Consider the following 57,671-nt stretch of genomic DNA (forward strand, 5'->3'; position numbering starts at 1 on the left):
TGCAATTATTTTACCTGCAGGTTTATTAATTGCTTTTGTCATGCTTTTGGGTTTAAAAGAAACACGTTGCGAACAGATTGAGGACTAAGATGACAGGGAGAGTTTGTATATTACTTATGGATTCATTTGGTATAGGCGCGAGCTTAGATGCATCTCGTTATGGAGATGCCGGCGCTAATACTTTTGTTCATATCCATCAAGCATGTGAGCGCAGTGAATGTGATAGAGAAGGGGTGCGTCAAGGCCCATTACTTTTACCAAATCTGGCCAAATTAGGGCTTTATCATGCTGCCTTGGCCAGTAGCGGGTTGCGTTTTGTTGAATTGTCCTCTTTTCCTGAACCTATCGGGCATTATGGATATGCTGTAGAGCAGAGCTTAGGTAAAGATACGCCAAGTGGACATTGGGAGTTAGCAGGAGTTCCAGTTGTATTTGAATGGGGTTATTTCCCCGAACAACCATTTTGTTTTCCAAAAAAATTAATTGATGCATTCATTCAACGTGCTGGTTTACCAGGTGTACTTGGTGAGAAGCATGCATCAGGCACTACCATTCTTGAAGAGTTAGGTAAAGAACATATGCGAAGTGGTAAACCAATTGTCTATACTTCTGCAGACAGTGTATTTCAAGTTGCTGCTCATGAAGAACTTTTTGGTTTGCAGCGTTTGTATGATATCTGTGAAATCGCTCGTACTTTAGTAGATGAATATCAAATCGGCCGCGTGATTGCTCGACCATTTACTGGTCAACCAGGGACATTCAAGCGAACAGCGAATCGTAAGGATTATGCAACACTACCTCCTGCAAAAACCTTACTCGATTACTTGAAAGAAGCTGGTCGTGAAGTCATTGCCCTAGGGAAAATTGCCGATATTTATGCGCATCAGGGTATCACTCAAGTCATTAAGGCTGACGGTAATATGGCCTTGTTTGACGCTACTTTAACCGCAATGAAGACTGCACCTGATGGAAGTTTGGTTTTTACTAATTTTGTCGATTTTGATTCCTCATACGGTCATAGGCGTGATGTAATTGGTTATGCTCATGCGCTTGAGGAGTTTGATGCGCGTCTTCCAGAGTTGCATGCGTTATTAAAACCGGATGATCTGGTTATTATTGCAGCTGATCATGGTTGCGATCCTACTTTTCCTGGTTCAGATCATACAAGGGAACATATTCCAGTATTGGTGTATGGTCCAAGTCTTAAAAGCCGCTTTATCGGACGCCGTGATACCTTTGCTGATGTTGGACAAAGCATTGCACAACATCTCGGATTAGAAAATTTATCTCATGGGGTATCCTTTTTTCCTCGATAGTGTATGGAGCATTTGGAAATGCTCCATGAGTAATTATTCATTTTGAGCCCCCTTGTTTTTTTGTTTATCATCCCCATGTACGAAGTTCTGGTTTGATTTGAGGATTTAATTTTGGAACAATTTCGTGGGACAACCATACTTTCAGTAAGACGCGGAAATCAAGTAGTTATCGGTGGTGATGGCCAGGTAACTTTAGGTAATACCGTGATGAAGGGTAATGCACGTAAGGTGCGACGCCTCTACAAAGATCAGGTGATTGCTGGCTTTGCTGGCGGTACCGCGGATGCGTTTACTCTTTTTGAACGTTTTGAGAGCAAGTTGGAAATGCATCAAGGCCATTTGGTTCGTGCCGCAGTTGAGCTTGCTAAAGATTGGCGAACAGACAGAATGTTACGCCGGCTTGAAGCAGTGCTTGCTGTAGCAGACGTCAAATCATCCCTAATTATTACAGGTAATGGTGATGTAATCGAGCCTGAGCATAGCTTAATTGCTATTGGTTCAGGTGGTCCTTTTGCACAGGCTGCCGCGCGAGCATTGATGGAAAATACAAAATTATCTGCTGTGGAAATAGTGCGTAAGGCATTAACTATTGCTGGAGATATCTGTATTTATACCAATAACAATTTAACTATAGAAGAATTAAATCATGGCAACAAATAAAAACAAGGCAATGACTCCTCGTGAGGGTATCCGAGAGGTGATGACTCCTCGTGAAATTGTCCAGGAATTGGATAAATATATTATTGGCCAGGATGATGCGAAAAGAGCAGTGGCAATTGCATTACGTAATCGTTGGCGGCGTATGAATATTAAAGATCCCGCTTTACGCAATGAAATTATGCCCAAAAATATTCTCATGATTGGGCCAACTGGAGTTGGTAAAACAGAAATTGCTCGACGTTTGGCTAAATTGGCTCGTGCTCCATTTATCAAAGTAGAAGCAACAAAATTTACCGAAGTAGGATATGTCGGACGGGATGTGGACTCTATTCTTCGTGATTTAGCGGATATTGCAGTAAAACAAGAACGTGAATTTGCTATGAAGAAGGTGGAGCATTTAGCTGAAGATGCAGCTGAAGAACGTATTCTTGATGTATTGCTTCCTCCAGCACGGGGCAGCCTAACACCAAGTGAAAAAGACAGTACAGCCAGACAAGTCTTTCGGAAGCAATTGCGTGAGGGCATTCTCAATGAGAACGAAATTGAAATAGAAATTTCAGCAACGCCAATAGGCATCGAAATTATGGCTCCTCCAGGCATGGAGGAAATGACAAACCAATTGCAGTCTATGTTTCAGCAAGTGGGAAGCCATAGAACAAAAACCCGTAAAATGCCTATTGGCAAGGCCATGCAAATTCTACGTGAAGAGGAAGCTGCTAAACTGATTAACGAAGATGATATTAAGGTTCATGCCATAGAGAATGTGGAACAAAATGGCATTGTCTTTATTGATGAGTTGGATAAAGTAGCTCGACGTACCGAAAACGCGGGTGGTGGGGATGTTTCTCGTGAAGGCGTACAAAGAGATCTGTTGCCTTTAGTGGAAGGAACAACGGTTACTACCAAATACGGTATGATTCGTTCAGATCATATTTTATTTATTGCTTCTGGTGCGTTCCATGTAGCTAAACCCTCTGATCTGATTGCAGAATTGCAGGGTAGATTGCCGATACGTGTTGAGTTATCCGCTCTTTCTGTTGATGATTTTGTACGTATTCTTACTGAGCCTACTGCATCATTGACACTGCAGTATAGTGCTTTAATGGCTACCGAAGGTCTAACGTTAACTTTTGATGAGACAGGAATTAGACGTATTGCCGAAGTAGCATGGCAAGTGAACGAGCGTACTGAAAATATTGGTGCACGTAGGCTTTATACAGTTATGGAGCGATTATTGGAAGTTGTTTCATTTGAAGCAACTGACAAATCAGGCGAGTCCGTCCATGTTGATAAAGCATATGTTGAGAAAAATCTTGGACAACTTGTAGCGGATGAAGACTTAGCTCGTTATATTCTTTAAACTAAAGTAGCCTGGGTGCAGTGCCGCGGTACCGAGGCTATTCCACTTCTATTCAATCAAAATGAACTAATTCAATGAGATATACCTTTATTTCTAAAAATTAAGGTCGCTTGGTATAATAAGCAGCTTGTTCCAATTTTCGTGTTCCGATGCTCGCATACTCCGCGCATGCTGCGCTTCGGTATTCGAGAATCAGACCAATTTGACTCAAGCTAGTGCAATGTAATCAGACCCTATGACAACTTGCACTCTCGATGAATTTTTAATAGGGCTTGATTCAACTGGAGTTTTGGTATGTGATTAACTGTAGATCATAAGAACAGATGCTCTCATGGAGGAGAATAAAATGTCACATAATTCGAGTTCTATTGTTACAATGATAAGTGAGGATCTTGAGCTTATAAATGAAGAGGCAAATGATTCAGTAAGTTATGATTCTCATTCTTGTTTTCCAAGTGTTGATGTAAAATTATATTCCTTTTTTAATCGTTCAAAATCTATTTTAAATTTCCCAGATGCGTATGCAAACATTTGGAATAAAACCAGAGGAGGCTCCAATCACAGAAGGATCGAAGCATTGCTAATAGATTATACCAAAGAAAATTGTTTATTCGGTTCGTTTATCGGGCGGATGATTTCAGGTCATTGGAATAGACATCACGTCAGTGCAGTAAGTAAAATTATCGCGAATATATCAGTTAAGAATTATTATGATTGTGCTGATGATATTCTTTCTGATTTGAAAACACTAAAACCTGGAAAAGGAGGATCTTTGTATCAACGAATTAAATTTATTGAAAAAAAATTGGAAGACCAATTAAAGTATAATTTTAAATTTTAATCTAAAAGAAGCAGTTGAGTTCGTAGCGGCTACCTTAGCTTGCCTGATAGAATTCAATACTTTTTCTAGGTTGAAGATAATGGAGCTGTTTGATGTCTAATCCTTATATTTTGGTTTTATATTACTCGCGAACCGGTTCTGTAGCACAATTAGCACAATATATTGCACGTGGTGTAGAAGGTGTTGAGGGTATTGAAGCACGCTTAAGAACAGTTCCCCCTGTTTCAACTACGTGTGAAGCGGTTGATAAGGCAATCCCGGATAATGGTGCACCTTATGTAACCTTGGATGATTTACAACATTGCCATGGCCTGGCTTTAGGGAGCCCTACTCGTTTTGGAAATATGGCTGCTCCTTTGAAATATTTTTTGGATAGCACTTCATCTTTGTGGTTGGCAGGTGATTTAATAGATAAACCTGCATGTGTTTTTTCTTCTTCTGCGAGTATGCATGGTGGCCAGGAAACCACTTTGTTAAGTATGATGTTGCCTCTGTTGCATCAGGGGATGATTTTATTGGGGGTACCTTATTCTGAACCGTCTTTAAATGACACGGTCAGCGGTGGGACACCCTATGGCGTAACGCATGTTTCCGGGGTGGCAAATGATCGACCTCTCAGTCAGGATGAAATTAATTTAGCCAAGCATTTAGGTGAGCGTCTGGCACGAACTGCTCTGAAGCTGAATAGAAAGAAGTGAGTGATTTATTGAGCTTGGTCGCAGCGAAACTCCAAGAATATTTGCCGTGATTTCCAAAGTACACATTCATCCGGACTATAATAAAATTGAGTGAAAAAAATGAAAGTAATTAGTTTTAATGCCAATGGCATACGTTCAGCAGCACGTAATGGATTTTATGAATGGCTTGCTATGCAAGATGCTGATTTTGTTTGTATTCAGGAAACGAAGGCTCAACCTGAACAGTTAATTCCTGAAGAGCTGTATTATCCTCGTGATTATTTTTGTGATTATTATTCAGCTCAGAAGAAAGGATACAGTGGGGTGGCAATTTATGCCCGCCACAAACCAAACCGAATCGTGAAAGGTATGGGCTTTGATTATTGTGATAATGAAGGACGCTATATTCAATTTGATTATCCTAAATTCAGTATTATCTCCCTTTATTTACCTTCAGGTACTAGTGGAGATGAGAGGCAGACGGTGAAATATAGTTTTCTCGAACAGTTTGCCGAACATTTAATGCGATTAAAAAACGAGGGACGAGAGTTAATTTTGTGTGGGGATTATAATATTGCCCATAAAAAAATCGATTTGAAAAATTGGCGTAGTAATCAGAAGAACTCAGGATTTTTACCTGAAGAGCGAGCCTGGATGGATGAGTTATTTGGGGTTATGGGGTTTGTTGACGCGTTTCGTGTGCATAATCAAGAAGAAGATCAATATACTTGGTGGTCTTTTCGAGGGCGCGCATGGGAAAAAAATGTAGGATGGAGAATTGATTATCAGGTTGTAACTCCTGGCTTTACTGGTGATGTAGTCGGTAGTCGGATTTTTCGAGAGGCTCGCTTGTCTGATCATGCTCCTTTATTAATTGAATATAAAGGAGATTGGTGTGCTTAAGTTAGCAAGCTGGAATGTGAATTCATTGAAGATAAGACTGGAACAAGTATTAGAATGGTTTGATTCCACTCATATGGATATTCTTGCCCTGCAGGAAACGAAGCTGCTTGATGAAAATTTTCCTGTGACTGTGTTTGCTGAGAAAGGCTACCACGTGGCGTTTTCAGGACAGAAGACCTATAACGGTGTTGCGGTAATAAGTCGATATCCTTTCTCTGATGTACTAACTGATATTCCTGATCTCGATGATCCTCAACGGCGCATTTTGGCTGTGACAGTTGCGGGTATGCGTCTGATCAATTTATATGTTCCCAACGGTTCGGAGCTCACTTCTGACAAATATCAATACAAGCTGAATTGGCTGCAAAAGGTTACCGCATTTATTCAACAGCAAATGAGTGTTTTTACTCATGTAGCTGTAGTTGGTGATTTTAACATTGCCCCTGAAGATCGCGACGTTCACGATCCTGCTGAATGGATAGATTCTGTATTGGTAAGTCCAGCTGAACGAGAAGCTTTTACCCAATTATTAAAACTTGGATTGCATGACAGTTTTAGGAATTTTATTCAGGATGAGCAGGTATTCAGTTGGTGGGATTATCGTGCTGCTGCTTTCAGGCGTAATCGAGGCTTGCGTATTGATCATATTTTATTAAGTAAATCACTTAATGGATTATGCAGGCAATCTGTTATTGATAAAGAACCACGCAAGGTGGAGAGACCTTCTGATCATGCTCCGGTTTGGGTAGAACTGGATTTTAATGTCAGCTCATAGTCGAAGAGAAGCGAACAGAATTTCGGTTTTAGTTTTTTCGTTTCGCTTCTCTATATTCTCATTTGATCGTTCATTTTTATTTATTTTGTAACGTTTCAAATAAAAACCAAATTCGCCGTTCTGTTTCATCAATATAAACTTCTAAGATGCTGGTTGTGGCAAAATCATCTCTCTTGCTGCACACCTCATGAACTTTTCTCATATTTTTTAAAAAACTCTTATTATCTTCCAGAAGATTGTGCAGCATGTCATCTGCTGATAAGGTTTCGTTAACGTCATGTAGGGTCTGCAATTCTTTGATCTGCCCAATAGAATGGATTGTTTTTTCTCCAAGTTTGCGTACACGCTCTGCTAAAACATCTATCATAGCAAAAATTTGGTCGCTTTGTTCATCTAATAGAAGATGATAATCACGATAATGGGGTCCTGTCATATGCCAATGGAAATTCTTGGTTTTAACGAATAAGGCAAATGTATCGGCCAAGAGGGGGTTAACAGCCTCGGAAATTTTCCGACGATCTTTGACATCAAGGTCATTAGGTGTTTCGAGCCTATAAAGTGCCAGTTTTTTCATTTTAACTCCTGTTAAATTAAATCGTTTTTATAAGCGTAGACCAATCATTATTAATTTGTTGCAAATTAATTAAAATATAGTCATTTTTATATATAAAATTGAGTTAAATAATTATTCTTCATCCCATATGGCTTGGTGAATGTATTTTCGTGTCAGATTTCTGGGGTTAAGTTGGGTTTCGTTTTAGAACTCCAATATTTTCCGGTGAGTATTGTTCGTTTTTTAGATCGGAATGATTCATTAGGTAGGTTTGCCCTGCTTTGACTTTAGTAGGAAAGTTTAATACACCTCATCAAGATTACCAAGATCGTTACAGATTTTAACAAACCCTATCCATTTACTCTCAGCAAAGTCTTTAGCATATTCAGATAAAAAACCATCCATTCCTTTATCTATCCATGCTTTAGTTATACTTCGTAGTCCAACTCATCATATGGATTGCATTTTATAGGTGCATTTATAATTCAACATGGGTTTTATGTGTTCAATTATGGTCTATATTATTATCAGCAGGTCATTAGAATAACAAGATTAGTCCGCATTTTTGTCGCTTCACATAAGCGAACAACGTTATTATGGAACGATAGAGTGAGTTTAATGTATCTTGTAAAATTACTGTAGTACTATTTTAATAAAAATTGCTTTACAGGAATTTTTCTGCTATTGTTTTGCGTCATTTGTATCGAGTATGGTGCTTGACGTTGAGTTCAGGTGGCGATACTCATTTAAAACTAAGAGAGTAGTATTATGAAGGCATCAATTCATCCAGATTATAAAGTAGTTAAAGTAACATGCAGCTGTGGCGAGGAATTCGAAACCCGTTCAACATTATGTAAAGATTTGAACATTGAAGTATGCTCACAATGTCATCCTTTTTATACTGGTAAGCAAAAATTGGTGGATACTGGGGGGCGTGTTCAGAAGTTCCGCGATCGTTATAGCCAGCGTTCTACTCAAGCTGCTAAAGAAGAAAAGAAATAAGGGCGCGTTATCTTTGCGCCTTTTTATTATACTTCACTCGAAGTATAACTTATTGACAGAATGTTCCTACAATGCTAATTTGCGTTGCTTATAGGTTCTTCACGTTCAATTCTTGTCCCAATCCCATCATTTCATGGCTTTTTCTCTTAATTACTGTTAAGAGTATATAGCCAAAAGTTTGTGTGCCTATGGCACTTTGGATAAAATGAATTGGCAAATGGATAGTAGGATTTTAAACCTTACTTAAGTTTTGTTTTCACTTGAAAGAGAGTAAGTACTTTGGATAATGAAGTTTTAAAGCAATGTGCATTAGATTATCACGAGTTTCCAACTCCTGGAAAACTCGGTGTCCATGTTACCAAATCAACTGACTCTCAGAGTGATTTGTCGCTGGCTTATACACCTGGTGTTGCTGCACCTGTAATTGCAATAGCAGAGAACCCTGAAGACGCCTATCGGTACACGAATAAAGGAAATTTAGTTGCTGTTATGACTAATGGCACTGCAGTATTGGGTTTGGGAGATCTTGGACCTCTTGCCAGTAAGCCAGTAATGGAAGGTAAGGCAGTTTTATTTAAGCGTTTTGCTGGCATTGATGTATTTGATATAGAAATTGATGCTCATGATTCGCAAGCTTTTATTTCTACAGCAAAACGTATTGCACCCACTTTTGGGGGGATTAATCTGGAGGACCTTAAGGCTCCAGAGTGTTTTGAAATTGAGCAGGCTTTAATTGAGCAATTGAATATTCCAGTATTCCATGATGATCAGCATGGTACCGCAATAGTTGTTGCAGCAGCTTTGCTTAATGCTCTTGAATTGCAGCAAAAGAAATTATCTGAAGCAAAAATTGTGTGTATTGGAGCAGGAGCAGCAGGAATTGCTTCCATGCGATTGCTTGTAGCTTTAGGTGCCAATAAAGAAAATATGCTGCTTTTGGATACCAAAGGGGTTATCCATTCTGGACGAGCTGATTTAAATGCGTATAAATTTGCTTTTGCACGTACTACTGAATGTCGCACTTTAGCAGATGCACTTGTTGATGCTGATGTTTTTATTGGGGTTGCCAAGCCGAATTTATTAGATGCCGATTTATTACGATTGATGGCACCTAAACCTGTTATTTTTGCTTTGTCGAATCCAGATCCTGAAATTAGACCTGAATTAGCTTTTCAAGTACGTGATGATTTGGTCATTGCCACTGGGCGTAGCGACTATCCTAATCAAGTTAATAATGTGTTATGTTTTCCTTATATTTTTCGTGGTGCGCTGGATGTACGCGCCAAGTGTATTAATCAATCAATGCAAATTGCTGCAGTTGAAGCAATTCGTCAACTGGTGCATGAGCCCGTCCCCCAGGTAGTGAAGGATAATTACCCAGGTGTTACGTATTGGGATTTTGGCCCTAACTACATTATACCTAAGCCTATAGATCCTCGTTTAAGAGAACGAGTTCCTGCTGCTGTAGCTCAGGCTGCAATAGCGAGCGGCGCAAATCAAGTAAGTAGTAATTTAGAATAGTAGTAGCATCCTGAATGCAGGCCTCAAGGTGTAGCAGTATGCCGTATGAGATGTATCGGGTTGCGCTCAGGATAATAAGTGAATTATACAGCTAAGGGCTTTTAACTGTTGCATTGACAGTGCTTGCCTTTGCTTAACCAAATAGTTAAGGAGATTACTTTGCTTTCTGAAAACCGGAGAAATTACGCATTAATTGGATGGCTTATTTGTGGTCTTGGGGCTTTGTTTTACAGTTATGAATATTTGCTTCGAATAGCGCCTAGTGCAATGGAAACCGCTTTGCGTGAGCATTTTAATTTATCAGCCACAGGTTTTGGGCATATTTCATCGGTATATTATTATGCATATGTCCCCATGCAATTGCCTGTAGGGATTATGATGGATCGCTACGGTCCTCGAAGATTATTAACTTTTGCCTGTTTGATTTGCGTGATTGGAACATTTTTATTCACCAGTACAACCTCTTTTTGGATTGCAGCTTCAGGACGATTTTTAGTTGGATTAGGTTCGGCATTTGCCTTTGTGGGGGTATTAAAACTTGCTACAATCTGGTTGCCTGAGAATAAGCTCGCTATGGTTTCTGGCATCACTTCCGCTTTAGGGACAGTAGGAGCTATGCTAGGTGATAATCTTTTAGAGATCTTTGTTACCCAGATAGGGTGGATTAAAACTTTAAATATGACTGCCTTTTTTGGAATTGCATTAACCTTTGTATTATGGTTAGGAATTCATGATAAAAAAGGGCGATACAGGCAAAGCGGTACGGTTTCTAGTTTTAGAACAGGTCTAATTGATTTAAATATAATAATCAGTAATAGACAAATATGGATTAATGGATTGTACGGCTGTATGGTTTATCTACCTACAACTGTTTTTGCTGAATTATGGGGGATTCCCTATTTAAGAAATGCTCATGGTCTATCAGCACATGGTGCAGGCTTGGCGAACTCATTACTTTTCTTAGGTTTTACTGTAGGTGCTCCGCTGATGGGATATTTTTCTGACAGAATAGCGCGCAGAAAGCTTCCTATGTTCGTAGGTGCTAGTGTTGCCACCGTACTTATGTTGGTTATTTTGTATTTCCCTGGCTTGACTGAAACTAATGTGCAGATACTCATGTTTTTCTTAGGATTATTTTATAGTGCGCAAGCTATTGTATTTGCTGTTGGAAGGGAGTTGAGTCCTGGTGAAGCTGCAGGTACAGCTATGGCGTTTACCAATATGATTGTCATGTTAGGCGGTATGTTGCTGCAGCCTCTGGTAGGGCATTTATTAGATTTCAGTTATTCCATACGCAGTGGTACTTCACTACCTTCAGCTTTGGCTGTTGAAAATGTTAACAAATTATACAACATGACTGACTACCGCATTGCACTGGCTTTTATACCGATAAGTATGCTTATTGCAGCTTCATTAACTTTCTTTTTAAAGGAAACTCATGCTCATGCGCCTAAATGATACTGTTTCAAGAAAGCAATTGTTTTTTGGCATGTTTATATGCTTTGTAGGGGCTATTTTTTATTGCTATGAGTTTATTTTACGCATTATTCCCGGGGTTTTACAAACCGAACTAAGCATTGCGTTAGGGCATATTTCAGCGACCACTTTTGGCCAAATATCTGCCTTATATTACTTTGCATATTCACCGATGCAAATGCCTGTGGGAATGCTTATGGATCGATTTGGTCCCCGACGGCTTCTAACCTTTGCTTGTGTATGTTGTACCATTGGTTCCTGGATGTTTACCCTGACCTCATCCATGTTTTTGGTGGGGGCGGGACGCTTTTTAGTGGGTTTTGGTTCTTCCTTTGCTTTTGTCGGTGTATTGTCTCTTGCGTTACATTGGCTGCCTAGACGCTATTTTTCTTTAATGGCGGGTCTCATGACTACTTTAGGAATGTTAGGGCTTGTATATGGTGAAGTGAAGATTACTGAATGGTCTGAGCGTATCGGCTGGGAGTCTGTATTATTCTTTATAGCCATTGTAGGTTCAGGATTGAGCGTATTGATGTTTCTCGTGGTTCGTGATGGACCTGAAGGGCATCAGTCCAATAAACATCCCTTACCCGAATTCTTTAGAAATGTTCTTAAAGTGTTAATGTCTCCAGAAGTTTGGCTCATTGGTTTTGTAGGAGCCTGTTTGTATACATCATTGTCTGTATTTGGTGAGTTGTGGGGAAAAACGTATTTGGAACAAGCACATAATTTGACTAAAGTTGAAGCTGCCAGAACTGTCTCTGCAGTTTTTTTGGGTTGGGCTGTTGGTGCTCCTATTGCTGGATATTTATCGGATCGTACCGGAAGACGTTTGTTGCCTTTGGTTTTAGGTGCAATTTTAGCCTTGATTTGTATTAGCATCGTATTGTACTGGCCTGGCCTATCCTACATGAGCTTGAATGTCCTATTGTTTTTATATGGCGTATTTAGTGCGACAGAAATTATCGTATTTATCATGGCCAAGGAATGCAGTGGTGCTCAATTATCAGGTACGGTATTTGCAGCAACAAACATGATAGTAACTCTTGGCGGTGTTATTTTCCAACCGCTTGTTGGTAAGTTACTGGATACTTTTGGAGATAGCGGCATTGTAGAGGGAGAGCATATCTATACAGTCGTAGATTATCAGGTTGCTTTATCGATATTACCACTTTCATTATTACTCGTTACTATCCTTGCTTTTTTTATCAAAGATCATGATCATAAAGATCATCCAATTAATTAATTAATTAATCTATCCTTGTAGCCTGGGCGAAGCACAGCGAAACCTGGGTTTCGCTTAAGTGCTCAGCACCCATCGGAACGGCCGTATTTTCTCGCAACCTGGAAGTAAACATTAACCTGGGTGACCTGGAGCTTTTACGGTTTCGCTGCGAATTAATTAAATATTGCAATTAACTCTTTTACCGGACGGCGTAGCGATCCCTGACAATTAATAAAACGTGATACTGGAAAACTTTTAATTTCGGCTTTTCTATAGTGGTATCGAGTAAACTCAGTATCATGGTTGGAAAGAATAACTGGGATGCCTTTAGCAGCTGTTTCTTTAGCTAACTCCGTTAACTCGAGTTGATCTTCTGTTGTAAACAGTTTTTTTGTGTAGGGTAAATGGTGTGATTTCTCTGAAAGAAGTACATAAGGGGGATCGCAATAAATCACATCGCCCCGTTCGGCATATTCAAACGTTTTTCTAAAATCATTATGGATGAATTCTGTCTGTTGACTTTTCAAATGAAAAAGTTGCATTTCTTTGTGTGGAAAATAAGGTTTGCTGTAAAGTCCAAAAGGAACGTTATAAATTCCTTTGGAGTTATATCGGCATAATCCATTATAACCGTGTCGATTTAGGTAAAGAAAAAGTGCAGATTTTTCTGGTGAGTGAATGGACATATTAAAATCAGACCGGAGCTGATAATATTTTTCTTTGCGGTTGAATTCTGGGCTAAAATAGGTTTCACAATGCTGAATGAATGCGTTTCCATTTCGTTGTAATGTAGTAAAAAGATAGACTAAATCAATATTACTTTCAGCCAACAGATAGGAAGAATAATTCGTATTCATAAAAACGACACCTGAGCCAGCAAAAGGCTCAATGAGACGTTTACCCGGAGGAAGAAAGGGAATAATCTTTTCCAGACAGTTGTATTTACTACCTGCCCACTTAAGAAAAGGCCTTATTTTTACCATAGGTTTTACCACGATTTATTCAGAAAGAAGTATTGCTCATTTTTAAGAAAAAAAACAGAATTTTTAATGCAAAAATTTACAACTATTTTAGTATTTTCTTTTTCTATCATGTATGCGAGCAAAAAGTTAGAGTATTGTTTTCAATAATTGCTAAGATATATTATTTACAATGCAGCCATTTATTCATTGATTTTCAAATGAGAGGTATGTTGAGTCAACGTGGAGGTAAACGAGAAGGAGTAGGGCGTCCTTTAGGAAGAGGAAAGTATGGATTAGAACCAACTAAAGCAATACGTATTCCTGTATCTCGTCTTCCGGAAATTCATGCACTATTGGAAAAAGAATCTAAAGCATACAAATTACCTCTTTATTTCAGCAAAGTTCAAGCGGGATTTCCTTCTCCAGGTGATGATTATATTGAACATCACTTAGATCTAAATCAGCAGTTGATAAAACATCCTGCGGCGACATTTATTCTGACCGCAACAGGTGACTCAATGACTGATGCAGGTATTCATTTGGGTGATCTATTGATTGTTGACAAGAGCCTTGAAGCACAGCATGGAAAAATTGTTATTGTCGCACTTAATGGTGAGCTGACTGTGAAGCGTTTATCTAAAATAGGAGGCCGGGTACAGCTTCTTCCAGAAAATCCAAAATATAAACCGATTGATAATACGGATGGACAGGATTTAGTGATTTGGGGTGTGGTTACTTATGTAATCCATATACCAAGCTAGAACCTGGATAGTCCTTAATCAATTCCAGATCAATATTCCCAAATTACAGGAAATAAAGGGTGGTCCATTGGTGCACCTTTTGGAAGCTGTTCGCTTAGACCTGGGAAATTGGGTGATGTTACCCAATTTCGTGGTGCATGAGTAATGTCGTCACCAAGAAAACGCACGGAGAATACCCTTCGTCGTTGATTGCAATTTACCCCACTTGCAGAATGGAGCGTGAGCATATGAAAACACACTACATCTCCAGGAGTTATATCCCAGCCAATAATTGGGTAATTTTCGCGTTTTGAGTCAATATCAGGGAGATCAGCGAGGCTTCCCTCCGGAAACCATTTTGCTTGGTTATCCATAAAAGAACGAGGCATGAGCCATGGTCCCAAATGAGAGCCTGCGATAAGCTCCAAAGTGGAGGTACGAGGCACTGGATCGACTGGTATCCATAAACTGCAATTCTGTATTCCTGCAATATTGTAATAGGGTTGATCTTGGTGCCATGGGGTTCGTTGCCGCGTACCAGGTTCTTTAACCAGAAGATGATCATGATACAGTCTTGTTTTTTTACTATCCATGAGTTTTCCGGCAATGAGACTAACTGGTGACTCAAAAATAAATTTTTGATAATGAGGATTCATTTGCCAAGTGCAAAAGTCTTCAATGAATCGTCCCGGATCATCATTTTTACTTGCAATTTTAGCTCTGGGACTGGGGGAATTCAGATTGAGTTCAATGCCGGTTCGAAGTAGTTCTATTTCTAGGGAACTTAGAATTTGACGAATACAAACAGCACCATCTTTTTTATAAGCATCAATTTGAGCTTGAGTAATAGCTGCCTCAACGCGCTGAATAATCTGTTCTGAAAAAGAATTGTTTTTCATCTTTTGGCGAAAAAAATGAGTCGTTTTCATTGATGTTACTAAAACTTAAGATAAAGAGCTATTTCTTAAAGTGTGAGAAAGCACCCTGATTTTAAAAAAATCATGAGCGTAATTAAAAGTTATGTTATTTTACAGCTTTGCCATGAAAAAGGATTTACAGGTGCATGAGTTGAAATTAAAAGCCAGTGAACGAAAAATTATTTTTCTTGCTTCTTTGGGCGGTGCATTGGAGTTTTATGATTTTGTAATTTACGTTATTTTTGCGCCGATAATCAGTCAGATTTTTTTTCCAGAAACCGATAAATTGGCCTCGTTAATGAGTGTATATGCCGTTTTCGCCATTGGTTATTTGGTTCGTCCATTAGGAGGTGTCGCTTTTAGCCATTTTGGAGATAAATACGGCCGTAAAAAAACATTTATTTTTTCGGTCATCTTAATGGCTGTTCCAACGGTTCTTATTGGCGTTTTACCAACGTATCAACATATAGGGATTTTTTCGAGTATCCTTTTAATTTTTTTACGGTTGTTGCAAGGATTATCGATAGGCGGTGAAATTCCAGGAGCATTAACCTTTACCTGCGAACACGTAAATCCTCGCTCCAGGGCACTTGCTTGCGGCGTTATTTTTTCTTGTCTCAATTTAGGTATTTTTCTGGGCGCAATGATTAGTTTAATTCTAACGAATCAACTTTCAAATGCACAATTATTGAGTTTTGGTTGGCGTATTCCATTTATACTGGGCGGATTACTTGGAATATTCAGTTTCTACATTCGTAAACAGTTGGCTGAGAGCCCCTTATTCCTTGCATTCAAGAATTCAACAGAAAATACGCGCATGCCTTTTGTTGATGCAATCACTTTATATTGGCGAAAGATTTTACAAGGTATTGGTCTAACGTGCTTGGGATCGGTCATGATTAATTTATTATTTTTATACATGCCTACGTACCTTTCAACAATCCTTGCTTATCCGAAACAACAAGCGACTTTATTCAATACGATTAATTTGGGTTTTTATTCCTTGTTGCTTATATTTTTTTGTTGGTGTGCCGATCGTTTGGGCCGTAAATTGGTTCTTTTAATTGGCGTAGTCGGTTTTATTTTATTAAGTTATATTTTATTTGTTACCTTATCCATACAAACGACTTTATCGTTGATTGCGGCCTTATTTATTTTTGCTATTTTGAGCAGTGCCATCATGGTTTATCCAAGCTTACTGGTTGAACTATTCCCAGTTTCTATACGTTATACTGGGATTGCTATTTCTTATAATCTTGCATTCGCTTTTTTCGGAGGCTTAACTCCATTTATTGCTACTTATTTAATTGAGGCATTAAACAATAATCTTGCTCCCAGCTTTTATCTAACACTGAGTGCAATTCTTTGCTTTATCGCAGTATTGACTATTAAAAAACTCTATGTAGAAACGGAGGCTTTTTCATGAGTGGTGACGCAAAGCTGTGATCAAGGTATATAACCTGGGTTCGCTATGCGACACCCAGGCTGAATTATATTTAATTGGGAAGAGAACGTTTCTCTTCAAAAAACTCTACTTTACCTGTTTTGATATCATGTACACCTGCTACAATCCCTACTTGTTTTTTGCTAATTAAATCTTTAAGTATTGGACTTTTTTCTTGTATTTCTCTGACCACATTTAGAGCATTAGCTTTAGCGATTGCATCAATTAATTTGGGATCTGCGCAATTTTTTGTTCCTTGTTCTTGCATACTTGTTTGCACAACGGGTTTAATTTTATCTAATACATCAGTTAGATGTCCGAGTTGGGCTCCCTCACAAGCTCCTACTACTGCACCGCATGAAGTATGTGCCAAGACTACAATAAGACGTGATCCTACTACTTTAGTTGCAAACTCCATGCTACCCAAAATATCTTCATTAAGTATATTTCCGGCTACACGTAAGGTAAATAAATCAGCCAAGCCTTGATCAAGAAAGAGTTCGGGCACACTACGTGAATCCATACAATTGAGGATTACTGCAAAAGGATATTGTCCATAAGAAGATTGATAGGCTTGTTTTAAATAATCTCTGGTGATTTGGGTATGGTTTAAAAAACGTTGGTTTCCATCTTTCAAGCGCTGCAGGGCTTGTTTTGGGGTCATTTTTCGTTGCTTTTCTTGAGTTATTGTTTTACCTAAAATGGATGCTTCTATGGTAGATGAACTTGCAAAGCTGGTAAATGCACAAGTCAAACCAAACATTAAAGCCGAGATTTTTATCAGATGTTGCATTGTGATGCTCCGTTTCAATTAGAAATCATTCCTTTTATTGATAATAACTTAATCTTACAATTCATACACTATTATCTTGAATTTTAATAAAGCGTCTCTATTTATAAATTTGTAGAACGATGTTTAGGAGAAGGGTTATGAGTATCATAAAACACAATTATTTTCCTGTATACAACGAACTTGGTTCCTTATTGGATAATTTTTTCAGACAACAATCAGATTCTTCTGTAGTAGATACAAGTACATGGAAGACTCCTGTAGATATTAAAGAAGAAAAAGAGCGCTTTTTGGTATTTGCAGATATTCCTGGGGTGAATAAAGAAGATATCCAAATATCCTTGGAACAGAGTATTTTAACACTTCGTGGTGAGCGTCACGTCGAGAAAACAGAAAACAAAAATGGCTATACTCGTATGGAACGTCCCCAAGGGCAGTTTTATCGTCGTTTTAGCTTGCCGCAAACTGCGGACGATACAAAAATAAGCGCTAAATACAAACAAGGGGTGCTGGAAATTTCGATTCCTAAAAAGGAAATGGCAGTTGAGAAAAAATTGATATTGCAGTAGAAGAGTAAATAGATCATAGCCTGGGTGAAGGGGCCGAAGTCCGGGTTTCGCTGTGCTTCATCCAATCTATTTATTTAAAACCAAGCAGGTTTGTTGGTCATTAAATAAAAAACAATAATCAGGCTAATAAATGCTGGCCACCCTAAGCAAAACCAGTATTTAAAATAGCGAAAATATATAGGGGGCAAAGGCATATTTTTTTGTTCGGCTTCTACGGCAAAATCACGCATTTTAATCTGGAGATATACTACTGGAAACCAACAAAATGCGGCAATAAAATAGCCAATAATCGATCCCATTACCCATAATGAAGTCCATGCATAACCCGCTAAATAAACCATCCAAAGCCCAGTAATAGGTTGAATAAAGCCGGAAGTGCCAGTAAAAATCCAATCTGCAAGCACAACATAGCGTGTTGTAGCTGCAATGATTTGAGTTTTTCCAGTGCGGTGTCCATATAACATGGTACAAGCAGTTCCTATTCCCGTACCAAAAAGGATTGTCGAACTGATTACATGAATAAATTTAAGCCAAAAATAGAGCATTATCGATCAGACTCCAGGGCTAAAGAAACTAATATGGCTGCCAAAAGTGGAATGTTTTTCGCTAATGGGGCAAAAGGTTCAAGCCATAGATTAGGAAGTTTCCATGTTAAAATAAAACTATAACCTAAAATGATCAGGATTTGTAAGAGACCCACTTTTTTTAGATGATTCATAAACAATACGGCGAAGCCTATACCTGCATCAAGAACGCTGGCGCTATAAAATAAGATGGGCTGCCAGAATGCATTGACTCCAATTTGTGCCAAAAGTTGGAAGGAATCCGATTTAGGATAAAAAAAGAGACAGTTGATTGCGGTAAATAACCAAATAAACGCAATACTAAACTTTAAAATGGGTTTAAGAAAATATAGTCGCGCATGCCAACGATCCTGAATCGAACTGGGATGACGATATATCCCTTCAGTAAATTCTTGAGGTACAAAACCAATTGTATCTTGGAATTTTTGGGTCTCTTCGGGGCTTGTTGTATTATTCTGAATGAGTAATTTATAAGAATTCGTATTTAAGACAGAGTAAGGGATAAAATCTCCGACAAGCGAAGCAAAGCGAATTAGTCCTACAGGCACAAAAAATAACTTTGATTTGGCGAAACCAAGCCAGGATCGCATTTGGATTAAAATATTATTCAAATTGATGCGTTTTGTACTTACAGCGTTTAACAGTACATTTTGCTCTGAGGGCAGATCAATAAGTTGGGTGACTGCTTTGGATAAATCCTCTACGTGAATGGGTTGAAATTCCTGGGTGCCCTTACCCGGTACAGGAGTAATCCAAGGAAATCCACAAAGACCACGAAATAAAGAAGTGCCTCCATAAGAACCACGGCCATAAACGAGGGATGGACGCAAAATAATGGATTGAACAGGTAGTGTAATCAAATAGTCATCTGCTGCCTTCTTACTTTGAGCATAAGCGACATCAGAAGTTTCTATCCCAAGAGCTGAGATTTGAATAATCTTTTTTACCCCAGCGTGCACGCAGGCATCAAATAATACCCGAGGGGTCTCATAATGAATTGACCATATTACTTTGTTATTGGGATGATAAAGAATTCCCACACAATTAATCACTATATCGATCTCTTGCAAACGTTCGCACCAGATAGTGATGGATTTATCATTAATAAAATCACAAAGAATGACATGTGCTGCGGGAAACAATTTTTTGGTGAAGGCAACATCACGCACACAGCAGGTGACTGTATGATTGGTCGCTATAAGTTTGGTGACAATATGGGAAGCAATAAAACCTGAAGCACCAGTAACCAACACATTCATTGCAGATCCTTAATCATACTCAATGACATAATCATAATTTATATAGTACTTTTTTTCAGCCGGTTCATTACATTTCTAAAGAGAATAGATAATTTTTTATAAAGCTCCCTACGTAGCGCGTATGCCTGAGTGCTCCCCATAAAATTGTGAAATGTCAGGGTCACCCCTGAGAAGGTGGGGATCTATTCATCCAAAATAGAATAGAGCTGAAATGAATCTACATAGGATTGCATCGCTCAAGTAAGTTAATTTCCATTGCCTTTGGAGGAATAAAATTCTATTAAGGTTTAAGATGTACATTGCAAATGGATCCCTGCCTTCGCAGGGATGACGCACTCAGGCTTTATGCATGGTATTCAGTAATGTCAGCGAAAACCAATTGTTCTTTGGTTGGATTAAGAGACACTTTTCTCTGGATTCAATGAAAAAATGCGAAGACGATGATGATCTGGATCAAGTGCTACGAAGGTATAGCCAAAATCCATCATTGTCGGAGGTTGTGCAATCTGGATCCCCTGTTGTTGCCAGAACGTATAAAGTTCGTTAATTACATGATCATTTTGCACTTGCAATGAAAGTTCTCCTCCACCACCAAGTGCTGTTGCCTGAGGTTCAACAGTGTGCTTTGACCATAAGCCAAGACGCATACCTGATTTTAATAAAAACATGACAAAAGTAGGTGATGATTCAATAGGGTGGCTCTTGAATAACTGCTCATAAAACGAGGCGCTAAGCAGGGGAGCATCAACATAAAAAATGATTAAATTGGGATCAAGATACATAAGAACTCCTTTTAATTTAATGGAGAGTTGAGTGTAAAAGATCATACTGACAGTTCCTGTCAGTATTGATTGCTCCTCAATACAGGAAGGTCTATGGATAACAAGAATGATTAGTGATTTAATATCGTCAAAGTTGTTCTGCCCAATAATATAGACAGGAATATATAAAAGGAAGTTGATCATGAATAAGTTCTATGTAGATCCCGATATAGCAAAAGCCTCTACTTTGCCGGCACATTTTTATACGTCTCTGGATTGTTTCGAACAAGCAAAAGAAAAAATATTTGCCAGGACTTGGCAGTTTTGTTGCAGTACAGAAAGCTTGCGATTGGATGGGCAATTGGTGCCTTTTATGTTATTGCCAGGATTGTTGGATGAACCTTTATTATTTGTGCGTGAGGAACAAAACCGCTTTCGTTGTCTCAGTAATGTATGCACCCATAGGGGCAATATTTTGATTGAAGCACCATGTTATGCCGAAAAAATTAAGTGTTCCTACCATGGGCGTCGATTCAATCTTTGCGGTGAGTTCCTGCATATGCCGGAATTCGAAAAAACCTGTAATTTCCCAACTGCAAAAGATAATTTGCCGCAAATCCCATTTGATTGTCTTGAACCATTTCTTTTTGCTTCATTAGCGCCCCAAGTGCCGTTTAAGGAGGTGTTTGCTGATATTAAAGAACGTCTTTTCTGGTTGCCTATGGAAAAAATGAGTCTTGATTTAAATCGCTCACGCGACTATTTAGTGAAAGCGAATTGGGCGTTGTATTGTGAAAATTATCTTGAAGCTTTGCATATCCCTTTTGTCCATCATTCATTAAGAAAAGTGATTGATTGCACCACCTATACTACAGAGCTTTATCGTTATTGTAATTTGCAATTGGCTCTAGCCAGCCATGGGGAAGAGAGCTTTGCTTTACCTAAAGACTCACCTGACTATGGCAAGCAAGTGGCAGCTTATTATTATTGGATTTTTCCAAATACAATGCTTAATTTTTATCCGTGGGGATGCTCTGTAAATGTGGTGAAACCATTGGGACCTGAATTAACTAAAGTTTCATTTTTAACCTACGTACTTGATGAAACCAAGTTAGGTAAAGGCGCTGGTGGTGACTTGGATAAAGTGGAACGTGAAGATGAGGCAGTTGTTGAGTCAGTTCAGCGGGGAATTCGTTCTCGTTTTTATGAAACAGGTCGTTTTTCTCCCACGAAAGAACAGGGAACCCATCATTTTCAACGGCTGCTTTGCGAATTTCTTAATGATTAATAGATAAACGAATAGTGAGCAAAGATGATTCTTTAACTTAATAGTAGTATGAGTACTTACTCTTTTTCCCAAATTCAAGGATTGAATGATGCATGATTTAGCTCAAGAGTCTTCGCTGCAACGGAAGCTTAATGCGCGTATATTGGGAATGATCACATTGGGCGGTTCGATTGGAACGGGCATTTTCTTAGCCAGTGGTAATGCTTTATCCATGGCTGGTCCAGGTGGTACATTGCTTGCCTACTTGATCATGGGGATCATGGTTTATTTTTTGATGACTGGCCTTGGTGAAATGGCTGCATACATGCCAACAAGTGGATCATTTTATGTTTACGCTGCTCGTTTTTTTGATCCCTCTTTAGGATACGCTTTAGGTTGGAATTATTGGTATAGCTGTGCCATTTATATTGCTTCAGAAATATCGGCTTCCGCATTAATTATGCATTTTTGGTTTCCTGAGAGTTCATCATTTCTTTGGTGTTCAGTTTTTCTCTTTCTGATAATAGTCTTTAATGCGATATCAACTAAAGCATTTGGCGAAGTAGAGTATTGGCTTTCATTTATTAAAATCTCGGTCATTGTTCTATTTATTGTGACCGGATTTTTTCTGATTTTCGGTTTCACAGATTATAAGGCAGGGGGATTCCAAAATTGGCGTATTGGCGATGCTCCATTTCATAGCGGATGGATTGGTATTCTTGCTGCTTTTGTTGCAGCAGGTTTTTCTTTTCAGGGTACGGAGTTAATCGGCGTTGCTGCAGGAGAAAGTGTTCATCCTGATACAACAATTCCCAAAGCAATAAAAATGGTTTTTTGGCGAATTTTAATATTCTTCATTTTATCACTTTTTATTATCAGTCTTTTGATACCGTATACTTCGTCACAATTAATCAGTTCTGATGTAGTAATGAGTCCTTTTACCTTGGTGTTTCAACAATATGATAAAGCTTTTGCTGCAATGATTATGAATGCGGTGATTCTTCTTGCAATTATATCAACCGCAAATTCAAGCATGTATGTTGGCAGCAGAATGCTTTGGCATCTTGCCAAGGAAGGCCATGTTCCTCGAATTTTTTCTGTGGTTAATCAAAGAGGAATACCAATCTATGCTTTAGCCTTAACAAGTGTTGTTGCGATGTTGGCTTTTTTATCTTCCATTTTTGGTAATGGGACTGTTTATTTTTGGTTACTCAACGCAACAAGCCTGTCTGGATTTATTGCTTGGATGGGGATAGCGATAAGCCATTATCGTTTCCGCAAAGCCTACTTGCGTCAGGGAAAAGACCCAGCTCAACTTCCTTATTTGGCTAGGGGATATCCTTTTGGTCCTTTATTTGCTTTTGGTGTATGCATGATTGTGATTAGCGGACAGAATTATTCTGCTCTAATCGCAACTCCCAAAGATTGGTATGGTTTGCTTATTTCTTATAGTGGTGTGCCGCTTTTTTTAATGATTTGGATCGGACATAAATGGATAAAAAAGACCAAGATTATCCCTTTGCATGAGTGTAGGTTCGACTGTGAATAAGTAGGGTCTACCTATCTCATATCTTGGCTAAAATTGTTTGATTTTTTTCTGTGCTCCGATGTGCTGAAAATCAAATAAATTAGGCTCAAGCTAGCGGTATGTAGTTGGACTCTAATGATTTTGTCAAAAACTTTCTCAAAATAATAATTTACAAGTTATCTCGTTCAGCCTACATTTTGATTTATGTACACAAATCAAAATATCTTAAACCATGTAGGCATTAATTGACTGCAATAATTTTTATGCATCCTGTGAGCGTCTTTTTCGTCCTGACTTACAAGCGACAGAATTTTTATGTCCATTTTTGATAAAGTGAATAAAAAATTTGGTCGAAATACCTTATATCTTGCAGCAGAAGGGTGCAATGGCAGGCCTTGGGATTCTCGTTTACAAATGCGCCCACTACGCTACACTAGTTGCTGGTCCGACTTACCTGTGGTACGTACCCGAACTTAATTTATAAGCGCTAGGTTTTTTCATGTAATTTAAGAGCGAAACTTGATCCCGAGAGCAAGTTGCGGGGCGTAGAAAGATAAATTATCAACGGAACCTACTATAATAATAATTTATTCCGCGGAAGATTTTTATGCCAAATAAAATTCATGTACCAAAGATCGTGATTGTAGGAGGTGGTGCAGGAGGAATGGAGTTGGCGGCATTACTTGGAAATAAATATGGAAAAAAGGGCAAAGCTGCTATTACCCTGGTTGATTGTACGCCTACCCATATTTGGAAACCGTTGTTACATGAGGTTGCAGCAGGGAGTTTCTTTACAAATGAAAATGAAATTGACTACCTTGCTTATGCTGCAACGCATCATTTTCATTTTGTTTTAGGGGCACTTGAAGGTTTAGACCGGGGTAAAAAAGAAATCTATTTATCTCCATTTTACAGTCACGAACAAGAAGTTCTTCCAAAGAGAACGCTTTCATTCGATATTTTAATTATTGCCGTGGGAAGTGTTGCCAATGATTTCAGTATCCCGGGAGTGCGTGAGCATTGTTTGTTTTTAGATAACATTCATCAAGCGGTCTATTTTCATCGCGAATTATTAAATCATTTCATGCGCCTTTCCCAGCAACCACAACAGAGTCAATTTAATTTGGTTATTGTAGGTGGGGGTGCTACTGGGATTGAATTAATCGCAGAATTAAATAATGCAATCCACGAAATTATAAGTTATGGAATTGGCATTCAATCCGAAATTATTTCTTTTACTCTAATCGAGGCTGCAAACAGATTGTTGACCGCGCTTCCAGAAGTGCTTTCAGAAAAAGTATTTACTGAATTAACGCGTATGGGTGTAAGAGTTTGTGTCAATGAACAAGTGAATGAAGTGACAGAAAAAGGCTTGTATACTAAATCAACACAATTTATTCCTGCTGATCTTATTGTGTGGACTGCTGGTATTAAGGCTCCAGATTTTTTGTGTCATTTGGATGGTTTGGAGGTTAATCAAATGAACCAATTACTGGTAAAGCAAACGTTACAAACAACCTTGGACGATTCTATTTTTGTTTTAGGTGACTGTGCGTGTTGCCCACAAACCCACTCGGATAAAACGGTGCCGCCTCGCGCGCAGGCTGCACATCAGCAAGCTCGTTTTCTGTATAAAAATTTGGATAAATATTTAGAAGGTAAGCCTTTACCTCCTTATCATTATCGTGATCATGGATCTTTGGTTACATTAAGTCAGTATGCAGTAGGTAATTTGATGGGTAAAATTACTAAAAATTTAATGATAGAAGGTAAATTAGCGCGTTTATTTTATTTATCATTATACAAACAACACCAAATTTCTTTATATGGTTGGTGGCGAGTTTTTTTGCTTACCCTATCGAATTTGTTAAGCCGTAGAGTAAAACCGAGACTTAAGTTGCACTAGGGTTCATCTTGCACAAAGAATAGGCTTATAAATCTCGCATGCTGATTGATTTATGCTGTGTTTCACAGCGCTAAAATCAAACCATTTTGGCTCAATCGAGCGAATTGGCCACAGATGCTAGAGGATAGGGTGATCTAAGGTTATTCAGGGTCTCTTCTCTTTGTTTCATGAAAAAAATGGGATAAAGTAAAGTCGAGAAATTATAAGGCAGGAAGCAATAATGTGGGATCAGAATAAAAAAAAATATTTAAAACGTCTGTCCAAGATTAAACCTTATCTTAAGAACAATAAATTTGTTGAGGCGAATGACATAATAACAGTGCTTTCACATCTTATTCACTCGGGTGATCGAGTATGTATTGAAGGTGATAATCAAAAGCAGGCTAATTTTTTGGCTGCTGCTATGACTCAATTGAATCCTGTGCAAATAAATCATTTACATATGATCCAATCCGCTATTGCGTTACCAGAGCATCTTGATGTGTTTGAAAAAGGGATTGCAAGCCGAATCGATTTTTCTTATTCAGGCCCACAATCAACTCGTCTTGCTGATATGGTAAAAAATAAAAAGATCGAGATAGGTAATATTCATACTTATAATGAACTTTTTGGACGATTGGTTGCCGATTTGACTCCAAATGTTTGTTTGTTGATGGCAGATAAAGCAGACAGGGAGGGAAATTTATTTACCGGAGCAAATACAGAAGATACCCCTGCTATTATCGAAGCAACCAATTTTAAAGATGGTGTGGTTGTTGTACAAGTCAATGACGTGGTGGATCGCTTACCGCGAATTGATATTCCGGCAGGTTGGGTTGATATCATTGTTCAAGGTCCGGAAGCATCTTATATCGAGCCACTTTTTACCCGTGATCCTGCGCACATTGATGAAGTGAAAATATTAATGGCCATGATGGTGATTAAAGGAATATACGCACCTTATCAAGTGAATATATTAAATCATGGAGTAGGTTTTAATACATGTGCCATTGAATTGCTGTTGCCTACCTATGCTGAATCATTAGGTCTAAAAGGAAAAATATGTCAACACTGGATTGTGAATCCTGTTCCTACTTTAATTCCTGCTATCGAAGCAGGATTTGTAAAAACCATTTACCCGTTTGGTGGAGAGGTAGGAATGAATCGTTACGCAGTCTCCCGTCCCGATGTCTTTTTTACAGGCAAAGAGGGATGTTTGCGTTCGAATCGTATGTTAGGTCAATTATCAGGCCATTATGCTTGCGATGTTTTTATCGGAGCAACATTGCAGATGGATCTTGAGGGAAATAGTTCTACAGCTGTTGAAGGACGTATCGCGGGCTTTGGTGGTGCTCCTAACATGGGGTGTGATGCTCCTGGGCGACGTCACTCTTCTTATGCCTGGTTAAAAGCAGGCCAAGAACGCAATGAGGCACTGGGATTAAAAATGCCGCGAGGAAGAAAATTAGTGATTCAAATGGTAGAAACGTTCCAAGGTTCAGCACAACCCACATTTGTTGAAAAACTGGATGCCTGGGCTTTACAAAAATCGATGAAAGCAGATTTGCCCGCCGTGATGATTTATGGAGATGATATAAGTCATGTCGTTACGGAAGAAGGCATTGCTAATCTTCTGAGGTGTCGCACTCTTGAGGAGCGTGAACAGGCTATTCGAGGTATTGCAGGATATACCGAAGTTGGAGTTATGCGCGATAGGAAAAAGGTTGAGGAATTGCGTCAACGAGGTGTCATTAAGCGCCCTGAGGATTTAGGAATCAAGCCCTCTGATGCAACTCGAGATTTATTGGCAGCCAAGTCAATTCGTGACCTTGTTGATTGCTCAAAGGGCTTGTATGAACCGCCTGTAAAATTTAGAAATTGGTAGGTAAAGAATATGGAAAAAATGGAGTTTCGTTTTACACTTCCTGGTGAGCGTTTGCAAGGCAAAAAAACTGTTTGTGGCGTTGTTGGCTCAGGCAATCTGGAAGTCATTATTGAAGAAAATACCACTTCTGAGACAATTTTTACGATTCAGACTGCAATTGATCATTATAAGACAGTTTGGAAGATGATTATTGACGATTTTGTAAATCAACACCAACCTGTTGGTTTGCAATTTACCCTTAATGATAATGGAGCAATACCCGCAGTCGTTTTATTACGTCTAAGCCAGGCATTAGAAGAGTTTCAAGGAAATCACAAAATAGGAAGTAATTATGAGGAGCTTGATGCACGTGAGCGGATCCAGGTTATTTTTGATAAAGATTCATTCACTGAGTGGCTTGCTGAGGAAAAGCTTTATAGCCCCTATCTAGCTGCTTTAAATTTGCCAGGCGAAGCAGATGATGGCATCGTCATTGGTTCAGCCCTGTTACAAAAGAGCAAAGTACTTGTCGCGGCCCAGCAAAAAGATTTTATGGGCGGTGCAGTGGGTGAAATTCATGGAGCGAAACTTACCGGTTTATTTAAAGCTGCAATCGCAACCCGCGCTAAGGCAGTAATTCTTCTCATTGATAGCGGCGGAGTGCGTTTACATGAAGCCAATGCAGGAGAAATATCAATTTCTGAAACGATTCGTGCTGTTTTTGACGCAAGGCGCCATGGGGTAACTACTGTAGGTGTTATTTGTGGGAAAAATGGTGCTTTTGGTGGTATGGGAATTATTTCTGCGTGTTTGGATTATCTTGTGATTAATGAAGTAGGGCGTATAGGAATATCCGGTCCTGAGGTGATTCAGGCTGTTGCTGGTGTCACAGTATTTAATTCGCAAGATAGGGCTTTAGTGTGGCGTGTCTATGGAGGTAAAACTCGCTATTTACAGGATATTGCTCAAAGCTATGTGGGAGCTGATGTAGGTACATTACGCGCTAAACTAATTGCTGCGCTTGATAAGAGCGTTTCTTTGGATCTTAACTCCATAAAGCAAAAGCATGCTTTGCTAAAAAAGCGTTTGCAGGAAACCCAAGGGTTTCAGGAACAGGGAGCTTATCTCAAACAAGTTGCTCCAAAGTATGCTGCAACTCTTTTTGATATGGACGAGCAGGACTTTTTAGATGCAGCAAAAAATATAAAAAAGAAATCTTAAAAATTGTAGCCTGGCTGCGACGCAACCCCGGCTACAAGGTAAGGTTTAGGATTATTGTCATTCCCTCAAAGCAGGGAATCTATCCTTATATAGGCATTGTGCTTGATTGGAAATGGGTTCCCGCTTGTCGGAACGACAAAAAAATGAAATCAAGGGATACCGCAGGACTCATGTAGAAGGAATAAGAAAATGGTTGCATTAAAGGATCTTCTCAAAGAAATCTTTTCACATGAAGTGAAGTTGGCAGAGAACCAATCGGTTGTTTATGGACAAGCAATGCTGAATAATCAACTCATTCATATTCTTGGGGTAAAAGAGTCAACATTCCTGGGAGTAGAACAAGCGCTTATTATGGCTCAGCACGTAATCGACATTCTTGAGAGCCAGTCAAAAGCGCCTGTTCTGCTTTTAGTCGATGTTGCCGGACAAGAGTTAGCAATGCGTGATGAATGGTTGGGTATGCAACAATATTTTGGTCATTTACTTGAATGTTTGGAGTGCCTGCGCCAACAGGGAAATGTCTTAATATCGCTTGTTTATAACCAAGCATTAGGTGGTGCTTTTATTGCCTATGGTTTGATGGCAGATACAATTTTAGCTTTACCAGACGCGGCACTCGCTGTGATGTGGTTAGAGGGAATTGCCAAGGTTACTAAAATAGAGTTAAGCACACTTCAGGAGCTCAGTAAGACATTTCCGGTTTTTGCCCCTGGCGCAGAAAATTTTTATGAACTTGGTGGCTTGCATGAGATTGTAAACTCATCTGAACTTGCTGAAAAAATCAATGGGGCGATCCGAAAGAAAAATACTACAGATGATCGAGCACTCTTGGGGAGCGAACGAGGGGGTAGAAAGCTTGCCTACTCAATTATCAATAAAGTAGCCAATCATTTATGAGTTTACAAAGACATCATTTAATTTATCTTCAACCTGGTACAGATTTTACTGTTACTTCGATTCATGAAGATAAAAAAATGATTGAAGAACAAGTATCCCTTTGGCTTGAAAAAGGCTTGCCTTGTATTTATGCCAAACAATTAATGCACCAAGAAACAATTAATCTGGGATTAACTCTTTTGCATGCCGAGAAAAAGCACCGCGTTGGTTTACAGGTTGTACCATCATTTGTACAAGAGCAAAAGCCTCTTCCTACACTCCTGGAGATGCAGGATTTTTTTTCTTCTTATTATGGCATAAACAAGTTAGATACTTTTATAAAGCTGTTGCCAATTCCTAACATTGCTGTTTATGGATCATTTTTATTTCATTATGTATCCGGATATTCTTTTGTTGATCGCGCTTCGGATCTTGATTTACTTATCTCTTATCAAAACTCTTCTTTAGTTGATATAAGTGAATCTATTGCTGCCTTAACAAAAAAATTAAATCGAATTATTGATGGTGAGGTTCGTTTTCCTTGTCTTGGTGATATTCCTATCAGAGAATTGCTTAATGTATCCGCAAAAAAGCTGTTGTGTAAGAGTAGGGACAAGGTTTCGTTATTATCAAGAGCAGAACTTTATGAACACTATCCTTTGCTGTGAAAGAACGCTCGCCAGAATAGCAGTTAGAGCCCTTTATTTTGAAGTCAAAGCGTACCCTAAACCCGGCTTGGTCAGCTTTACGGATGCAGGGGCACATCAGGATATGAATGGTGAAACATTTTATCGTAGCTTATTTACCCTGCGGCATTATTTTTATCAAATCACCAAAAAAGGATTAGTAAATGACTCTTTTGAAGCGTTAAAACAAGTGGCTATTGAGGCGGAACAGCGTATGCTGGGAAAAACTCAGGGAGTTAATACCCACCGTGGTGCTATTTTTGCTTTGGGTATCGTTTGTGTTTCTGTAATAAGGCTGGCTCAGGAAAAAAAGCAATTTACTCCAGAGGATGTTCACCAGCAAATATTGAAAGACTGGCCAAGGCATTTGGTAAGCCATCTTGGGAATCCAGAAAGCCATGGAGCTTTAGTACGTCAAAGATATAAGGTTGTTGACGCCAAACAAATGGCAATTCATGGGTATGATTTAATTTTTCAATTACTTCCTGATTTTATTTCACTTTTCATTGAGACTCAATCCCTGGATGCCGTCTGTTTGTTTGCGTACTCAGAGCTATTAATGCATATGGATGATACGAATATTCTTTATAGGAAAGGTAAGTCAGCACTGGATTATGCAAAGCACAAAACAGGAGAATTATTGGCCGTTCGATGTTTAAAAAAGCGTCAAAAAAAGGCATTGGAGTTGCATCAGCTTTTTTCTGAAGCGGGGATTAGTCCAGGGGGGGTAGCTGATTTGCTCAGTGTTTTATTATTTTTAGGTCAATTATTCTGTGATCAACTCCGCAATTACTCTAGTTCTTAAAAAATTTTAGGAAAAACAACTATACTATAATTGTAACGCATTTCATGTATAAGGTAATTTGTTTTTTAAATAGGGAGAAAGCATATGGAACCCAGTAATCATTTATCTCAATCTCAATTGGATTTAATACCCATACTTTCTCGTGCAACTATTTTTACGGGCATAGGTCACATTGAGCAAAAAATGCTAGCTGATAAATGTGTTATTGAAAATTATAGGCCTGAAGAAATCGTTATCGAACAAGGTGAAATAGGGGACAAGCTTTATATTATTATTCGAGGTTCGGTGCAAGTTTCTATAAAAACACAGTCTATGGGCTGGAAACGCATTAATACTTTGGGATCTGGCGATGTATTCGGGGAAATTGCAATTTTACGCAATATTCGCAGAACGGCGCGTATCAGTACTATCACTGCTTGTCAATTTCTGACGATTAGTGCAAGTGATTTTTTAGCGGTTTATCAATATTTTCCTGCACGTGCACGCGACAATATCCAGTTGGTTGTTGCTAAACGATTACAAGAAAGTGGTGCTAATGTGCGTTTGTAGTCGTTGTTTGGAGCTAATATTTTCGCAGCCTGTTTCTTTTTGCGATAGGGCAAAGTGTATTGACATATCAGGTCAAAAACAATGATTGCATGAGTTATCGAGCGAAATTTAAATTGCGATTTCCGGAAATAAAATGGAAACGAATTTTATTAATATTATATTGGGATTTATTGAAGGGTTTGCTCTAATTATTTCCCCTTGTATTTTGCCTATCTTACCTATTTTTTTAGCAGGGTCACTTACTGGATCCAAAAAGCGTCCGGTGGGGATTATTATCGGTTTTACTTTGTTTTTTTCCTTATTGGTGTTCTTTTCCCATCAATTAGTACGTTACTTAGACGTAGATTTTAATTTAGTTCGAGAGGTTGGTTATGTCATGTTACTCCTATTGGGGGCAATCATGATCTCGGATTATTTAACAGAGCAATTTGGAAAAATAACTCAGGGATTCAGTCGAATAGGTACCTATTTTTCTTCAGTCAATAAACCAGAAGGAGGCTTTTGCAGTGGACTTTTCTTAGGGGGAATCATTGCAATTATTTGGACCCCCTGTGCCGGGCCAATTTTGGCAGCGATTATCGTACAGACTGTATTACAGGAAACGACAATAATTAGTTTCTTTACTTTGATGGCGTTTGCTCTGGGCGCTGCAATTCCCATGTTTCTTATTTCCCTATATGGAAAAAAGTTAATAAATACCTTCTCCTTTTTTAAAACACGTGCTGCTCTTTTTCGTAAATTTTTAGGGGGGATAATTATTGCAAGCATAGTCTATATGGTATACTTTGAAGGTAAGGTGGTCTCTTCTTCAGTGGTTCCTCAAACAGGAATTAAAACGTCAAACTCACTTATCAATGGTTTATGGTTTACTTATCAAGCGCCACCGATACAAGGTGTCAATGACTGGATTAATTCACCTCCTTTACGCTTGATTGATTTACGTGGAAAAGTGGTCTTAATTGATTTTTGGACTTATTCTTGTATTAATTGTTTACGTACCCTGCCTTATCTTAATGACTGGTATAAGCGCTATCATGATGAAGGACTCGTTATTATAGGCATTCATACACCTGAATTTGATTTTGAAAAAAATTTAGATAATGTCAAAGCTGCGGTGAAGCGATATGGAATTCTATATCCTGTAGCACTTGATAATCAATTTATTACCTGGAGGAACTATAAGAATCACTATTGGCCCGCTCATTATTTAATCAATAAAAAAGGTGATGTGGTCTATAGGCGTTTTGGTGAAGGTGAATATGAGGTTATGGAAAACAATATTCGCTTTTTACTGGGAATTAAGGACTTAAGTACTATAAGGTCTTTAAAAGAAAGTTCCGTAAGTTTTGCACAAACGCCAGAAACTTATTTAGGATATACCAAGGCCGATTCCCATTACAGTCCCGAACTCATAAAAGATAAAACAACTCGCTACCATTTTTCCAATGAACTATCTGCTAATGCCTGGGTCTTGGAGGGGTTATGGCAAGTCAATGCAGAGAATATCGTTGCTCAAGAAGCAAATGCGGCGATTAAAATTCACTTTAATGCACGTAAAGTATATGCTGTTATGGGAAATAGTACTGCTAAACCCATTAAGGTTACAGTGGTTTTAACGGATGAACTATCAGGCAAAAAGCTGCAGGAAAGTAGCATTTTAGTTGATAAATATTCTATTTATGAGTTGATTTCGGAAAAGAAATTTATCAGTGGATATCTGCAGATTATGGCGACTGAGCCAGGAGTTAAAATATATACTTTTACCTTCGGGAGCTGATTTTTGATTTAAAGGCCTGTTGGTCGGAACTCTGGATCGTTAATTCATCAAAATGTGTCGTTTCTTTTGTGGCTTCACAAAAGAAAGAAGCCGGGTTTGGTCTTGGCATACTGAGTTCTAAAGGTTCTACGGGCTCTTGTTGAATTGTTCCACCACTTTTGATTGAATGAGGTGTGAATTTCGGATAGTTCTTTTTTAGTTCCAAAAACGCATCAACCTTAAAAAGATGCTTAAATAATTCAACAATTTCTTTATCTTTAACGTGTTGTTCTAAGAGCATTCCTAAATCAATAAAGATCTGTCCGTTGATAAATACAGCTACCTGATGATTAATTGCTTCCTCAATTTGTTTTTGAGTGTACACAGAATCATTCATTCCTCCAATTGCGTTAATTGAAAAAGGTTTTTGCAATGCAAATGAAAAACTATCAGCCAACGCATCGCGAAATTTTGCTGCGTTTTCTATAGGGAGATCAACAAGTAAGCTCCTGCCGTACGCATTCGATTTATTGGAAATTTTAATACCCAATCTTTTGTGGTGAATACTAAATTCCCTTAAAAACAAAAGCACATTATCTGCTTTGACGAGTTCTCTCTTTGGCGTTATGGGGTATGGAGTAACGATGTCCATATTACCCGAAATTTTTGCTAAGAGGCTTGCAAAGTTGAACGCACCAATATGAAAAAAATGACAATTTCCACCACCTAAGACATGCTCATATTTTATTGGATCAGCTGTGTCATTGATGATACTGAAAAGGCTTACTTGTAAGAGTGGCCAACCTGAGTTGTAATTGCGGAGGAATAGATTATGTTCACTAACAGTCTTGTTATCGCAATTTAATACCGCAGCCTGTTCTTCTTCTGAAAAAGGCTGTATTGGCATGGTATTCCCCCTTTGAATAAGCGCATGTAAGGCACTGTAATGTGCCATTTATTTTTTGATAATAGAAAGAATCTTTTTTACTTCAGCAACGATTTTTCCCTCTTCATCGGTTATAGGGACAATAAACTCTGAGTCAATTTTTTTTGTCTCATTGACTTCAAGTCGAATTTTTTCAACGTGCTCTGGCGACAACTCAAATTGTGCGTAAAGTGTGCCTTTAGCTGGAATTTTATAACGAATGGAAGCTGATTTATCCCAAACAATATACCCCTTTCCTAATGAATGCATGAGCATCAACATATAAAACGGATCAGTCATAGAGTACATGGAGCCACCAAAATGTGTCCCCACATAATTTTTATTCCAAAAACGCATCTTCATTTGGACCACAATAAAAGTACCATCAGAATGAAATTTTTTTACGCTGATTCCAGCACCCCAAAAAGGTGGCCAAAACCGTATCATTCTTAATAGTGTTGAAAGTTTCATGCAAATAGTTCCAGTATAAAATAGAGGGGTTCCAGACTCTATTTTTCATTTTATGTCAATTTCAGTCAATAAATATTATATACTTCATCGCTTTTTTAATTGGATTATTAAGGTTCTTTTTATGTTTCGCTTCATCGTAAAAAAAATTTTTATCCTTGCTGCAATGATTCCTCTGGTCGCCAATAGTCAAAATAACTGCTCCTATCTTCCACCTGTTTTTACTGAGCGTCACAGGGCTGCAAAAATTCAGGCAGTGTTTCCAGCCATTGATAAAATGTACCAAAAGTATGCTGAAAAAAATCATGTTCCTGGTTATGTGTATGGGATTATTTTAGATGGACGTCTAGTACATACTGCAAGCGGTGGTTTCACGGATATTGCCAAAAAAAAACCTGTTACCACTCAATCCCTGTTTCGTATCGCATCGATGACTAAGAGCTTCACAGCCATGGCTGTTTTAAAGCTTCGCGATGAGGGCAAATTAAGATTAGATGATCCCGCCTTTTTTTATATTCCAGAATTAAAAAATCAGAAATTAACCCAAGATGCCGCTGAGATTACGATTCGTGATTTATTAACTCATTCGGCAGGATTTCCTGAAGACAATCCATGGGGTGATAGAAATTTGAGTATGTCGGATGAAGAGTTAATCAACCTAATAAAACAAGGAATTTCTTTATCTAATACTACTGGAACATCATTTGAATACAGTAATCTAGGTTTTGCACTTCTGGGATTAATTGTTAAAAAAGTATCAGGGGTTTCCTATCAAGAATATATTGCTGCAAATATTTGGCAGCCTCTAGATATGAAACAGGCCGCATGGGAATTTACACAAGTTCCTGCAGAGCAATTAGCGCATGGTTATCAATGGGTAAATGGAGCTTGGCAAGAAGAGCCCTTATTACACGATGGCAGTTATGCTTCTATGGGGGGGATGATTACCTCCATCGAAGCATTCAGTCATTATGTTGCATTACATCAATATGCTTGGCCTGCACGTGATGATGCAGAGATAGGTCCAATAAAAAGAAGCTCTATACGTGAAATGCATCAGCCCTGGCGATTTTATGCTGTGAATTCAAAAGCTAAAGTAAATGGTAAAGAGTGTCCGACAATTAGTGCTTACGGCTATGGCTTAAGATGGTCCAGAGATTGTGACGAAAAAATATCGGTAGGTCATAGTGGCGGGCTTCCTGGTTTTGGTAGTAATTGGCTCATGTTACCTGAGTATGGAGTAGGGGTTGTTTTATTAACTAATGTAACTTATGCTGCTGCAGAAGTAATTAATGCCCAAGCTGTGAATCAATTTATTAATAAAGCTCAATTGAAACCAAGAGAGTTACCTCCTTCAAAAATTTTGTATGAACGACAAAAAGCATTGATGAAACTACTTCCTGAATGGAAGAATGCAAAAACAAGCGGGCTGTTCGCAATGAATTTTTTTCTGGATTCACCAGTTGCTTCACTGCAAAATAAAACTCAAAATCTATTCACCAAAGCAGGTAAAATCCTCAATGTAGGTGCTGTGATCCCAGAAAATCAATTGCGAGGATACTTTATTATCCAAGGGGAAAAAGCAAATCTTAAAGTCAGTTTTACTTTATCACCAGAAAATCCTGCGTTAATTCAGAAATATGAAATAGAAGAAAAAGTATGATCATAATCTGGGTATAGCAAAGCGAACTCATGTTCTGCTTTGCTGTTCCAAGAATAGAAATCTTAAATAATACTCTGTGCTGATACAGCTTTTTCACAAAGCATACGTAATGCAGTTGCGATTTGTTTTAATTCATCATTGTGTAAATGGTATTTTTTACCTAATTGAAACGGATCCGTGAAACTTAACCACACTTGGCCGTTTTGGTCTTCCGTGGCCATTACCCGCAAAGGTAAGTCAAGTGCAATTGCTGGATTTTCTTGCATTAATGATGTCCCTTTTGCCGGGTTGCCTATAATAAGGACCTCGGTAGGAGGAAGTGATTGGTTTACTTTTTGGGCTTCATTGCTGTGATCAATGTGAACAAATATTTTTCCACCTTTTTGAGTAATGATATCTATTATTCGCTGAATTGTTTGAGAGACAGAATAAGGACTTTGGAGTGTCTGTGCGCCAGAACCTTCAGGTACACCTAGTTTCATATCAAAAGCTGCTGCAATTTTACGGCCTAAGATATCTAAATCAGGCAGATTTCCTTTATTTGCCAAAAGGGTGACACACAAAAGTTCATTGGGTGCAGTAAAACGGCTTAAAAAAGCTGAGAAACCAGGGATATTTCCTTTTATTTCCATTAGTCCTGGATGACCTGGAAATAACCAACCCACATTTCCTGGTATGACCATTTCATTGTCTAAAGTAATACAATGGTATAGAAAATCTCTATTCTCACTTTCTTGGATTAAAATCGTTCCAGCTAGACCGATATCCCATAAGCTGATGTCTTCTGCTGACGCAATGACACCGCCATGTGCAAAAGTAGTCGTCCAAGTGACTGCAGGGGCTGCATTGTTATCCGCTGTATAACCAACAGCCACTTCCAAAGGGTCGATGTAAGAAGGATTATGCAAAAATTCGCTATGCTTAAAAGGAGAGGTGCCGTTGTGCACTTCATTATCAATTGAGGACGTGTTTTTGATAAAAAATGTACGTTTTAATCCCAAACGCTCAATTTGATTTTTAGTGACATATGATTCATAACTCATACCACTGGCATTTTCAATGATAATACCGAGGAGGTAATAATTTGAGGAACTGGGTTGCATTTTTGTGCTTGAAGGAAAGAGCAAATTTGGATCTTTGATTAAATTAAAAATCTCTTCTGACTTATAGTCTTTGTGATAAGAAAAACCTTCACATTCTGAATAATCAGGTATTCCTGAACTGTGAGTTAATAGTTGTCGAATAGTAACACCTTGCCACTCTTGTGGAAGAGACGATAAAGAGACAGAGATTAAGTCATCTAATTTAAGTTTTCCCTCTTCTATTAGTTGCATTATAGCAACTGCTGTAAATACATGAGTTAATTGACCTACAGGAAATAGTGTGCGTGTCGAAACCAAACGTTTTTTTTCTGTATCCGCGAATCCATAACCGACTACTCGCGTAATATATGGGGCTTGAACAATCGCCAGGGATATTCCCGGAATATTATTTTCTTCCATGTATTCTATTATGAGATCATCTACAGATTGACCACGGTAAAGAGTATGGAAGTCACCGCGACCAGTGCCAGAGTGAGCGTTCATTTTGTTATTCCTTTTATATGCTACAAACTATTTTTAGTATAGATGAGTATTGCGGTGTTGCAGCAGGAGTAAAATGAAATGGTACCAGGGATTTTCGATGTCAATTTTTCGGTTCTACTATTGCTGCAGGTCGCCTCTATTTAATTATGTATTTGATGTTTCAAGTAAATTTACTATATTGAATAAATATGGGTTAATTTGAATAAACATTTGTCAATTTAATCTTTAATGTTTAATAACTACCAAAAAATAGTTTGGTTTTAATACTGAAAATTAATAGATACGCACATGAACAACAGTTTCTAAAGAGTAAGGATTTAAAAAGGATACCTTGTTATGCATCATGCGCTTCCTCTGATCACGACAGTTGCAATGGGGTTTGCTTTAGCATTAATTCTTGGATTTATTGCCGTACGATTTAAAATTCCGGCATTGGTAGGATATTTATTAGCTGGCGTCGCTATGGGCCCATATACTCCCGGGTTGATGGCGGATGTTCACATTGCTCAGGAGCTTGCAGAAATTGGCGTCATGCTCCTTATGTTTGGAGTAGGGTTACACTTTTCATTGTCTGATTTACTGCATGTCCGGAAGATTGCAATTCCGGGAGCAATTGTGCAAATGATCGTAGCAACAATATTGGGTGGCTGTACTGCCATCATGTGGGGTTGGAACTATGGCTATGCCTTGATTTTTGGACTTTCGCTATCCGTTGCAAGTACGGTTGTATTATTGAGAGCACTTGAAGAACGAGGCATGTTGGGAACAATTAATGGGCATATTGCAGTGGGCTGGCTACTGGTTGAAGATCTGGCTATGGTTGTTGTGTTGATATTGCTTCCCCCATTATCCCAATGGTTAGGCAATAGTCCCTCAGTGAGTGCACACAAGCCATTATGGTTTGTTCTTGGTCTTACTCTCATAAAAGTTTCCACTTTTATTGCTCTGATGTTCCTGGTAGGGCGGCGATTTTTTCCCAAATTGCTTTGGCATGTAGCCCGAACAGGATCACGCGAGTTATTTACTTTGTGTGTTGTTACCGCAGCAATTAGTATTGCCTATGTAGCTGCTAAATTGTTCGGGGTTTCCTTTGCTTTAGGTGCTTTTTTTGCTGGGATGATTATGAGGGAATCTGCCTTCAGCCATCGTGCGGCCGAAGAATTGTTACCACTGCGGGATGCTTTTGCTGTATTGTTCTTTGTGTCAGTCGGTATGTTGTTTAATCCTGCTGTTTTAGTGGAGCAATCACTACAAGTATTAACTGTTGTAGGTATTATTGTTATTGGAAAATCAATTGCAGCATTTATTCTGGTTCTTGCTTTTCGCTATCCATTACAATCGTCATTAGTAGTATCAGCAAGTTTGGCACAAATTGGCGAGTTTTCTTTTATTCTTGCTGAGCTTGGCACACGATTGGGCCTTCTTCCTGTGGAAGGCCGAAATTTTATTTTAGCTGGCGCATTAATCTCAATAGCTATTAATCCGCTTATATTTAAACTGATAACTCCTATTCATACATGGGCAAAAACTCGTTCTAAATTAATGGAGATTTTTGAGCGTTCAAAAGATCCTTTAACAGAGTTACCAATGACCACTACAGAAAAATTTCTTGCTGGACACGTTGTTCTGATAGGATATGGGCGCGTGGGAAAGCGTATTGCTCGGTTGCTTTCTGAAAAAGCTGTTCCTTATGTTGTAATTGATGATAATCGAGAACTAATAGAACGCTTGCGGGTGGCGGGTATACCTGCGGTTTATGGTGATGCATCCAAGCCCTCTGTACTTGTCCAAAGCCATATTGCACATGCCAGCATGCTGATTATTGTAATATCAGATACTGTGCATGTAGGAAAGATGATTCACTATGCACTTCAACTCAATCCGCAAATTGAAATTGTTATACGTACACATAATGAGGAAGAGGCTACGTTATTACAAAAAGAAATCAACGGAAAAGTGTTTTTTGCCGAGGGTGAAATAGCAAAAAATATGGGGCTTTATGCCTTGAACCGCTATGGAAAATCGCCAACATCAAATAATTAGATAATAAATCTGAGTGGTAAAAAATCAATATAAGATGTATTCTGAAGGCGTCGTTTACAGCAATCCGAAAGGTATTAAAGTGATAAGAATCGAGTTTCTACAAAATAATCTTGATGCAATCCCTGAGCTTGCTCTCATTTGGCAAGAAGGTCTTGGAAAAATTTGGTTACCAGATGTGTCTCTAGATGTTGTAGAACAGCGTTTTCGTGATCATGCGAACCACGACAAGTTGCCAATTACTTTTGTTGCATTTGATGAAGAAAAGGCAGTAGGCATGTGTAGTTTACGTGAAAATGATGGTATCCGTCCTGATTTAATGCCATGGCTAGGCTCTTTATCCGTAAAACCCGCATATCAACGACAAGGACTTGGTCAACGTCTCATTGATGTAACTAAAGATCAAGCAAAAAAAATGGGATATGAAGCGCTTTATCTTTTTGCGTTTGATCGAACAATCCCGCATTACTACCAATCATTAGGATGGAAAATTATAGATACAGACCGTTTTAAGGGACATCCTGTGACAGTAATGAAAATTATAATGTAAACCCCAATTTAATCTATCGCAGACCATTAGAAATCGTATGACGAACGTTAATTTGATCGTCAAGATTTTGCAAATATCCTAAATCTCCAGGCTGTTTTTTTTGCGTTTTTAAAAATTATTGACTAGCCTTTATTGGGAGCTAATAAGAACAATTTTCAATTTTTATTAGCTGAAAAAAATTAAGGAGAATTAAAATGAATCAGAATATTTTTCAAGGAAAATGGATGGAAATAAAAGGCCAAATGAAACAATTTTGGGGAAAGCTCACAGACGATGACCTAAAACAAATTGAAGGAAATCAAGAAGAAATTTTTGGAAAACTCCGAAAACATTATGGGTACACTGAAGAGCAAGCTAAAAAAGCAGTACAAGATTTTCAAAAGAAAATTCATCATTAATTTAGGAAAAATGCCACATTTAAAAGGAGTTTAAACATGGAAAACAGAGGAATTGTTAAATCTGGCGAGCTTACAGGTTCTAAAGTAATGAATCCAGCTCATGAAGATTTAGGTGAAATTGCTGAGGTTGTTATCGATAAGCAATCAGGGAAAGTAAATTATCTTGTATTAGATTTTGGTGGTTTTCTAGGATTTGGCAATAAATTTTTTGCTGTACCCTGGAATTTATTTTTGTACGACAACAAAGATGATTGTTTTATACTTAATATAGATAAACAGCAGCTGAAAGATGCACCTGGATTTGATAAAGATCATTGGCCTAATTTTTCTGCACCGGAATTTAAAACTAAAATCACCGGTTTTTATACAGGGAGATAAGTTATGAAAGTTCTGTTAGGAGCATTATTTAGTACACTGCTTTTATTTTCTATTACTTCATTTGCTCTTGATGAAACACCAGGGACAAATGGCAGTACTAGTACAAACACCAAAACCTCAATGAGTTCAAATTGGGTTTGTACTACTAATGCAAGTTCAAGTGACAAAAAAGCCGACCAAGATGCTGATAAGAAAATGTCCGAGCATGCTGGTTCCGCAACTGAGTCATTTGCTTTCGCAACAAAGCATTGCCGTGACTGTACACAAATCACATGCGATGTTAAAAAATAGTCCATGCACCTGCATTTCTTTATAAGAAATGCAGGGCAAATCAACTATTAGTTATTCTTTTCTAATAATTAATTATTATCCTTAGTTCACCCTGATTCACAAATCAGTTATTTTTAAAATTTGAAGAATTTAAAAATTCTTCCTATGCTAAAAAGAGTTTTTAGTTATTCATTTTATGCCAAGGAATGCGAATGAACATTTTAAAAACCCAGGTTTTGAAAGGACCTAATTATTGGTCGAATTATAGAAAAGAACTCATTGTTATTAAACTTGATTTAGGAAAATACGAAGAACTTCCTACGAATCTTTTAGTTGGGTTTAAAGAGCGACTGATAGAGTGTCTTCCAAGTTTAGACAGCCATCGTTGTTCCTTAGGCGTTGAAGGTGGATTTTTAAAACGGATAGAAGAAGGTACTTGGTTAGGCCATGTGATCGAGCACGTGGCTCTGGAGTTGCAGTGTCTTGCAGGGATGGAATGTGGTTTTGGCAGAACTTATGGGACTAAAGATTACGGTGTTTATCAAGTCATATTTGCATACCAAATTGAGGAAGCAGGTTTGTATGCAGGAGAGGTTGCAGTCAATTTTATCAACTCCATTGCAGAAGGTAAAAAATATCCCCTTGATGAGGCCCTTAATCACTTAAGAGAAATTTTTAAAAAGCGGGGGTTAGGACCTAGCACCCAAGCTCTCGTCGATGAAGCTAAAAAAAGAAAAATTCCTTGGAAACAGTATGAAAACACCTCTCTGATTATATTGGGATATGGGCGAAATCAAAAAAAAATCTGGGCATCCGTATCTTCGAAAACAAGCTCTATCGGTGTGGATATTGCTTCTGATAAAGAGCTTACCAAACAGATTTTAAGCAAAAACTTTATTCCGACTCCCAAGGGGATGGTTATTAGGGATGAAGACGAGCTCCAAGAGGCAATAAAACAATTGGGATTCCCTTTAGTGATTAAGCCATACAACGGCAATCATGGAAAAGGGGTAACTACAAATATTAAAGATCTGGATAAAGCAATTTTTGGCTATGGTCTTGCAAAAAACATTTCCAATGAATTAATAATTGAACGCTTCATGACTGGGAAAGATTATCGATTCTTAGTGGTAAATTATAAAGTGGTTGCTGTAGCTGAAAGAACACCTGCTCTGATTAGAGGAAATGGAGAACTTACAATTAATCAATTAATTCAGCAGGCAAATGAAGATCCAAATCGAGGAGATTCCCATGAAAACATGCTGACTAAAATCAAGATTGATGAATCCACTGACTCTATTTTAAAACAAAATAACCTGACTCTTGAGAGTATTTTACCTGAGAATCATATTTTATATTTAAAAGAAACTGCGAATTTAAGTTCGGGTGGAACAGCTAAAGATGTAACTGACACGGTTCATGCTTTTAATATTTTTCTCGCAGAACGTGTAGCGCGGCTCGTAAATTTGGATATTTGCGGAATCGATGTGATTGCAAATGATATAGGTTGTCCTTTGAATGAAAATAATGGTGCCATTATTGAAGTAAATGCTGGACCAGGATTAAGAATGCATTTATCACCTAATGAAGGTAAGCCCCGTAATGTAGCAGAACCCATTTTGAATATGCTTTATCCTCCCAATTTAACCTCAAGGATTCCAATAGTTGCTGTTACAGGTACTAATGGAAAAACATCAGTGGTTCGTTTAATTGCCCATCTCGCACGTTTTGCAAATCATCATACCGGCTACACTACTACAGACGGTATTTATATAAATAATAAATTGATTTATAACGGAGACTGCAGTGGCCCTGCCAGTGCACAAGTGGTTTTGTATGATCCTGAAGTGGATTATGCCGTATTAGAATGCGCGCGGGGCGGAATTTTACGTTCGGGTTTAGGATTTGATGAATGTGATATTAGTGTAATTACTAATGTTACTGAGGATCATTTGGGATTAAATGAGATTTATACCCTTGAAGAGTTGGTTCAGGTCAAAGCGGTTGTTGCGCGCAGCACTAAAGAAACTGGATATGCCATTTTAAATGCTGATGATCATTTAACCTATGATTTAAGACATGATTTAACCTGTAAAATTGCTTTATTTAGTATGTTTGAAAGCCCACGTATCAGGAAGCACTGCAGTTTAGGCGGGTTAGCGGCTTATCTTGATCAAGGACATATCATCGTGCAACGAGGTTCCGAGCGAACTGTTTTGGCTGATATAAAATTAATCCCGCTTAGTTTTCAAGGCACTGCCAGTGGCATGATTCTAAATATATTAGCTGCAACACTAGCAGGGGTTATCAGTCATTTTTCTTTAGAGAAAATAAAGGATGCACTGCAAATTTTTTATCCCACTGTCGAAAACCTCCCAGGTAGAATGAATCTTTTTAAATTTCCTCATTGCCAGGTGATGCTCGATTATGCTCATAACGAAGGTGCATATTGTGAGTTAAAAAATTACCTTGCTTCAATTCAATGTACAAAAAAAATTGGGATTATAGGGGCGGTTGGTGATCGTCGTGATGAGGACATTGAAAGGTTGGGCTATCAGGCTGCGTCCATGTTTGATGAAATCGTCATTCGTCATGATAAAGACGGAAGAGGGCGAACCCATCATGAAATAAATCGTCTTATTGCTGCAGGAATACTTCGATCTGATTTTAAACCGTCTTTAAATATTATTTCAGATGAACTTGAAGCCATTAAATATGTGATGGGAGTGGCAGAACTCAATACGTTTATCTTTTGTGCGGTTGAAGATGTATTTGAAACAACTAATTTTCTCAAGAAAATGGAAAAACAATTGATGATAGTGAATGAGGTTTATAATGACACCCAAAGCTAAATTATTAATTATCGGTGGTGCTGAAGATAAGGGATATAATGAACCATTGGATATTACGGAACAAAATAAAGAATTTACTCGTTATGAAATTCTAAATGAATTGTTACCCCCCTCGAATAAAAAAATAGAAATTATTACAACTGGTTCAGAAATTCAGGATGAAGTAAAACAAATTTATCAAAATGTTTTTCATAATATGGGTTATACCAATATAGGGTTTATTCCTATAAAAAATAGAAGCGAAGCACGCCATGACGAATATTTAAGAAGAGCAGAGGATGCGGGGGCTATTTTCTTTACAGGAGGCGATCAGTTTCGTCTATCTACAATATTAGGTGGTACTCCTATAGTCGACATTATTAAAGAACGATATTTGAAAGACAGTGATTTTACTATTGCCGGAACCAGTGCTGGAGCTATGGTTATGGGCACAGTTATGATTACAGGAGGCGGCTTATCAGAAGCTTTAAGGTACCTCAATTTATTAACTTCTTCAGGATTAGGGATTTTACACTCTTGTATTATTGATACTCATTTCATAAAAAGAGGACGATTTAGTCGCTTGGCACATGCCATTATCATGAATCCAGAGCAATTGGGTATTGGTTTAGGGGAGGATACTGCGCTGGTCATTCGAAATGGAACGGATGCAGAATGTTATGGGTCGGGTATGGTTGTTATTATTGATGGCAGAAATATTAATCAGACAAATATCACGGATGTTGAAGAAGGAGAGCCTGTATTTGTTGAAAATTTGATAGTTCACCTTTTGGTAAAGGGATGTCAATTTTCAATTGCAGATCGTACTCTGGCGAATCCAGCGATCCCTCAAGGTAAATAATTTAAATAATGGAATACAGTAATGAATAAAATTGCAATCGCGATACATGGTGGTGCTAGTGAGAATTATTCTTTTTTGCACGATCATCAAAAGGAATTTGAACATGGCATGGCGCAAGCAGTTGAAACGGGTTATTCAGTTCTTGATAAAGGCGGTTCTGCGTTGGATGCAGTAGAGCAGGCAGTAGCGGTTCTGGAAAATAATCCCTTATTTAATGCGGGAAAAGGTTCAGCACTAAATTGTCGAGGTGAAGTTGAGATGGACGCTTCCATTATGAGTGGCACTGATCTGCAGGCTGGTGCCGTATCTATGGTTCGTACAGTAAAAAATCCAATTCGTCTGGCCCGGTTGGTGATGGAGGAAACTCGCCATGTTTTTCTCTCAGGATATGGTGCCTTAGAATTGGCGAAGAAGTATGGTGTAGAAATTGAGCCTGAGTCTTATTTTATTACTCCACATCAATATGAGATCTTTCAAAATCTGAATAAAATAGAAAGCATGGAAGAAATTCAGCGCAAGAAAATGAAAGGAACTGTAGGTGCTGTGGCTTTAGATTTACAAGGAAATCTTGCAGCGGCAACATCAACAGGCGGAATTAGCAATTGTCTTCCAGGTAGAATTGGAGACAGTTGTGTTATTGGTGCTGGATGTTATGCTAATAATAATACCTGTGCAGTCTCAGGAACTGGAGAAGGTGAATATTTAATTAGAGGGGTAGTGGGGCATACTATTTCCATGATGATGGAGTTTGATAGGTCATTGCAGGAAGCATGCGATTATGTGATTCATAAACGCAATCAAAGGTTAAGAGGAGAAGTAGGAGTTATTGCCCTTAATAAAAATGGCGATTTTGGCATTTCTTTTAATACTGAAATTATGAAAAGAGCTTGGAAAAGCACAACTCAAGAAGTTCAAATTAAACTGTTCAATTAATTTGATGAAAGTTGAAATGTAACTTGGGGCGCGAAACAGAACCCGGAAATTTAAGCCCAGTTGGGTCTGCTTCGCTGTTGCAATATGATTAAATGATTTATTTTATACTGGGGGAGGTGGCGGACGTCGACCCAGTAACCCCATTATCAAAAATACGACAAAGATAACAAGAAATATAAAGAATAAAATTTTCGCAATTCCTGCCGCAGCTGATGCAATGCCACCAAATCCAAATGCGGCTGCAATTATTGCAATAATAAAAAATATCAATGCCCAGCCTAACATAATTACCTCCTTGTATTTATCTTAAATAATATTCAATTATATTTAATTATAGACTATGTATGTACTTACTATAAAAATGAAAACCTGAAGATATTCTGGAAAACCTCAGGTTTTGTGAGGCTTAAGGTTACTGAGTTCTTTTGATGTTGACATTTCAGCGCTATTGATTCTTTATATATTCAATGAGTTTAAGTAGAAGGGGTAGAGCAGCCTTACTAGATTACGCTCGTATATTGATGGTATTAGTGCATGATCGCGATAATAAGTAAACCTGTGGCTATAAAACCAATTAAAGCAAGACTGGAGTTACCTCCAGGCACTAAGTGGCTTTCTGTGGTGACTAAGTGAGCTTTACGTCCTTTCCAAGCCATTATGGAAGGCAGAAGCAATAATAAAATGACACAGCAAATACCGGCATAGCTTAAGGCATGCAGATAAATTCCAGGATTTAATAAGACTACTGCTAGAGGAGGAAGAAAAGTTAATGCTAAGGTATATTTTCCCTGGTTACCGGATTTCTCCAGTTTTAATCCATCTGCAAGAAAGTCAAATAGACCCAAAGAAACTCCTAAAAATGCTGTAAGCATGCATATGGAAGTAAAAAAGCCAAAGAATCCACTGATCCATTGATTTTGTACTGATTGGCTTAACGCCTCAGTTAGTCCACTCGTAGCGTGTTCTGAATTCATTAGAGCGATTAAGCCATTTTCACCTTCACGCGAGACAACACCCATGATGACTGCATCCCAAACAATATAACAGACAAGAGGGATAAGCGAGCCGAGTAAGATTACACGTTTTAGGCTACGTATATCATCTCCAAAATAGTCTCGGAGACTCGGTATTATCGATGCGTAGCCAAAGGAAGTAATTAAGATCATTAAAGTACCAGTAAATGCACGAGCTGAACCACCAGTTAAACCTAAAGTAGAGGTATGCGGGCTAATAATAGCAACTAGCAAAACATAAATGCCTAATTTGCCAAACATTAAACCGCGATTGACATAATCTACGGAACGTATGCCTTTATAAACAATCAAACCGAATAAAAATGTAAACAGAATTGCAGTAGCGCTGTTGGGTAAATCAATATTCAATTTATGCAATAAGCTATTGAATACATCACTACCCCCAGAAATATAAGCTGATAATAGGGTATAAAGCAAAAAAAGGTATGCAATCCAGGCAATAATTTGACCAGGCAAGCCTAACGTGGATTTGGCCATGGAAATCATGTTACTTCCTGCTGGCAGCCGTAGGTTAACCTCCAAGATTAATAAAGCACCGGCAGTCATGATCAGCCAACAAAAAAACAGGAAGAAAATGGAATTGCTAAAGCCTACTTCTGCCGTTGAGACTGGGAGGGCAAGCATACCACCACCTATAGATGTTCCTACTATAAGTAATATTCCACCTATCAGTTTTGAATTGATCATGAGATATAATCCAAAAATTGTATAAAAATAATCCAATATGATACTTTATTGATCGTATTAAGTCAATTGTATCGCAGCCAGTAATGACTATGGATGGTTTAAGCGACCGTGCGCGCTATTTTCATCCCCTACATACCGTGTAGTACGTAGAAAGGTATGTAAAATTTTTATTAAACTATAAACTACTTTTAATGTATCTCAAAGTGTAGTGCTTCACGCAGATTATTTATATCAAATTCCAAAATTCGTGTACCAATAACCCGATAGAAACAGCAACTACAGCACCTTGAGTCCATTTACCACCTGGAACGATAAAGGCAGAGTGATGATTTCTTCTGCCAAAATAACACATTAATGCGGGTAAAAGTAGTAGCAGAATGATACAAAAGATACCTGCATAACCTAAAGCATGTATGTATGCACCAGGATAATAAATGACGATAAGAAGTGGAGGGACAAATGTAAGTAAAAATAGCCCAATGCCATGACTTCCTCGTTCACGCAACTTTAAACCATCTGCAAGGAAGCTGTACAAGCATAAGGACACACCAAGAAATGCAGTGAGCATACAAATGGATGTGAAGAAATGAAACAAAGCGCTGATAATTGTATTTTGTACTTTATTTGAGAGTAAGCTTGCTAAGGCACTCGTGGTATGCGGATTATGCATTAAACTCTCAAGATTTTGGCTTCCTTCTGATGGGAGGGCTCCCATAATGACCGCATCCCATGCCAAATAACAAAATAAAGGAATTAACGAACCAATAAAAATCACTTTTTTCAGTTGCTTGATGTCGTCATCAAAATAATCTCTTAGATTAGGAACAATAATGGCGAATCCAAAAGAGGTAATCAAAATCATAATTGCGCCGCCGATATAACGCATATCTCCATGACGCAAATGTTGTAGTTCAATATGTGGGGAAATAAGCACTACCAATAAAAAATAAACTGCTAATTTGCCAAACATCAATCCACGATTGACATAATCTACATACCGAATGCCGCCATAAACAACCATGCCAAAAGTAAGCGTAAACAATAAACTTGCTTGCCAATCAGCCAGATGGAATCCTATTTTAAAAAGAAGGCTGTTCAATACGTCCGCTCCGCCAGAAATATAAGCAGACAGTAGAGTATAAAGTAAAAAAAGATAGCTTATCCAAGCAGCAAGCAAACCATAATTACCTAAAGTGGCTTGTGCCATTGAAACCATATGTTTTCCTCTGGGTAAATAAAGATTCGCTTCAAGGATAAAAAACGCCCCTAATGTCATGAATACCCAGCAAAGAAATAAAAAAATTGAAGATTGCCAGAAACCTGTAGCTGCATTAGCAACAGGCAAGGCGAGCATTCCCCCGCCTATAGACGTCCCAACAATTAAAAGAATTCCCCCGATGAACCTTGAACGCATGTTTGCCTTATTTTGATGCATAAACTACAGGTGATGGTACTGGAGCTGGACATGTTGCACAAGTCTTAATACCATAATTATTGAACCATTGGATCTCAATGCGTCGATTAAATGCACTACCGTGGATCAGTTTATTATCACCTACATCATTTTTATCACCATAACCTTCTGCTTTAAGCAGTTGTGCAGGAATATTATTGGCCCATAAAAAAGTAAGCATCGTTTCTGCTTGAGCTTGGGACATTAATTTTTTATGGCGGCGTGTGCCTACATTATCGGTGAATCCTGCAACATAAACAGGGCTGTTTGGATAAAACCGCAACAATCTTATAATATTCTCCAACCCGGGATAACATACTTCATTAAGACGGGGGCTTTGAAACATAAAATATTTATCAACAGGTACAATCAACGTCATCGTATCGCCATATTGTACGTATTGGATATTTTCTTTATTCAATTCTTTAATAATGCTGCCTCTACTTGCCTTGTAAAAACCGACCATGACGCCGGCAGTCCCTCCTGCAACGGTGCCTGCCAGTGCTCCTGCCACGGTACCTGTTGTTGCAGCACCCACTGCAGTTCCTACAACGGCTCCAGTAACGACTCGTCGTGGCATGGGATGTACCGGTTTGAAATTATTATAAGGCGGATGAAAACAACTACTCAGTAAACATGAACATAGTAAACAGGTGATTAAACCACAACATTGAATTCGTGCTCTAGCTAATTTGAGTGACATATTCACTCCCTTGTCCCGTGATTTTATCATTATTAAACATCTGGTTAAATTTCGCAATTGTAAGATCTTCATAAATTTAGCTTATACACTGGGATCTAATTCTACACTTAGGTTGCAGAAACGTAGCCTCGTTTAGCGAAACAAAACCCAGGTTTTGAGATTGTTACCCGGGCTTCGCACAAGCTATATAACCGCAGGACTTAAGTGACGTCTAAAATTAGCAACAATAACTAGTTTCTAACTCATCTTCTTTACTTTGTTGAAGGTCTTCTTCTTTGATTGGCTGCAGCATTGGTTTGAAGAATGAAACTAAACTTAATTCATTAGTATATTCTGTATCGTGACGACTGAATGATTTAAATTCTGTGAAACATGATAAGGCTTTGTATGCTGCTGCAATCATTGCTCCGACAATAGTTATTCCTACGGCAACACCCAAAGCAGGTTGAACAATAAGCACTGGGAGTGCAATGCCAAAAATACCTGCATATAAAGAAAATGCTGTTGCTGCATAAAACATCACTTCGCATGCTTTGGCGAGATTATGAAATAAAACGCCAATTTTTCTGGACTCACAGGAGTTGCTAATTTTTTCCGATGCTTCCTTAATATTTAGCTGTCTATGTTTTACTCTGGTTAATTGGTCTAAAAATAATTCATAACTGGCAGCAATTTCTTCAGCTTTTTTGGCTGAATTCGTTTTGGTATATGAAAGGTTGTAATAATCTTGTACTGCTTTTATTTGCTGTTGTATTTTCTCGCTGAATAGTTGATCAGCAAACAGAGCATTTAGTGCTTTGTCACAGGCGCTTAAACGTCGTTCTAATTTTGTATGATTCAAAGGCATGATCCATCTCTTTATTATTATTAGTAGTAGGGAAACCATGAGATAAAAACCACTTCAATTGAGTTTGAATGGCCTCGACGATTTATATCATAATTAACGTGAGTTCAACATAAAAACTATAAAATCATTTGATACTTTTTATGAGCTAAACGAACGTGATTCCGTAAAAAAGCCAAACATTTTATGCCTGCTTCATTCTAAAATAACCCGTGCGACGTAAAATATCTTTATCCTTATATTATTAAAAATAATTACTATTCTTCTCCATGAAAACGACATAAATTCTGAAAATCACATTGTTGGCAAATAGTTAAATGGGCGGGTTGTGGAGCACAGTAACCCTCTTGAAATTCTTTAGCTAAATCAGTGAGTTGTTTTTGCCAAAGCTCTCTGCACTCTGCCCATGTTTCTTCCTTTTTTAAAGGACTTATCCCACTGATGTTGTACTTTTCTTCACTAAGTCCTGAGCAGCTGATTTTCCCTGTTTTTAATTGCAAGAGCAAAAGGGTGTTAATTTGTTCGTCCAACAGTGCATAAAGCAGGAGCTGTGATTCTTTAGGTCGCTCCTCATTCCATGGTTTACTGGAGGGAAGGGTGCTTTTATAGTCAATAACCCATTTTTTATCTTCAACCTGATCCAAGCGATCGACGCGCACTTGAAAATCAAGACCGGCTAAATTAATTGCATAAGATTGCTCTATCGCTGCTATGCTAAAAGGAGGTCGTTGTTTTTCCCACTCCAGACACGTGTGTACCATTCGTTTCAGGCGTGTGTATTCGACTTCCCGTATTGAATCAGGAAATGAGTCGCAATGTTGTTTTTTGAGTGAGGTTAAAACGGTATCAATGGAGCTATCAATGTATTGTTCTAAAATATCATTGGCTAAATGAAGCAAATTATGTTGATTTTCTAATTTTTGCCATAGAAGCTCCATAACCTTATGAATGATTTGTCCTCGCTTTTTATTATCTAAGCCATCCGTTGTTTGTAACGAAGTTTTAGCTCTAAGTCTATGTTCGGCAAATGCTTTAAAAGGACACTTGGCCTGATTCGATAGAATTGCTGTACCTCCATAAATGTTCTCCTCTGCCAATAAGGGAATATGAAAACACTCTTCTATGGTTATTAACCCAGATGTTTTATTTGCTTCATAATCAGTTGGCAATAGTGCGAAACTGGAAAATCCCGCAATTAAGGAGCAGGGTAAATTAGGTGTATCTGCATGCAATTGGGCATAGCTTAGCACTATAGAATCAGCACTATTTTGTAGGCGTTGCAGGATCTGGCGGGCAAACTGTAATTCACGAGCAGGTAAACTATGCGGCATGCATAACTCACGTTGCAATTGAGGTGGAATAAATGCTGATAATTGTACTTTTTGGGGCAAACATTGATCGGTTAAGCCCATGATCCATAAACTGTCGAACTCACATCCTGATGCTTCCAGCAAACCAGAAATTTGAATCGGCGCGTTGGTTTTTTGCGCCTGGAAAATAGTATTCTCAGAAAGATATCGTACTATCTCAAGAGCTTCCGATTTTGTGAAGCGAGAACTCAGTAAAGAAAATTGCCTCAGCTCATCAAAGAGGGCGATAAAACGATTAAGACACTGATAATTCTCCGAGCTAAGTGTATAGTCCCCTGGAAATCCCAAAGTATTTAAACGCTTTTGAAACAAGAGTATCCATTCCTCTACAGCCGCTTCTTGGGGATAAGGTGTAAGATTATTTAATAGAGTAGCGAGTTTGGGGGCATAAGCATGGAGTTCTTCTCTAAAATGATTGAGCTCAATCGCATGATTTTCTAATAAAACCCCTTCTTGCAAGTACTCAGAACGACCTTGGAACTCTTCTTTTGAACCTCCTAAATAGGCTGACTGTAGCAGCAGTCCAGCTTGATGCGGATTTAAATAGGTATCATCTAAATTAAGCCAACATAAGGCATGAGCTACCAAAGGGAAGTTATTCAGTGATTGGCCAAGGGAAATATTAAAGTAGGATGGCTCAAAATGATGTGCCAATATTCTTTGTAAGGAATTAGATTCTTGCTCTAAATTGGGTACAACGACACCAATACTCTGATTCCCTTCCTGAATTTTTAAATGTAGCCACGCCATGAGCTGTTGATATTCTTCTTTGGTGTCTTGAGCCGCGAATACTTCGGTTCTCGATGACTTTTTCTTCAAATCATATTGGTATTGAGCGAAACCTTTTCTCGTCAAGTGTTCCTGCAAAAGCACTTGCTGAGGAGTAAAGTCATCAAAACATATCCAAACAACGTCTTGAGAAAATAAAGAACTATTGGCATTGAGTAAATAGGGAACTAATTGATACTCAGTGATTAAATGGTTTTGTTTTAATTTTTTATCAAATAATTGCCACCACTGTTGAAATTGTCGTGTTTGTGCTGTGTAGTAAAAAGCCGGATCTTCCATGTTAATTTGCCAGAGTTGGCAACGCTCCCAAGCACTGATTATCGATTGGAGCAGACCTTCGCTATAAGTTATGCTCGTTTCAGCTTGAATCATTTGGCGCCATAAGTACTGACATTGAGTGCTGTTTAATAAAGTAGGATGGGTAATATGAGGGTTAATAAAATTCAGTTGTTGGTAGGCTTTAACTAGTGCAACGCGAAAGGGCATACATTTAGGCTTATCTATAGTTTGTTTCCTGCATTTTATAAAATAGTATTGAAGCATTGCTTCACTGAGTCGGTTATTCGGGGTGAGAGCGGTAGCTTTCTGAGTTAATAGAAGAAAAAGCTGCTCTTTATCAGTGATCGTGTGTATCGCCATAAAAATTCACAATTTTAATTGTAGTCTGGGTGGAGCGTAGCAGAACTGGAGAAAGCTTTATACGTAGCAAAAACCAAAATTATGCTGTGCTGTATGCAAATTACAATACAATGAAAAGCTGAGTAGTTAGAAGATTTTACTCAAGTTTTTTTGCGCTGCAAAGTACGGGTTTTTTTTGCTGGTTTAGGTTTTCCCCTATCCGCAGCGCCAACATACCGTGGTAAGCGATGGTCTCGTCGTCTGTCTGTACGTAAGATTTGGTAAATAAATTTCCCGCGTAAATAGATGGAGGCTAAGCCTGAGGCAATGGCAAGTAAGAAGCCAAAAAGAATATAGCTGTACCCTAAAGTAATGAAGTATGCAGAAACAAAATCATTAAAATTGATTACTTTCAATGCTTGATTTTCTGTTGTGTCCACAAATAACAGCAAACCCAGATCAAAAAAAGGTAAGGAAAGCAGAACCATAATAAATCCCAACCAAAAAGTCTTGAGCTTGTAAGGTCTGGGGCATTGAACGATGCTTCTTCCAAATATTGCCCCAGTTATAGAGGCTACAACCATCCCTAGAATAATTGCATAAAAGAGAGGTACAAACTCTTCAATACCAATTGTTGTAAGAAATCCATTGATAAGTATCGTTCCGACAACTGATAGTAATCCGTAATAGACAGCTGCCAGTAAACGTGGATTGGGAAAGTCAAGTGCAGGATCTTGTTTGTTCATTTGGCACTCCATAGCTCCACCTATATATGTAACATTTTAGTATAAATATCTGACTGTGTTGGTATTTTACTAATTTTTTTATTTGACTTATCCTGATAAAATTAGTCTTCGAAGAGATAGAGCTGTATCAGTATAATAATTTGTATATAATGAGAGAAATAATTATTGATTTCTATTATGAAGAAACTTGGTCACTTTATTTTAAAACTATTTGGCTGGAAAGTTGTTGGTGAATTACCGCAAGATAACAAATATTTGGTAGTTGTAGCCCCCCATACCAGTAATTGGGATTTTATTGTTGGCTTATTTGCTCGTTTTTCAGTCGGCGTTAAAATTAACTTTTTAGCGAAAAATCAATTGTTCTTTTTTCCTTTAGGTTTGTTGTTAAAGGCTTTAGGTGGTGCCCCAGTTGATCGTTCAAAAACGAATAAAACAGTAGATCAAGTGGTGGAAATCTTTTGTTCTCGTGATGAGTTTAAGCTTGCCATTACTCCTGAGGGGACGCGTAGCGCAGTGACCCGATGGAAAGAGGGATTTTACCATATTGCTTGTAAAGCAGGACTACCTATTGTTATGGTAGGTCCTGATTACTCAACGAAAGAAGTTCGGATTCATGAAAAATTCCAACCCTCAGGGGATATTGATAAGGACTTTCCAAAGATTCTTGATTTCTTTAGAACCATAAAAGGCCGTTATCCTAAAGAAATTCCTGAGTATAATCCCCGAAAAAATGACTAGGTTTTACAAATATAACCGGGTGTAGTGCAGGATCCAAAATCCCGTCACAAATTTTTTCATACTACGTACTGCGCTTTATGCGCAGGACGTAGGTGATGATCATAAAAAGTGTCTATCATGTAAAGTAGAGTGTACTGTACAGTGTTCGATGCGCCCTACCTGAATACCCCTCTTCTCGGCATGTGTATTTATAAATGTTTTACCATTTTTAACATTTTAAAGTGTGCCCCATTAGGGAGAGCAAAATATTGTGGTTCAATAACTTGATAGCCACAAAATGCATACAATTTTGCACCGGGCAAGGTTGCCATCATTTCCATTTTTGTAAATCCATGAAATAAAGCTTGTTGTTCACAATATTCTAGGAGCATTTTTCCAAGACCTTGCCGAGCATGGTTTGGATGGACAAAAAAGGCTCTGATTTTGGCGTAATCTGTTTGAGGATTTAAAAAACCTTCCTCGCGTGCGCTGCACTGGTCACCTCCAAACAGAGTTTTTCGTTTACTCCATCCGCCACAAGCAATGACATGGTCTTTTTTTTCTATAGCATAGTAAGTTTGGTCTTTAATAAGTTCTTTATCCACACCAAAAATAAAATGAATTGCCCCCTCAATCTCTTGGCTTGTATAGTCTTCTTGGCTTAATTCACCTGCCGAATATTTAATGAGTTGGTTTAGAGTGTAAACTTCATCAATTCGAGCATTTCTTATCACAATTGATTCCTTTTTAATCTTGTTCATGGATTCAAGAATTTATCATGAAATAAAAATAAATAAATTTTTAATTTAATGTCTTTTTATTTCATTTTATAATGCATAGTTTTGATTTTTGGGTAATATATGAAAAAATATGGTGACAGACGAGCATTGGAAAAAAGCACAGATCCAGTATATTTAGATAAAATTGACCGAAAAATTTTAAATTTATTGCAGAAAGACAACCAAATTACCAATCTAGCTCTTGCTGAAAAAGTAGGGATTTCTGCTCCTCCTTGTTTTCGTCGTGTAAAACGATTACGTGATGAGGGCATCATTGTGAAAGATGTTTCTTTGGTCGATCCTTTTAAGGCTGGTCGCGGACTAATTGTTTTTGCAAATATTACTTTGGAAAAGCAAAGAGAAGATTTATTGGCCCATTTTGAACGCAAAATGGCAGAGCAAGAGGAGATAAAGCAATGTTATTTTGTTTCGGGGGAGACCGATTATTTATTAATAATCCATGTGGCAGATATGCATCATTACAATGAATTTGCCCTTAGGGTATTTGCTAATGAGCCAAATATTAAAGTGTTTCGAAGCAGTTTTTGCCTTAATCGTACTAAATATAATACCAATATCCATTTTTCGGAGGATTAAATAAGCAGCTGGTCAGAGTCAACCACAGCGAGTGAATACAATATTTATTACCAAGGTAGGTTGGGTCATTTTGACCTGCCTACTGGCTGAGTCATCCCGCTTAGGTGGAGATCCATTTTTTTATTGGCGTTGACTCAATGATGAATGGATTCCTGCCTGCGCAGTAATGAGAACATGTGCTTCTATCTAGCTTGACAGCTATGGGCTTTGCAGCCCAGCCAACGGACTTGTGATTCTATACTTAAAAACTAGACTACTGATTAAAATTTATCTCTTTAATATGGACTTACCTGCGTAAGGCAATGCAGCCATTTCATGAATGCGCAATAATTGATTGTACTTTGCAACACGATCAGTACGACATAATGATCCTGTTTTAATTTGACCACACCCTGTAGCTACTGCAAGATCTGCGATAAACGTATCTTCGGTTTCACCTGAACGATGTGACATCACACAACGATATCCATGTTGGTGCGCTAATTGAATTGTTTGTCGTGTTTCACTTAAAGTTCCAATTTGATTGACTTTAATCAGGATGGCATTAGCTACTTTTTGAGTAATGCCTTCTTGCAGAATTTTGGGGTTAGTAACAAATACATCGTCACCTACTAACTGAATTTTTTCCCCTAATTGCCCAGTCAAATGTTTCCAGCCGCTCCAATCTTTTTCATCCAAACCATCCTCAATACTTACTATCGGATAATTAGTAACAAGATTAGTATAATAATCGATAAGTTGCATTGAGGTAAATTTTTGATTTTCAGAAGCCATGTAATACATACCTTGATCATACAGTTCGGAGGATGCAACATCTAAAGCAAGTACTATTTCATCACCCAACTTAAATCCTGTTTTTTCAATTGCCTCACAAAGTAAGTCTAGTGCTTGACGGTTTGATTTTATATTGGGTGCAAAACCCCCTTCATCTCCTACAGCAGTATTTAAGCCTTGTTTTTTTAAAACGGATTTTAACCCATGAAAAATCTCAGTGCCCATTTGCAATGCTGTGGGAAAATCAGCTGCTCCTACAGGCATAATCATAAATTCTTGAATATCCACATTATTGTCTGCGTGTGCACCTCCATTTAAAATATTCATCATTGGTACGGGCATGCACATTTTTTCGCCTTGGTTTAAAGCAGCATATAATGGCAACTTATGCTCATTTGCTCGAGCCCTTGCAGCTGCAAGAGAAACGGCAAGAACAGCATTGGCTCCAAGATGTGATTTATTTTCTGTGCCGTCTAATTGACATAATTTATTATCTATAGCTTCCTGATCTTCAACGGAAAAAAGATGTAAGGCTTGATTTATCTCATGATTCACGTGAGCAACAGCCTGTTGGACCCCTTTACCATTATAGCGTTTTGCATCATCATCACGGAGTTCGCAAGCTTCTCTACTTCCTGTTGATGCGCCAGAAGGAACACTAGCTCTTCCTTGGATCCCATTTTTTAAAATAACGTCTGCTTCAACAGTAGGGTTACCACGAGAGTCCAGAATTTCACGAGCTTGAATTTTTGTAATTTGCATGTTGAGTCCCAATCACGATTGAAATTTTTTATTGTGAAGTATTGTTTTGATATGCGCTTGCTTTGTCAAGAGATAGATCGTTTTCCTATTGTGACTTGCTCAAGATATTCATATTCTTTTAG

Annotated in this window: 57 protein-coding genes (2 of these 57 cut by a window edge); 37 read left to right on the top strand and 20 right to left on the bottom strand. The window is 38.2% G+C overall.

The window, feature by feature from the left end; translation table 11 throughout:
* The 8 genes from Lpar_RS08345 to xth form a co-directional block, all read left to right on the top strand.
* Nucleotides 1–88 carry the final stretch of an MFS transporter gene (locus tag Lpar_RS08345; protein WP_058517513.1) on the top strand. It extends 1,193 nt beyond the left edge of the window, so only the last 88 of its 1,281 coding nucleotides appear in the window; its start codon lies beyond the left edge, outside the window; its stop codon occupies nucleotides 86–88.
* A gap of 1 nt (nucleotide 89) precedes the next feature.
* Complete coding sequence (locus tag Lpar_RS08350) at nucleotides 90–1,316, top strand: phosphopentomutase (protein ID WP_058517514.1); 1,227 nt, start codon at nucleotides 90–92, stop codon at nucleotides 1,314–1,316.
* 111 nt (nucleotides 1,317–1,427) lie between these two features.
* Nucleotides 1,428–1,976 carry an ATP-dependent protease subunit HslV gene (hslV, locus tag Lpar_RS08355; protein ID WP_058517515.1) on the top strand — a complete coding sequence of 183 codons (549 nt, stop codon included), beginning with the start codon at nucleotides 1,428–1,430 and terminating at the stop codon, nucleotides 1,974–1,976.
* Entirely contained in the window at nucleotides 1,963–3,336 is a 1,374-nt protein-coding gene (hslU, locus tag Lpar_RS08360; RefSeq protein ID WP_172465777.1) for an ATP-dependent protease ATPase subunit HslU, read from the top strand. The genes hslV and hslU overlap by 14 nt, the downstream gene beginning before the upstream one ends.
* Nucleotides 3,337–3,682: 346 nt before the next feature.
* Nucleotides 3,683–4,177 (top strand): DUF5617 domain-containing protein, encoded by a 495-nt coding sequence (locus tag Lpar_RS08365; protein ID WP_058517516.1) that lies wholly within the window; start codon nucleotides 3,683–3,685, stop codon nucleotides 4,175–4,177.
* Between the two features lie 92 nt (nucleotides 4,178–4,269).
* Nucleotides 4,270–4,875 carry an NAD(P)H:quinone oxidoreductase gene (wrbA, locus tag Lpar_RS08370; RefSeq protein WP_058517517.1) on the top strand — a complete coding sequence of 202 codons (606 nt, stop codon included), beginning with the start codon at nucleotides 4,270–4,272 and terminating at the stop codon, nucleotides 4,873–4,875.
* A gap of 99 nt (nucleotides 4,876–4,974) precedes the next feature.
* Nucleotides 4,975–5,757 (top strand): exodeoxyribonuclease III, encoded by a 783-nt coding sequence (locus Lpar_RS08375; RefSeq protein ID WP_058517518.1) that lies wholly within the window; start codon nucleotides 4,975–4,977, stop codon nucleotides 5,755–5,757.
* Nucleotides 5,750–6,532: an exodeoxyribonuclease III gene (gene xth, locus Lpar_RS08380; RefSeq protein WP_058517519.1), complete on the top strand. Its 783-nt coding sequence runs from the start codon at nucleotides 5,750–5,752 to the stop codon at nucleotides 6,530–6,532. Before Lpar_RS08375 ends, xth begins: the two co-directional genes overlap by 8 nt.
* A 76-nt stretch (nucleotides 6,533–6,608) precedes the next feature.
* Here xth and Lpar_RS08385 read toward each other — a convergent pair whose 3' ends face one another.
* Nucleotides 6,609–7,106 (bottom strand): Dps family protein, encoded by a 498-nt coding sequence (locus Lpar_RS08385; RefSeq protein WP_058517520.1) that lies wholly within the window; start codon nucleotides 7,104–7,106, stop codon nucleotides 6,609–6,611.
* Between the two features lie 747 nt (nucleotides 7,107–7,853).
* Here Lpar_RS08385 and rpmE point away from each other — a divergent pair.
* The 4 genes from rpmE to Lpar_RS08405 all read left to right on the top strand — a co-directional run bounded on the left by rpmE (nucleotide 7,854) and on the right by Lpar_RS08405 (nucleotide 12,330).
* On the top strand, nucleotides 7,854–8,087 hold the full coding sequence (rpmE, locus tag Lpar_RS08390) for a 50S ribosomal protein L31 (protein WP_058517521.1): 234 nt from the start codon (nucleotides 7,854–7,856) through the stop codon (nucleotides 8,085–8,087).
* A gap of 279 nt (nucleotides 8,088–8,366) precedes the next feature.
* On the top strand, nucleotides 8,367–9,608 hold the full coding sequence (locus Lpar_RS08395) for a malic enzyme-like NAD(P)-binding protein (protein ID WP_058517522.1): 1,242 nt from the start codon (nucleotides 8,367–8,369) through the stop codon (nucleotides 9,606–9,608).
* Nucleotides 9,609–9,767: 159 nt separating this feature from the next.
* Nucleotides 9,768–11,066, top strand: a complete 1,299-nt coding sequence (locus tag Lpar_RS08400; protein ID WP_058517523.1) for an MFS transporter — start codon at nucleotides 9,768–9,770, stop codon at nucleotides 11,064–11,066.
* A complete protein-coding gene (locus tag Lpar_RS08405) occupies nucleotides 11,053–12,330 on the top strand; it encodes an MFS transporter (RefSeq protein ID WP_058519213.1) in 1,278 nt (425 codons plus the stop codon). The genes Lpar_RS08400 and Lpar_RS08405 overlap by 14 nt, the downstream gene beginning before the upstream one ends.
* Before the next feature lie 152 nt (nucleotides 12,331–12,482).
* Here Lpar_RS08405 and Lpar_RS08410 read toward each other — a convergent pair whose 3' ends face one another.
* Nucleotides 12,483–13,292, bottom strand: coding sequence for a DNA adenine methylase (locus Lpar_RS08410; RefSeq protein WP_058519214.1), 810 nt, complete (start codon nucleotides 13,290–13,292; stop codon nucleotides 12,483–12,485).
* 209 nt (nucleotides 13,293–13,501) lie between these two features.
* Here Lpar_RS08410 and Lpar_RS08415 point away from each other — a divergent pair, with 209 nt between their 5' ends.
* A complete protein-coding gene (locus tag Lpar_RS08415; RefSeq protein ID WP_058519215.1) occupies nucleotides 13,502–14,032 on the top strand; it encodes a LexA family protein in 531 nt (176 codons plus the stop codon).
* Between the two features lie 29 nt (nucleotides 14,033–14,061).
* Here Lpar_RS08415 and Lpar_RS08420 read toward each other — a convergent pair whose 3' ends face one another.
* Nucleotides 14,062–14,940, bottom strand: coding sequence for a phytanoyl-CoA dioxygenase family protein (locus tag Lpar_RS08420; protein ID WP_420324261.1), 879 nt, complete (start codon nucleotides 14,938–14,940; stop codon nucleotides 14,062–14,064).
* Between the two features lie 130 nt (nucleotides 14,941–15,070).
* Here Lpar_RS08420 and Lpar_RS08425 point away from each other — a divergent pair, with 130 nt between their 5' ends.
* Nucleotides 15,071–16,354: an MFS transporter gene (locus tag Lpar_RS08425; protein ID WP_237759369.1), complete on the top strand. Its 1,284-nt coding sequence runs from the start codon at nucleotides 15,071–15,073 to the stop codon at nucleotides 16,352–16,354.
* Nucleotides 16,355–16,424: 70 nt separating this feature from the next.
* Here Lpar_RS08425 and Lpar_RS08430 read toward each other — a convergent pair whose 3' ends face one another.
* The gene (locus tag Lpar_RS08430) at nucleotides 16,425–17,135 is read right to left on the bottom strand and encodes a carbonic anhydrase family protein (RefSeq protein ID WP_420324267.1); all 711 of its coding nucleotides are present in this window, start codon (nucleotides 17,133–17,135) and stop codon (nucleotides 16,425–16,427) included.
* 167 nt (nucleotides 17,136–17,302) lie between these two features.
* Here Lpar_RS08430 and Lpar_RS08435 point away from each other — a divergent pair, with 167 nt between their 5' ends.
* Nucleotides 17,303–17,731 carry an Hsp20/alpha crystallin family protein gene (locus tag Lpar_RS08435; RefSeq protein ID WP_058517526.1) on the top strand — a complete coding sequence of 143 codons (429 nt, stop codon included), beginning with the start codon at nucleotides 17,303–17,305 and terminating at the stop codon, nucleotides 17,729–17,731.
* A gap of 74 nt (nucleotides 17,732–17,805) precedes the next feature.
* On the opposite strand, the gene Lpar_RS08440 is transcribed toward Lpar_RS08435, so the two are convergent.
* The 3 genes from Lpar_RS08440 to Lpar_RS08450 all read right to left on the bottom strand — a co-directional run bounded on the left by Lpar_RS08440 (nucleotide 17,806) and on the right by Lpar_RS08450 (nucleotide 20,356).
* Nucleotides 17,806–18,276, bottom strand: coding sequence for a DUF2269 family protein (locus Lpar_RS08440; protein WP_058517527.1), 471 nt, complete (start codon nucleotides 18,274–18,276; stop codon nucleotides 17,806–17,808).
* Nucleotides 18,276–19,574 carry an NAD(P)H-binding protein gene (locus Lpar_RS08445; protein WP_058517528.1) on the bottom strand — a complete coding sequence of 433 codons (1,299 nt, stop codon included), beginning with the start codon at nucleotides 19,572–19,574 and terminating at the stop codon, nucleotides 18,276–18,278. Before Lpar_RS08445 ends, Lpar_RS08440 begins: the two co-directional genes overlap by 1 nt.
* A 395-nt stretch (nucleotides 19,575–19,969) precedes the next feature.
* Nucleotides 19,970–20,356 (bottom strand): VOC family protein, encoded by a 387-nt coding sequence (locus Lpar_RS08450; RefSeq protein WP_058519217.1) that lies wholly within the window; start codon nucleotides 20,354–20,356, stop codon nucleotides 19,970–19,972.
* A gap of 181 nt (nucleotides 20,357–20,537) precedes the next feature.
* Between Lpar_RS08450 and Lpar_RS08455 the strand changes: the two genes are divergently transcribed.
* From Lpar_RS08455 to Lpar_RS08500, 11 genes are all read left to right on the top strand, one after another.
* Nucleotides 20,538–21,623 carry an SRPBCC family protein gene (locus Lpar_RS08455; protein ID WP_058517529.1) on the top strand — a complete coding sequence of 362 codons (1,086 nt, stop codon included), beginning with the start codon at nucleotides 20,538–20,540 and terminating at the stop codon, nucleotides 21,621–21,623.
* An 85-nt stretch (nucleotides 21,624–21,708) separates the two neighbouring features.
* On the top strand, nucleotides 21,709–23,151 hold the full coding sequence (locus Lpar_RS08460) for an amino acid permease (protein WP_237759370.1): 1,443 nt from the start codon (nucleotides 21,709–21,711) through the stop codon (nucleotides 23,149–23,151).
* A 294-nt stretch (nucleotides 23,152–23,445) separates the two neighbouring features.
* The gene (locus tag Lpar_RS18470; protein ID WP_237759371.1) at nucleotides 23,446–23,607 is read left to right on the top strand and encodes a DUF4113 domain-containing protein; all 162 of its coding nucleotides are present in this window, start codon (nucleotides 23,446–23,448) and stop codon (nucleotides 23,605–23,607) included.
* Between the two features lie 130 nt (nucleotides 23,608–23,737).
* Nucleotides 23,738–25,036, top strand: a complete 1,299-nt coding sequence (locus Lpar_RS08465; RefSeq protein ID WP_058517531.1) for an NAD(P)/FAD-dependent oxidoreductase — start codon at nucleotides 23,738–23,740, stop codon at nucleotides 25,034–25,036.
* Between the two features lie 220 nt (nucleotides 25,037–25,256).
* Nucleotides 25,257–26,900, top strand: coding sequence for a malonate decarboxylase subunit alpha (gene mdcA / locus Lpar_RS08470; protein ID WP_058517532.1), 1,644 nt, complete (start codon nucleotides 25,257–25,259; stop codon nucleotides 26,898–26,900).
* A gap of 9 nt (nucleotides 26,901–26,909) precedes the next feature.
* On the top strand, nucleotides 26,910–28,100 hold the full coding sequence (locus Lpar_RS08475; RefSeq protein ID WP_058517533.1) for a biotin-independent malonate decarboxylase subunit beta: 1,191 nt from the start codon (nucleotides 26,910–26,912) through the stop codon (nucleotides 28,098–28,100).
* 189 nt (nucleotides 28,101–28,289) lie between these two features.
* Nucleotides 28,290–28,997, top strand: coding sequence for a biotin-independent malonate decarboxylase subunit gamma (locus Lpar_RS08480; protein ID WP_058517534.1), 708 nt, complete (start codon nucleotides 28,290–28,292; stop codon nucleotides 28,995–28,997).
* Nucleotides 28,994–29,644: a phosphoribosyl-dephospho-CoA transferase MdcG domain-containing protein gene (locus Lpar_RS08485; protein ID WP_058517535.1), complete on the top strand. Its 651-nt coding sequence runs from the start codon at nucleotides 28,994–28,996 to the stop codon at nucleotides 29,642–29,644. Before Lpar_RS08480 ends, Lpar_RS08485 begins: the two co-directional genes overlap by 4 nt.
* Nucleotides 29,622–30,467: a triphosphoribosyl-dephospho-CoA synthase gene (locus tag Lpar_RS08490; protein WP_058517536.1), complete on the top strand. Its 846-nt coding sequence runs from the start codon at nucleotides 29,622–29,624 to the stop codon at nucleotides 30,465–30,467. Before Lpar_RS08485 ends, Lpar_RS08490 begins: the two co-directional genes overlap by 23 nt.
* Nucleotides 30,468–30,551: 84 nt before the next feature.
* On the top strand, nucleotides 30,552–31,016 hold the full coding sequence (locus Lpar_RS08495) for a cyclic nucleotide-binding domain-containing protein (RefSeq protein WP_058517537.1): 465 nt from the start codon (nucleotides 30,552–30,554) through the stop codon (nucleotides 31,014–31,016).
* 133 nt (nucleotides 31,017–31,149) lie between these two features.
* Nucleotides 31,150–32,793, top strand: a complete 1,644-nt coding sequence (locus Lpar_RS08500) for a cytochrome c biogenesis protein DipZ (RefSeq protein WP_058517538.1) — start codon at nucleotides 31,150–31,152, stop codon at nucleotides 32,791–32,793.
* On the opposite strand, the gene Lpar_RS08505 is transcribed toward Lpar_RS08500, so the two are convergent.
* Entirely contained in the window at nucleotides 32,777–33,679 is a 903-nt protein-coding gene (locus tag Lpar_RS08505; RefSeq protein WP_115341260.1) for a hypothetical protein, read from the bottom strand. The two genes, Lpar_RS08500 and Lpar_RS08505, sit on opposite strands and share 17 nt — an antisense overlap.
* 48 nt (nucleotides 33,680–33,727) lie before the next feature.
* A complete protein-coding gene (locus tag Lpar_RS08510; protein ID WP_058517540.1) occupies nucleotides 33,728–34,168 on the bottom strand; it encodes a DUF4442 domain-containing protein in 441 nt (146 codons plus the stop codon).
* 121 nt (nucleotides 34,169–34,289) lie between these two features.
* Here Lpar_RS08510 and Lpar_RS08515 point away from each other — a divergent pair, with 121 nt between their 5' ends.
* Complete coding sequence (locus Lpar_RS08515; RefSeq protein WP_058517541.1) at nucleotides 34,290–35,828, top strand: serine hydrolase domain-containing protein; 1,539 nt, start codon at nucleotides 34,290–34,292, stop codon at nucleotides 35,826–35,828.
* Between the two features lie 62 nt (nucleotides 35,829–35,890).
* On the opposite strand, the gene Lpar_RS08520 is transcribed toward Lpar_RS08515, so the two are convergent.
* Nucleotides 35,891–37,414 (bottom strand): serine hydrolase, encoded by a 1,524-nt coding sequence (locus Lpar_RS08520; protein WP_058517542.1) that lies wholly within the window; start codon nucleotides 37,412–37,414, stop codon nucleotides 35,891–35,893.
* Nucleotides 37,415–37,750: 336 nt separating this feature from the next.
* Between Lpar_RS08520 and Lpar_RS08525 the strand changes: the two genes are divergently transcribed.
* The 8 genes from Lpar_RS08525 to Lpar_RS08560 all read left to right on the top strand — a co-directional run bounded on the left by Lpar_RS08525 (nucleotide 37,751) and on the right by Lpar_RS08560 (nucleotide 45,676).
* On the top strand, nucleotides 37,751–39,457 hold the full coding sequence (locus Lpar_RS08525) for a cation:proton antiporter domain-containing protein (protein WP_058517543.1): 1,707 nt from the start codon (nucleotides 37,751–37,753) through the stop codon (nucleotides 39,455–39,457).
* A gap of 79 nt (nucleotides 39,458–39,536) precedes the next feature.
* Nucleotides 39,537–40,004: a GNAT family N-acetyltransferase gene (locus Lpar_RS08530; protein WP_058519218.1), complete on the top strand. Its 468-nt coding sequence runs from the start codon at nucleotides 39,537–39,539 to the stop codon at nucleotides 40,002–40,004.
* 194 nt (nucleotides 40,005–40,198) lie between these two features.
* A complete protein-coding gene (locus tag Lpar_RS08535) occupies nucleotides 40,199–40,402 on the top strand; it encodes a CsbD family protein (RefSeq protein WP_058517544.1) in 204 nt (67 codons plus the stop codon).
* Between the two features lie 36 nt (nucleotides 40,403–40,438).
* Nucleotides 40,439–40,780 (top strand): PRC-barrel domain-containing protein, encoded by a 342-nt coding sequence (locus tag Lpar_RS08540; RefSeq protein WP_058517545.1) that lies wholly within the window; start codon nucleotides 40,439–40,441, stop codon nucleotides 40,778–40,780.
* A gap of 3 nt (nucleotides 40,781–40,783) precedes the next feature.
* Complete coding sequence (locus Lpar_RS08545; RefSeq protein ID WP_058517546.1) at nucleotides 40,784–41,071, top strand: hypothetical protein; 288 nt, start codon at nucleotides 40,784–40,786, stop codon at nucleotides 41,069–41,071.
* Between the two features lie 191 nt (nucleotides 41,072–41,262).
* Nucleotides 41,263–43,902 (top strand): cyanophycin synthetase, encoded by a 2,640-nt coding sequence (gene cphA / locus Lpar_RS08550; protein ID WP_058517547.1) that lies wholly within the window; start codon nucleotides 41,263–41,265, stop codon nucleotides 43,900–43,902.
* Nucleotides 43,886–44,743: a cyanophycinase gene (locus Lpar_RS08555; RefSeq protein WP_058517548.1), complete on the top strand. Its 858-nt coding sequence runs from the start codon at nucleotides 43,886–43,888 to the stop codon at nucleotides 44,741–44,743. Before cphA ends, Lpar_RS08555 begins: the two co-directional genes overlap by 17 nt.
* Before the next feature lie 21 nt (nucleotides 44,744–44,764).
* Entirely contained in the window at nucleotides 44,765–45,676 is a 912-nt protein-coding gene (locus Lpar_RS08560; protein ID WP_058517549.1) for an isoaspartyl peptidase/L-asparaginase family protein, read from the top strand.
* A gap of 102 nt (nucleotides 45,677–45,778) precedes the next feature.
* Here Lpar_RS08560 and Lpar_RS08565 read toward each other — a convergent pair whose 3' ends face one another.
* The 7 genes from Lpar_RS08565 to Lpar_RS08595 all read right to left on the bottom strand — a co-directional run bounded on the left by Lpar_RS08565 (nucleotide 45,779) and on the right by Lpar_RS08595 (nucleotide 53,920).
* Entirely contained in the window at nucleotides 45,779–45,961 is a 183-nt protein-coding gene (locus tag Lpar_RS08565) for a DUF1328 family protein (RefSeq protein WP_058517550.1), read from the bottom strand.
* Between the two features lie 242 nt (nucleotides 45,962–46,203).
* Entirely contained in the window at nucleotides 46,204–47,397 is a 1,194-nt protein-coding gene (locus Lpar_RS08570) for an amino acid permease (RefSeq protein ID WP_058517551.1), read from the bottom strand.
* A gap of 226 nt (nucleotides 47,398–47,623) precedes the next feature.
* Nucleotides 47,624–48,811 carry an amino acid permease gene (locus tag Lpar_RS08575; RefSeq protein WP_058519219.1) on the bottom strand — a complete coding sequence of 396 codons (1,188 nt, stop codon included), beginning with the start codon at nucleotides 48,809–48,811 and terminating at the stop codon, nucleotides 47,624–47,626.
* 7 nt (nucleotides 48,812–48,818) lie between these two features.
* On the bottom strand, nucleotides 48,819–49,553 hold the full coding sequence (gene cmpA / locus Lpar_RS08580) for a C-OmpA-like family protein CmpA (RefSeq protein WP_058517552.1): 735 nt from the start codon (nucleotides 49,551–49,553) through the stop codon (nucleotides 48,819–48,821).
* A gap of 217 nt (nucleotides 49,554–49,770) precedes the next feature.
* Entirely contained in the window at nucleotides 49,771–50,400 is a 630-nt protein-coding gene (locus Lpar_RS08585) for a DUF5638 domain-containing protein (protein WP_058517553.1), read from the bottom strand.
* 254 nt (nucleotides 50,401–50,654) lie between these two features.
* A complete protein-coding gene (locus tag Lpar_RS08590; protein WP_058517554.1) occupies nucleotides 50,655–53,195 on the bottom strand; it encodes a PD-(D/E)XK nuclease family protein in 2,541 nt (846 codons plus the stop codon).
* Nucleotides 53,196–53,335: 140 nt separating this feature from the next.
* Entirely contained in the window at nucleotides 53,336–53,920 is a 585-nt protein-coding gene (locus Lpar_RS08595) for a hypothetical protein (protein ID WP_058517555.1), read from the bottom strand.
* Nucleotides 53,921–54,097: 177 nt separating this feature from the next.
* On the opposite strand from Lpar_RS08595, the gene Lpar_RS08600 reads away from it, so the two are divergent.
* Nucleotides 54,098–54,658: a 1-acyl-sn-glycerol-3-phosphate acyltransferase gene (locus tag Lpar_RS08600; RefSeq protein ID WP_058517556.1), complete on the top strand. Its 561-nt coding sequence runs from the start codon at nucleotides 54,098–54,100 to the stop codon at nucleotides 54,656–54,658.
* A 188-nt stretch (nucleotides 54,659–54,846) separates the two neighbouring features.
* Here the strand turns inward: Lpar_RS08600 and Lpar_RS08605 are convergent, their stop codons facing one another.
* Nucleotides 54,847–55,371, bottom strand: coding sequence for a GNAT family N-acetyltransferase (locus tag Lpar_RS08605; protein ID WP_058517557.1), 525 nt, complete (start codon nucleotides 55,369–55,371; stop codon nucleotides 54,847–54,849).
* A gap of 126 nt (nucleotides 55,372–55,497) precedes the next feature.
* Between Lpar_RS08605 and Lpar_RS08610 the strand changes: the two genes are divergently transcribed.
* Complete coding sequence (locus tag Lpar_RS08610; RefSeq protein ID WP_058517558.1) at nucleotides 55,498–56,013, top strand: Lrp/AsnC family transcriptional regulator; 516 nt, start codon at nucleotides 55,498–55,500, stop codon at nucleotides 56,011–56,013.
* Between the two features lie 267 nt (nucleotides 56,014–56,280).
* On the opposite strand, the gene eno is transcribed toward Lpar_RS08610, so the two are convergent.
* Nucleotides 56,281–57,549 carry a phosphopyruvate hydratase gene (gene eno, locus Lpar_RS08615; protein ID WP_058517559.1) on the bottom strand — a complete coding sequence of 423 codons (1,269 nt, stop codon included), beginning with the start codon at nucleotides 57,547–57,549 and terminating at the stop codon, nucleotides 56,281–56,283.
* Nucleotides 57,550–57,614: 65 nt separating this feature from the next.
* Nucleotides 57,615–57,671, bottom strand: partial view of a hypothetical protein gene (locus Lpar_RS08620; RefSeq protein ID WP_058517560.1) — the 3' end only. 951 nt of this gene lie beyond the right edge of the window; only the last 57 of its 1,008 coding nucleotides appear in the window; its start codon lies beyond the right edge, outside the window; its stop codon occupies nucleotides 57,615–57,617.

The sequence above is a fragment of the Legionella parisiensis genome (assembly GCF_001467945.1).
GTDB lineage: Bacteria > Pseudomonadota > Gammaproteobacteria > Legionellales > Legionellaceae > Legionella > Legionella parisiensis.

Excerpts from the sequence above, each read along its gene's own strand:
- Lpar_RS08350 (WP_058517514.1), top strand. The coding sequence starts at position 90 with ATGACAGGGAGAGTTTGTATATTACTTATGGATTCATTTGGTATAGGC.
- hslU (WP_172465777.1), top strand. The coding sequence starts at position 1,963 with ATGGCAACAAATAAAAACAAGGCAATGACTCCTCGTGAGGGTATCCGA.
- Lpar_RS08365 (WP_058517516.1), top strand. The coding sequence starts at position 3,683 with ATGTCACATAATTCGAGTTCTATTGTTACAATGATAAGTGAGGATCTT.
- wrbA (WP_058517517.1), top strand. The coding sequence starts at position 4,270 with ATGTCTAATCCTTATATTTTGGTTTTATATTACTCGCGAACCGGTTCT.
- Lpar_RS08375 (WP_058517518.1), top strand. The coding sequence starts at position 4,975 with ATGAAAGTAATTAGTTTTAATGCCAATGGCATACGTTCAGCAGCACGT.
- Lpar_RS08385 (WP_058517520.1), bottom strand. The coding sequence starts at position 7,106 with ATGAAAAAACTGGCACTTTATAGGCTCGAAACACCTAATGACCTTGAT.
- rpmE (WP_058517521.1), top strand. The coding sequence starts at position 7,854 with ATGAAGGCATCAATTCATCCAGATTATAAAGTAGTTAAAGTAACATGC.
- Lpar_RS08405 (WP_058519213.1), top strand. The coding sequence starts at position 11,053 with ATGCGCCTAAATGATACTGTTTCAAGAAAGCAATTGTTTTTTGGCATG.
- Lpar_RS08410 (WP_058519214.1), bottom strand. The coding sequence starts at position 13,292 with ATGGTAAAAATAAGGCCTTTTCTTAAGTGGGCAGGTAGTAAATACAAC.
- Lpar_RS08420 (WP_420324261.1), bottom strand. The coding sequence starts at position 14,940 with ATGAAAACGACTCATTTTTTTCGCCAAAAGATGAAAAACAATTCTTTT.
- Lpar_RS08430 (WP_420324267.1), bottom strand. The coding sequence starts at position 17,135 with ATGTTTGGTTTGACTTGTGCATTTACCAGCTTTGCAAGTTCATCTACC.
- Lpar_RS08435 (WP_058517526.1), top strand. The coding sequence starts at position 17,303 with ATGAGTATCATAAAACACAATTATTTTCCTGTATACAACGAACTTGGT.
- Lpar_RS08440 (WP_058517527.1), bottom strand. The coding sequence starts at position 18,276 with ATGCTCTATTTTTGGCTTAAATTTATTCATGTAATCAGTTCGACAATC.
- Lpar_RS08445 (WP_058517528.1), bottom strand. The coding sequence starts at position 19,574 with ATGAATGTGTTGGTTACTGGTGCTTCAGGTTTTATTGCTTCCCATATT.
- Lpar_RS08450 (WP_058519217.1), bottom strand. The coding sequence starts at position 20,356 with ATGTATCTTGATCCCAATTTAATCATTTTTTATGTTGATGCTCCCCTG.
- Lpar_RS08455 (WP_058517529.1), top strand. The coding sequence starts at position 20,538 with ATGAATAAGTTCTATGTAGATCCCGATATAGCAAAAGCCTCTACTTTG.
- Lpar_RS08460 (WP_237759370.1), top strand. The coding sequence starts at position 21,709 with ATGATGCATGATTTAGCTCAAGAGTCTTCGCTGCAACGGAAGCTTAAT.
- Lpar_RS18470 (WP_237759371.1), top strand. The coding sequence starts at position 23,446 with ATGTCCATTTTTGATAAAGTGAATAAAAAATTTGGTCGAAATACCTTA.
- Lpar_RS08465 (WP_058517531.1), top strand. The coding sequence starts at position 23,738 with ATGCCAAATAAAATTCATGTACCAAAGATCGTGATTGTAGGAGGTGGT.
- mdcA (WP_058517532.1), top strand. The coding sequence starts at position 25,257 with ATGTGGGATCAGAATAAAAAAAAATATTTAAAACGTCTGTCCAAGATT.
- Lpar_RS08475 (WP_058517533.1), top strand. The coding sequence starts at position 26,910 with ATGGAAAAAATGGAGTTTCGTTTTACACTTCCTGGTGAGCGTTTGCAA.
- Lpar_RS08480 (WP_058517534.1), top strand. The coding sequence starts at position 28,290 with ATGGTTGCATTAAAGGATCTTCTCAAAGAAATCTTTTCACATGAAGTG.
- Lpar_RS08485 (WP_058517535.1), top strand. The coding sequence starts at position 28,994 with ATGAGTTTACAAAGACATCATTTAATTTATCTTCAACCTGGTACAGAT.
- Lpar_RS08490 (WP_058517536.1), top strand. The coding sequence starts at position 29,622 with ATGAACACTATCCTTTGCTGTGAAAGAACGCTCGCCAGAATAGCAGTT.
- Lpar_RS08495 (WP_058517537.1), top strand. The coding sequence starts at position 30,552 with ATGGAACCCAGTAATCATTTATCTCAATCTCAATTGGATTTAATACCC.
- Lpar_RS08500 (WP_058517538.1), top strand. The coding sequence starts at position 31,150 with ATGGAAACGAATTTTATTAATATTATATTGGGATTTATTGAAGGGTTT.
- Lpar_RS08505 (WP_115341260.1), bottom strand. The coding sequence starts at position 33,679 with ATGCCAATACAGCCTTTTTCAGAAGAAGAACAGGCTGCGGTATTAAAT.
- Lpar_RS08510 (WP_058517540.1), bottom strand. The coding sequence starts at position 34,168 with ATGAAACTTTCAACACTATTAAGAATGATACGGTTTTGGCCACCTTTT.
- Lpar_RS08515 (WP_058517541.1), top strand. The coding sequence starts at position 34,290 with ATGTTTCGCTTCATCGTAAAAAAAATTTTTATCCTTGCTGCAATGATT.
- Lpar_RS08520 (WP_058517542.1), bottom strand. The coding sequence starts at position 37,414 with ATGAACGCTCACTCTGGCACTGGTCGCGGTGACTTCCATACTCTTTAC.
- Lpar_RS08525 (WP_058517543.1), top strand. The coding sequence starts at position 37,751 with ATGCATCATGCGCTTCCTCTGATCACGACAGTTGCAATGGGGTTTGCT.
- Lpar_RS08535 (WP_058517544.1), top strand. The coding sequence starts at position 40,199 with ATGAATCAGAATATTTTTCAAGGAAAATGGATGGAAATAAAAGGCCAA.
- Lpar_RS08540 (WP_058517545.1), top strand. The coding sequence starts at position 40,439 with ATGGAAAACAGAGGAATTGTTAAATCTGGCGAGCTTACAGGTTCTAAA.
- Lpar_RS08545 (WP_058517546.1), top strand. The coding sequence starts at position 40,784 with ATGAAAGTTCTGTTAGGAGCATTATTTAGTACACTGCTTTTATTTTCT.
- cphA (WP_058517547.1), top strand. The coding sequence starts at position 41,263 with ATGAACATTTTAAAAACCCAGGTTTTGAAAGGACCTAATTATTGGTCG.
- Lpar_RS08555 (WP_058517548.1), top strand. The coding sequence starts at position 43,886 with ATGACACCCAAAGCTAAATTATTAATTATCGGTGGTGCTGAAGATAAG.
- Lpar_RS08560 (WP_058517549.1), top strand. The coding sequence starts at position 44,765 with ATGAATAAAATTGCAATCGCGATACATGGTGGTGCTAGTGAGAATTAT.
- Lpar_RS08565 (WP_058517550.1), bottom strand. The coding sequence starts at position 45,961 with ATGTTAGGCTGGGCATTGATATTTTTTATTATTGCAATAATTGCAGCC.
- Lpar_RS08570 (WP_058517551.1), bottom strand. The coding sequence starts at position 47,397 with ATGATCAATTCAAAACTGATAGGTGGAATATTACTTATAGTAGGAACA.
- Lpar_RS08575 (WP_058519219.1), bottom strand. The coding sequence starts at position 48,811 with ATGCGTTCAAGGTTCATCGGGGGAATTCTTTTAATTGTTGGGACGTCT.
- cmpA (WP_058517552.1), bottom strand. The coding sequence starts at position 49,553 with ATGTCACTCAAATTAGCTAGAGCACGAATTCAATGTTGTGGTTTAATC.
- Lpar_RS08585 (WP_058517553.1), bottom strand. The coding sequence starts at position 50,400 with ATGCCTTTGAATCATACAAAATTAGAACGACGTTTAAGCGCCTGTGAC.
- Lpar_RS08590 (WP_058517554.1), bottom strand. The coding sequence starts at position 53,195 with ATGGCGATACACACGATCACTGATAAAGAGCAGCTTTTTCTTCTATTA.
- Lpar_RS08595 (WP_058517555.1), bottom strand. The coding sequence starts at position 53,920 with ATGAACAAACAAGATCCTGCACTTGACTTTCCCAATCCACGTTTACTG.
- Lpar_RS08600 (WP_058517556.1), top strand. The coding sequence starts at position 54,098 with ATGAAGAAACTTGGTCACTTTATTTTAAAACTATTTGGCTGGAAAGTT.
- Lpar_RS08610 (WP_058517558.1), top strand. The coding sequence starts at position 55,498 with ATGAAAAAATATGGTGACAGACGAGCATTGGAAAAAAGCACAGATCCA.
- eno (WP_058517559.1), bottom strand. The coding sequence starts at position 57,549 with ATGCAAATTACAAAAATTCAAGCTCGTGAAATTCTGGACTCTCGTGGT.